The 42,928-nt window shown below is 71.6% G+C and carries 37 protein-coding genes (1 of these 37 only partly in view); 27 read left to right on the forward strand and 10 right to left on the reverse strand.

Annotation, left to right across the window (positions count from 1 at the left end; genetic code table 11):
* Nucleotides 1-250: the 5' portion of a lamin tail domain-containing protein gene (locus ACGF5O_RS34295; protein ID WP_393813773.1), read on the reverse strand. The gene continues 209 nt to the left of window position 1, outside the view; the window shows 250 of its 459 coding nt (coding positions 1-250); the start codon lies at nucleotides 248-250; its stop codon lies beyond the left edge, outside the window.
* Nucleotides 251-438: 188 nt separating this feature from the next.
* Here ACGF5O_RS34295 and dxr point away from each other — a divergent pair, with 188 nt between their 5' ends.
* The 6 genes from dxr to ACGF5O_RS34325 all read left to right on the forward strand — a co-directional run bounded on the left by dxr (nucleotide 439) and on the right by ACGF5O_RS34325 (nucleotide 7,938).
* The gene (gene dxr, locus ACGF5O_RS34300) at nucleotides 439-1,710 is read left to right on the forward strand and encodes a 1-deoxy-D-xylulose-5-phosphate reductoisomerase (protein WP_393813774.1); all 1,272 of its coding nucleotides are present in this window, start codon (nucleotides 439-441) and stop codon (nucleotides 1,708-1,710) included.
* Nucleotides 1,711-1,718: 8 nt separating this feature from the next.
* Entirely contained in the window at nucleotides 1,719-3,011 is a 1,293-nt protein-coding gene (locus tag ACGF5O_RS34305) for a M50 family metallopeptidase (RefSeq protein WP_393813818.1), read from the forward strand.
* 170 nt (nucleotides 3,012-3,181) lie between these two features.
* A complete protein-coding gene (gene ispG / locus ACGF5O_RS34310; RefSeq protein WP_393813775.1) occupies nucleotides 3,182-4,339 on the forward strand; it encodes a flavodoxin-dependent (E)-4-hydroxy-3-methylbut-2-enyl-diphosphate synthase in 1,158 nt (385 codons plus the stop codon).
* A 341-nt stretch (nucleotides 4,340-4,680) separates the two neighbouring features.
* Nucleotides 4,681-5,529, forward strand: a complete 849-nt coding sequence (locus ACGF5O_RS34315; RefSeq protein ID WP_393813776.1) for a GNAT family N-acetyltransferase — start codon at nucleotides 4,681-4,683, stop codon at nucleotides 5,527-5,529.
* A 74-nt stretch (nucleotides 5,530-5,603) separates the two neighbouring features.
* On the forward strand, nucleotides 5,604-6,158 hold the full coding sequence (locus tag ACGF5O_RS34320; protein ID WP_393813777.1) for a GNAT family N-acetyltransferase: 555 nt from the start codon (nucleotides 5,604-5,606) through the stop codon (nucleotides 6,156-6,158).
* A 73-nt stretch (nucleotides 6,159-6,231) separates the two neighbouring features.
* On the forward strand, nucleotides 6,232-7,938 hold the full coding sequence (locus ACGF5O_RS34325) for a proline--tRNA ligase (protein WP_393813778.1): 1,707 nt from the start codon (nucleotides 6,232-6,234) through the stop codon (nucleotides 7,936-7,938).
* Between the two features lie 299 nt (nucleotides 7,939-8,237).
* Here the strand turns inward: ACGF5O_RS34325 and ACGF5O_RS34330 are convergent, their stop codons facing one another.
* Nucleotides 8,238-8,681 carry a hypothetical protein gene (locus ACGF5O_RS34330; RefSeq protein ID WP_393813779.1) on the reverse strand — a complete coding sequence of 148 codons (444 nt, stop codon included), beginning with the start codon at nucleotides 8,679-8,681 and terminating at the stop codon, nucleotides 8,238-8,240.
* Between the two features lie 21 nt (nucleotides 8,682-8,702).
* Here ACGF5O_RS34330 and ACGF5O_RS34335 point away from each other — a divergent pair, with 21 nt between their 5' ends.
* Genes ACGF5O_RS34335 through ACGF5O_RS34350 form a run of 4 tightly spaced genes read left to right on the forward strand, consistent with a single transcriptional unit; the run spans nucleotide 8,703 to nucleotide 11,665 of the window.
* Entirely contained in the window at nucleotides 8,703-9,674 is a 972-nt protein-coding gene (locus ACGF5O_RS34335) for an FAD:protein FMN transferase (RefSeq protein ID WP_393813780.1), read from the forward strand.
* Complete coding sequence (locus ACGF5O_RS34340) at nucleotides 9,671-10,246, forward strand: ferric reductase-like transmembrane domain-containing protein (RefSeq protein ID WP_393813781.1); 576 nt, start codon at nucleotides 9,671-9,673, stop codon at nucleotides 10,244-10,246. The genes ACGF5O_RS34335 and ACGF5O_RS34340 overlap by 4 nt, the downstream gene beginning before the upstream one ends.
* On the forward strand, nucleotides 10,246-11,463 hold the full coding sequence (locus ACGF5O_RS34345; protein WP_393813782.1) for an NADH-ubiquinone oxidoreductase-F iron-sulfur binding region domain-containing protein: 1,218 nt from the start codon (nucleotides 10,246-10,248) through the stop codon (nucleotides 11,461-11,463). Before ACGF5O_RS34340 ends, ACGF5O_RS34345 begins: the two co-directional genes overlap by 1 nt.
* Before the next feature lies 1 nt (nucleotide 11,464).
* Entirely contained in the window at nucleotides 11,465-11,665 is a 201-nt protein-coding gene (locus ACGF5O_RS34350; RefSeq protein WP_393813783.1) for a ferredoxin, read from the forward strand.
* Between the two features lie 62 nt (nucleotides 11,666-11,727).
* On the opposite strand, the gene ACGF5O_RS34355 is transcribed toward ACGF5O_RS34350, so the two are convergent.
* The 3 genes from ACGF5O_RS34355 to ACGF5O_RS34365 are packed head-to-tail and all read right to left on the reverse strand — an operon-like array spanning nucleotide 11,728 to nucleotide 13,754.
* Nucleotides 11,728-12,624: an aminoglycoside phosphotransferase family protein gene (locus ACGF5O_RS34355; protein ID WP_393813784.1), complete on the reverse strand. Its 897-nt coding sequence runs from the start codon at nucleotides 12,622-12,624 to the stop codon at nucleotides 11,728-11,730.
* 39 nt (nucleotides 12,625-12,663) lie between these two features.
* Nucleotides 12,664-13,182 (reverse strand): ferritin-like domain-containing protein, encoded by a 519-nt coding sequence (locus ACGF5O_RS34360; protein WP_393813785.1) that lies wholly within the window; start codon nucleotides 13,180-13,182, stop codon nucleotides 12,664-12,666.
* Nucleotides 13,179-13,754 carry a hypothetical protein gene (locus tag ACGF5O_RS34365; protein ID WP_393813786.1) on the reverse strand — a complete coding sequence of 192 codons (576 nt, stop codon included), beginning with the start codon at nucleotides 13,752-13,754 and terminating at the stop codon, nucleotides 13,179-13,181. The genes ACGF5O_RS34360 and ACGF5O_RS34365 overlap by 4 nt, the downstream gene beginning before the upstream one ends.
* A 273-nt stretch (nucleotides 13,755-14,027) precedes the next feature.
* Here ACGF5O_RS34365 and rimP point away from each other — a divergent pair, with 273 nt between their 5' ends.
* The 9 genes from rimP (at nucleotide 14,028) to ACGF5O_RS34410 (ending at nucleotide 26,408) form a co-directional block, all read left to right on the forward strand.
* The gene (gene rimP / locus ACGF5O_RS34370; RefSeq protein WP_393813787.1) at nucleotides 14,028-14,537 is read left to right on the forward strand and encodes a ribosome maturation factor RimP; all 510 of its coding nucleotides are present in this window, start codon (nucleotides 14,028-14,030) and stop codon (nucleotides 14,535-14,537) included.
* A 2-nt stretch (nucleotides 14,538-14,539) separates the two neighbouring features.
* A complete protein-coding gene (nusA, locus tag ACGF5O_RS34375) occupies nucleotides 14,540-15,526 on the forward strand; it encodes a transcription termination factor NusA (protein ID WP_393813788.1) in 987 nt (328 codons plus the stop codon).
* A 125-nt stretch (nucleotides 15,527-15,651) separates the two neighbouring features.
* Nucleotides 15,652-15,921: a YlxR family protein gene (locus ACGF5O_RS34380; RefSeq protein ID WP_393813789.1), complete on the forward strand. Its 270-nt coding sequence runs from the start codon at nucleotides 15,652-15,654 to the stop codon at nucleotides 15,919-15,921.
* 154 nt (nucleotides 15,922-16,075) lie between these two features.
* A complete protein-coding gene (infB, locus tag ACGF5O_RS34385) occupies nucleotides 16,076-19,219 on the forward strand; it encodes a translation initiation factor IF-2 (protein WP_393813790.1) in 3,144 nt (1,047 codons plus the stop codon).
* A 411-nt stretch (nucleotides 19,220-19,630) separates the two neighbouring features.
* Entirely contained in the window at nucleotides 19,631-19,924 is a 294-nt protein-coding gene (locus ACGF5O_RS34390; RefSeq protein ID WP_046732584.1) for a DUF503 domain-containing protein, read from the forward strand.
* Between the two features lie 46 nt (nucleotides 19,925-19,970).
* Nucleotides 19,971-20,429 (forward strand): 30S ribosome-binding factor RbfA, encoded by a 459-nt coding sequence (gene rbfA / locus ACGF5O_RS34395; RefSeq protein ID WP_393813791.1) that lies wholly within the window; start codon nucleotides 19,971-19,973, stop codon nucleotides 20,427-20,429.
* On the forward strand, nucleotides 20,426-21,331 hold the full coding sequence (gene truB, locus ACGF5O_RS34400) for a tRNA pseudouridine(55) synthase TruB (protein WP_393813792.1): 906 nt from the start codon (nucleotides 20,426-20,428) through the stop codon (nucleotides 21,329-21,331). The genes rbfA and truB overlap by 4 nt, the downstream gene beginning before the upstream one ends.
* Nucleotides 21,332-21,589: 258 nt before the next feature.
* On the forward strand, nucleotides 21,590-25,339 hold the full coding sequence (locus ACGF5O_RS34405) for a trypsin-like peptidase domain-containing protein (RefSeq protein WP_393813793.1): 3,750 nt from the start codon (nucleotides 21,590-21,592) through the stop codon (nucleotides 25,337-25,339).
* Between the two features lie 118 nt (nucleotides 25,340-25,457).
* Complete coding sequence (locus ACGF5O_RS34410; protein WP_393813794.1) at nucleotides 25,458-26,408, forward strand: bifunctional riboflavin kinase/FAD synthetase; 951 nt, start codon at nucleotides 25,458-25,460, stop codon at nucleotides 26,406-26,408.
* A gap of 92 nt (nucleotides 26,409-26,500) precedes the next feature.
* Here ACGF5O_RS34410 and ACGF5O_RS34415 read toward each other — a convergent pair whose 3' ends face one another.
* Together ACGF5O_RS34415 and ACGF5O_RS34420 are read right to left on the reverse strand one after the other, a co-directional pair.
* On the reverse strand, nucleotides 26,501-29,854 hold the full coding sequence (locus ACGF5O_RS34415; RefSeq protein WP_393813795.1) for an SCO5717 family growth-regulating ATPase: 3,354 nt from the start codon (nucleotides 29,852-29,854) through the stop codon (nucleotides 26,501-26,503).
* 535 nt (nucleotides 29,855-30,389) lie between these two features.
* Entirely contained in the window at nucleotides 30,390-30,683 is a 294-nt protein-coding gene (locus ACGF5O_RS34420) for a DUF397 domain-containing protein (RefSeq protein WP_181804473.1), read from the reverse strand.
* A 271-nt stretch (nucleotides 30,684-30,954) separates the two neighbouring features.
* Between ACGF5O_RS34420 and rpsO the strand changes: the two genes are divergently transcribed.
* The 5 genes from rpsO (at nucleotide 30,955) to ACGF5O_RS34445 (ending at nucleotide 36,430) form a co-directional block, all read left to right on the forward strand.
* Nucleotides 30,955-31,242 (forward strand): 30S ribosomal protein S15, encoded by a 288-nt coding sequence (rpsO, locus tag ACGF5O_RS34425; protein WP_393813796.1) that lies wholly within the window; start codon nucleotides 30,955-30,957, stop codon nucleotides 31,240-31,242.
* Between the two features lie 334 nt (nucleotides 31,243-31,576).
* Complete coding sequence (locus tag ACGF5O_RS34430) at nucleotides 31,577-33,799, forward strand: polyribonucleotide nucleotidyltransferase (protein WP_393813797.1); 2,223 nt, start codon at nucleotides 31,577-31,579, stop codon at nucleotides 33,797-33,799.
* Nucleotides 33,796-35,175, forward strand: a complete 1,380-nt coding sequence (locus ACGF5O_RS34435) for a M16 family metallopeptidase (protein WP_393813798.1) — start codon at nucleotides 33,796-33,798, stop codon at nucleotides 35,173-35,175. Before ACGF5O_RS34430 ends, ACGF5O_RS34435 begins: the two co-directional genes overlap by 4 nt.
* 29 nt (nucleotides 35,176-35,204) lie before the next feature.
* Nucleotides 35,205-35,957 (forward strand): 4-hydroxy-tetrahydrodipicolinate reductase, encoded by a 753-nt coding sequence (gene dapB, locus ACGF5O_RS34440; protein ID WP_393813799.1) that lies wholly within the window; start codon nucleotides 35,205-35,207, stop codon nucleotides 35,955-35,957.
* Nucleotides 35,958-35,977: 20 nt separating this feature from the next.
* Nucleotides 35,978-36,430, forward strand: a complete 453-nt coding sequence (locus ACGF5O_RS34445; RefSeq protein WP_393813800.1) for a hypothetical protein — start codon at nucleotides 35,978-35,980, stop codon at nucleotides 36,428-36,430.
* Nucleotides 36,431-36,535: 105 nt separating this feature from the next.
* On the opposite strand, the gene ACGF5O_RS34450 is transcribed toward ACGF5O_RS34445, so the two are convergent.
* Both ACGF5O_RS34450 and ACGF5O_RS34455 read right to left on the reverse strand, forming a co-directional pair.
* Complete coding sequence (locus ACGF5O_RS34450) at nucleotides 36,536-37,090, reverse strand: hypothetical protein (RefSeq protein ID WP_393813801.1); 555 nt, start codon at nucleotides 37,088-37,090, stop codon at nucleotides 36,536-36,538.
* A gap of 90 nt (nucleotides 37,091-37,180) precedes the next feature.
* The gene (locus tag ACGF5O_RS34455; protein ID WP_362583119.1) at nucleotides 37,181-37,417 is read right to left on the reverse strand and encodes a hypothetical protein; all 237 of its coding nucleotides are present in this window, start codon (nucleotides 37,415-37,417) and stop codon (nucleotides 37,181-37,183) included.
* A gap of 176 nt (nucleotides 37,418-37,593) precedes the next feature.
* On the opposite strand from ACGF5O_RS34455, the gene ACGF5O_RS34460 reads away from it, so the two are divergent.
* Nucleotides 37,594-38,634 (forward strand): HNH endonuclease, encoded by a 1,041-nt coding sequence (locus ACGF5O_RS34460; RefSeq protein ID WP_393813802.1) that lies wholly within the window; start codon nucleotides 37,594-37,596, stop codon nucleotides 38,632-38,634.
* 89 nt (nucleotides 38,635-38,723) lie between these two features.
* On the opposite strand, the gene thyX is transcribed toward ACGF5O_RS34460, so the two are convergent.
* Entirely contained in the window at nucleotides 38,724-39,509 is a 786-nt protein-coding gene (thyX, locus tag ACGF5O_RS34465; RefSeq protein WP_393813803.1) for an FAD-dependent thymidylate synthase, read from the reverse strand.
* Nucleotides 39,510-39,866: 357 nt separating this feature from the next.
* Here thyX and dapA point away from each other — a divergent pair, with 357 nt between their 5' ends.
* Both dapA and ACGF5O_RS34475 read left to right on the forward strand, forming a co-directional pair.
* Nucleotides 39,867-40,766, forward strand: a complete 900-nt coding sequence (dapA, locus tag ACGF5O_RS34470; RefSeq protein ID WP_393813804.1) for a 4-hydroxy-tetrahydrodipicolinate synthase — start codon at nucleotides 39,867-39,869, stop codon at nucleotides 40,764-40,766.
* Nucleotides 40,767-40,930: 164 nt separating this feature from the next.
* Nucleotides 40,931-42,616, forward strand: a complete 1,686-nt coding sequence (locus ACGF5O_RS34475; RefSeq protein WP_393813805.1) for a ribonuclease J — start codon at nucleotides 40,931-40,933, stop codon at nucleotides 42,614-42,616.
* Nucleotides 42,617-42,928 lie beyond the last annotated feature (312 nt).

The following is a 42,928-nucleotide window of genomic DNA, read 5'->3' on the forward strand; positions in this document are numbered from 1 at the left end:
ACCGGTGGTTGGAGGTGTCCTTCAGGACCCAGCCCTTGAGCGATACGGCCGAGCCGCCGGTGTTCTTGATCTGCACCCACTCGGCGTTGAGGCTGGCGTTGGAGCGGTTGTCGCTGCCCGGGCTGTCGAACCAGACGTGGTAGACGGTCACGCCGCCGGCCGCCTGGGCCGGGGTGCTGAACACGGTGCCGGCGAGCAGCGCGGCGCCCGCGAGCGCGGGCAGGGCGGTGCGTATGCGTACAGAACGCATGGAGAGATCCCCCCAGGATTCTTCCGATGGACCGGTCATCCCCGCCGGTCCGACAGAAGTGTTATCACACGATCTTCACGTGAACCTCACAAAGGGAATTACGCGCCATAGGGCGCCAAGAACTGATAAGGCACCCGGGTGAGGGACGCGCTGTCCGCCCGGCCGCCGGAAGCGGCCACAATGGGGGGATGACCGACAGTCCCGCCAGTCCGGCGCCCCTCGCCGACCCCCACCTCGTGTACGACCCGCTCGTGGGCGACGGCCCGAAGGACGTGGTGATCCTCGGCTCCACCGGATCCATCGGCACCCAGGCCATCGACCTCGTCCTGCGCAACCCCGACCGCTTCCGGGTCACCGCGCTGTCCGCCCACGGCGGCCGGATCGCCCTCCTCGCCGAGCAGGCGCACCGGCTGCGGGTGCGCACCGTCGCGGTCGCCCGCGAGGAGGTCGTACCGGCGCTCCGCGAGGCGCTGACGGCCCTGTACGGCCCCGGCGAACCGCTCCCCGAGATCCTCGCCGGACCCGACGCGGCCACGCACGCCGCCGCCTCCGACTGCCACACCGTGCTCAACGGCATCACCGGCTCCATCGGCCTCGCGCCCACCCTCGCCGCCCTGGAGGCGGGCCGCACCCTCGCGCTCGCCAACAAGGAGTCGCTGATCGTCGGCGGCCCGCTGGTCAAGGCGCTGGCCGAGCCCGGCCAGATCATCCCGGTCGACTCCGAGCACGCGGCGCTCTTCCAGTCGCTCGCGGCGGGCACCCGGGCCGACGTCCGCAAGCTGGTCGTCACGGCGTCCGGCGGACCCTTCCGCGGCCGTACCAAGGCCGACCTGGCGAACGTCACCGTCGAGGACGCCCTCGCCCACCCCACCTGGGCGATGGGGCCGGTCATCACGATCAACTCCGCCACCCTGGTCAACAAGGGGCTGGAAGTCATCGAGGCGCACCTCCTCTACGACATTCCCTTCGACCGCATTGAGGTGGTCGTGCATCCCCAGTCGTATGTCCACTCGATGGTCGAGTTCACGGATGGATCCACGATCGCGCAGGCGACGCCCCCCGACATGCGGGGGCCGATCGCCGTCGGTCTCGGCTGGCCCGAACGGGTCCCGGACGCGGCGCCCGCCTTCGACTGGAGCAAGGCCTCCACCTGGGAGTTCTTCCCGCTGGACAACGAGGCCTTCCCGTCCGTGAACCTGGCCCGGCACGTCGGTGAGCTCGCGGGCACCGCGCCGGCGGTGTTCAATGCGGCCAACGAGGAGTGCGTCGAGGCCTTCCGGACCGGTCTGCTGCCTTTCAACGGCATCATGGAGACCGTGACCCGGGTGGTCGAGGAGCACGGCACCCCTCGTACGGGAACTTCACTCACCGTGCCGGACGTCCTTGAAGCGGAGACCTGGGCACGGGTCCGGGCCCGGGAACTGACAGTGCAGAAGGCGACCGCGGAGGCGCGTGCATGACAGCCCTGATGATGATCCTCGGCATAGTCGTCTTCGTGATCGGCCTGCTGGTCTCGATCGCCTGGCACGAGCTGGGGCATCTCTCCACCGCCAAGCTCTTCGGCATCCGCGTCCCGCAGTACATGGTCGGCTTCGGCCCGACCATCTGGTCGCGCCGCAAGGGCGACACGGAGTACGGGATCAAGGCCGTCCCGCTGGGCGGCTACATCCGCATGATCGGCATGTTCCCGCCGGGCGCCGACGGCCGGGTCACCGCCCGCTCCACCTCACCCTGGCGCAGCATGATCGAGGACGCCCGCTCGGCCGCCTTCGAGGAGCTCCAGCCCGGCGACGAGACCCGCCTCTTCTACACGCGCGCCCCCTGGAAGCGCGTGATCGTGATGTTCGCGGGCCCGTTCATGAACCTGATCCTCGCGGTGGCGCTCTTCCTCACCGTCCTCATGGGCTTCGGCATCAGCCAGCAGACCACCACGGTCAGCTCGGTCTCCCAGTGCGTGATCGCGCAGAGCGAGAACCGCGACACCTGCAAGAACTCCGACGCGGCCTCCCCGGCCGCCGCCGCGGGCCTCAAGGCGGGCGACAAGATCCTCTCCTTCAACGGGGTCCGGACGGACAGCTGGAACCAGCTCTCCGACCTGATCCGGGCCACCCCCGGCAAGGAGGTCGCGATCGTCGTCGACCGCAAGGGCCAGGACGTCACCCTGCACGCGAAGATCGCCACCAACCAGGTCGCCAAGAAGGACTCCAGCGGCCAGATCGTCACCGGCCAGTACGTCACCGCCGGCTTCCTCGGCTTCAGCGCCGCCACCGGCATCGTCCGCCAGGACTTCGGCGACTCGGTGACCTGGATGGGCGACCGCCTCGGCGAGGCCGTCGACTCCATCGCGAGCCTGCCCGGCAAGATCCCGGCCCTGTGGGACGCGGCCTTCGACGGCGCCCCCCGCCAGCCGGACTCCCCGATGGGCGTGGTCGGCGCGGCCCGCGTCGGCGGCGAGATCTTCACCCTCGACATCCCGCCCACCGAGCAGCTGGCCATGGCCCTGATGCTGGTGGCCGGCTTCAACCTCTCCCTCTTCCTCTTCAACATGCTCCCGCTGCTGCCCCTCGACGGCGGCCACATCGCCGGCGCCCTGTGGGAGTCGCTCCGCCGAAACCTGGCCAAGGTGCTGCGCCGCCCCGACCCGGGCCCCTTCGACGTGGCGAAGCTGATGCCGGTGGCCTACGTGGTGGCCGGGGTCTTCATCTGCTTCACCGTCCTCGTCCTGATCGCCGACGTGGTTAACCCGGTGAAAATCTCCTAGCCACACAGCGTTCGAGGCGGCCCGGAACACTGTGTTCCGGGCCGCTTCCATCGAGTGGGTTTACGGGTGGGGGATGTGCTCGGTCCTGTGCCGGTGCCGTAATCTCGAAGCCTGGAACCCGCTTACGACGGGACCTGGACCTAGATCCACGACTTGGGGTTGCACAGCAGATGACTGCGATTTCTCTCGGCATGCCGTCCGTTCCGACCAAGCTCGCCGAGCGCCGGAAGAGCCGGCAGATCCAGGTCGGCTCCGTGGCGGTCGGCGGGGACGCCCCGGTCTCGGTCCAGTCGATGACCACGACCCGTACGTCCGACATCGGTGCCACCCTCCAGCAGATCGCCGAGCTGACCGCCTCCGGCTGCCAGATCGTGCGGGTGGCCTGCCCCACCCAGGACGACGCCGACGCCCTCGCCACCATCGCGAAGAAGTCGCAGATCCCGGTCATCGCGGACATCCACTTCCAGCCGAAGTACGTCTTCGCGGCCATCGAGGCCGGCTGCGCCGCCGTCCGCGTCAACCCCGGCAACATCAAGCAGTTCGACGACAAGGTCAAGGAGATCGCGCGGGCCGCGAAGGACCACGGCACCCCGATCCGCATCGGCGTCAACGCCGGTTCCCTGGACCGCCGGCTGCTCCAGAAGTACGGCAAGGCGACCCCCGAGGCCCTGGTCGAGTCGGCCCTGTGGGAGGCGTCCCTCTTCGAGGAGCACGACTTCCGCGAGATCAAGATCTCCGTCAAGCACAACGACCCGGTCGTGATGATCGAGGCGTACCGGCAGCTGGCCGCCCAGTGCGAGTACCCGCTGCACCTCGGTGTCACCGAGGCGGGCCCGGCTTTCCAGGGCACGATCAAGTCGGCCGTCGCCTTCGGTGCCCTCCTCTCCCAGGGCATCGGCGACACCATCCGCGTCTCCCTCTCCGCGCCGCCGGTGGAGGAGGTCAAGGTGGGCAACCAGATCCTGGAGTCCCTGAACCTCAGGCAGCGCGGCCTGGAGATCGTCTCCTGCCCCTCCTGCGGCCGGGCCCAGGTCGACGTCTACAAGCTCGCCGAAGAGGTCACCGCCGGCCTCACCGGCATGGAGGTCCCGCTCCGCGTCGCCGTCATGGGCTGCGTCGTCAACGGCCCCGGCGAGGCCCGCGAGGCCGACCTGGGAGTCGCCTCCGGCAACGGCAAGGGTCAGATCTTCGTCAAGGGCGAGGTCATCAAGACGGTCCCCGAGTCGAAGATCGTCGAGACCCTCATCGAGGAGGCCATGAAGCTGGCCGAGCAGATGGAGGCGGAGGGCACGGAGTCGGGCGAGCCGTCGGTGTCGGTGGCCGGCTGAGACCGTCCTCGGGCGGGATTTTCCCGCCCCCGCCCCCGCCCCCGCCCCCGCCCCCGCCCCGCCACCCCTACCCGTCCCGTCCTGAAGGGGCGCCGCCCCTCCGACCCCGCCAGGGGCTCCGCCCCTGGACCCCGCTCCTCAAAGGCCGGAGGGGCTGGTTTCTTTCAGCCCGTCCGGCCTTTGAGGACGAGGCCGGAGGCCGATGCGGGGGTCCGGGGGCGGCAGCCCCCAGGGGCGGAACCCCCGCCGGCGGCCGCTTAACAGCACACGGGGCGGCACGGCCAAGCTTCCGCAGGTACAGTGCGGAGATCAGCAGAACCCCTCAGCGTGAGGCCCCGCACGTGTTGACGCAGACCACCTCACGGGTGCTCGAACCGAGTGACCTGGACGCCGCGCTCGCCGTACTCGACCGCGAGCCGGTCGCGAACGCCTTCGTGACCTCACGTGTCCAGGTGGCCGGCCTCGACCCCTGGCGCCTCGGCGGCGAGATGTGGGGCTGGTACGAGGACGGCATGCTCACGTCCCTCTGCTACGCCGGCGCCAACCTGGTCCCGATCTGCGCCACTCCGCGCGCCGTCCGCGCCTTCGCCGACCGGGCGCGAAGGGCCGGCCGCCGCTGTTCCTCGATCGTCGGCCCCGCCGAGGCCACCGCCCAGCTGTGGCGCCTCCTGGAACCGCACTGGGGCCCGGCCCGCGAGGTGCGCGGCCACCAGCCCCTGATGGTCACCGACCGCATGCCCGCCGACATCGCCGCGGATCCGTACGTCCGCCGCATCCGCAAGGACGAGATGGAAGCGATCATGCCGGCGTGCGTCGCGATGTTCACGGAGGAGGTGGGCGTCTCCCCGATGGCCGGCGACGGCGGCCTCCTCTACCAGGCGAGGGTCGCCGAACTCGTCGGCTCCGGACGCTCGTTCGCCCGGCTCGACGACAACGGCAAGGTCGTCTTCAAGGCGGAGATCGGCGCGGCCACGGCCGAGGCCTGCCAGATCCAGGGCGTATGGGTCGCCCCCGAGTACCGCGGCATGGGCCTGGCCGCCCCCGGCATGGCAGCGGTCCTGCGCTATGCGCTCGCCGACGTGGCTCCGGTGGTCAGCCTCTACGTCAACGACTTCAACACGGCCGCACGAAGGACCTACCTGAGGGTGGGCTTCCAGGAGGTCGGCGCGTTCATGAGCGTGCTCTTCTAGGCGCGCCCCTGCGCGACCAGCCACAACGCCCCCGCACCCGGACGACAACGCTCCGCCCCCTGTACGCTCCCCGCATGGACCTCGTGATCGGCCCCCTGGACCTCCCCTCCCGCGTCGACGAGGCCCTCGCAGTCCAGGCCGTCGCATTCGGGCTCGGCCCCGACGAGGTGGCGGTCCGCCGCCAGATCGTCCTCCGCCACATGCAGTACCCCGGCGCCAGGGCTCTCGGCGCCACCAGCGAGGGGCGCCTCGTGGGGTTCGTCTACGGCATGCCGAACTCCCGCACCCACTGGTGGTCCACCGTCGTGGAGCCCTACCTCCGCGCCCAGGGCAACGCCGACTGGCTCGACGACTCCTTCGTGATCACCGAGCTGCACGTGCACCCCGGTCACCAGAACCGCGGTATCGGCCGCCGCCTGATCACGCTCATCACCGACGGTGCCGGCGAGCCCCGCTCGATCCTCTCCGCGATCGACACCGACAGCCCGGCCCGCGGCCTCTACCACTCCCTGGGCTACGTCGACCTGGCCCGCCGGGTGAACTTCCCCAGCGCTCCGAAGCCTTACGCCGTGATGGGCGCGCCCCTGCCGCTGCGCCGCAAGCAGCCCGTAGTAGCCCGTCGTCGTTAACCGATTTCCACCGGCACAGCGAGCCCGGCTAACCTCCTAGCCATCAACCTTTTCCGGCAGGAGTACGAGAACCATGGCGAACGCACCGGTCCAACGCATGTCCCAGTTGATGGCGAAGACGCTGCGTGACGACCCGGCGGACGCCGAGGTCCTCAGCCACAAGCTCCTCGTCCGCGCCGGCTACGTCCGCCGTACGGCGGCCGGCATCTGGTCCTGGCTCCCGCTCGGTCTGAAGGTGCTCTCGAACATCGAGCGGATCGTCCGCGAGGAGATGGACGCGATCGGCGCCCAGGAGGTGCTGCTCCCGGCCCTCCTGCCCCGGGAGCCGTACGAGGCGACCGGCCGCTGGGACGAGTACGGCCAGGAGTTGTTCCGCCTCCAGGACCGCAAGGGCGGCGACTACCTCCTCGGCCCGACCCACGAGGAGATCTTCACCCTGCTGGTGAAGGACCAGGCGTCCTCCTACAAGGACCTGCCGGTCATCCTCTACCAGATCCAGAACAAGTACCGCGACGAGGCCCGTCCGCGCGCCGGCATCCTGCGCGGCCGTGAGTTCCTCATGAAGGACTCCTACTCGTTCGACCTGGACGAGGACGGCCTCGCGAAGTCGTACGCCCTGCACCGCGCGGCCTACCAGCGGATCTTCGAGCGCCTCGGCCTCGACTACCGCATCGTCGCCGCCACCGCCGGCGCGATGGGCGGCTCGAAGTCCGAGGAGTTCCTGGCCCCGGCCGAGGCCGGCGAGGACACCTTCGCCGACTGCCCGAACTGCGACTTCGCGGCCAACACCGAGGCGATCTCGTACCCGCTGAAGCCGGTCGACGCCACCGGCGTGCCCGCGCTGGAGGAGATCCCGACCCCGGACACCCCGACCATCGAGACCCTCGCCGCGCACCTCGCCGTCCCGGCCTCCGCCACTCTGAAGAACCTGCTGGTGAAGGTCGACGGCGAGATCGTGGCCGTGGGCGTACCGGGCGACCGCGAGGTCGACATGGGCAAGGTCGAGGAGCACTTCGCCCCGGCCGCCGTCGAGCTGGTCACCGAGTCCGACTTCGCCGGCCGTCCCGACCTGGTCCGCGGCTACGTCGGCCCGCAGGGCCTCGGCGAGAAGGTGAAGTACATCGCCGACCCGCGGGTGGCCCCGGGCACCTCCTGGATCACCGGCGCCAACAAGGCCGGCATGCACGCCAAGAACGTCGTGGCGGACCGTGACTTCACCGTCGACGAGTACGTGGACGTCGTCGTCGTGCTGGAGGGCGACCCCTGCCCGAAGTGCGGCACCGGCCTCAAGCTGGACCGCGCCATCGAGATCGGCCACATCTTCCAGCTCGGCCAGAAGTACACCAACGCCCTCAAGCTCGACGTCCTCGGCCAGAACGGCAAGCCGGTCCGCGTCACCATGGGCTCCTACGGCATCGGCGTCTCCCGCGCCGTCGCCGCACTCGCCGAGCAGACCGCCGACGAGAAGGGCCTGGTCTGGTCGCGCGAGGTCGCCCCGGCCGACGTGCACGTCGTCGCCGCGGGCAAGGCTCTGCAGACCGAACTCGCCCTGGACGTCTCGGAGAAGCTTCGCGCGGCCGGACTGCGGGTCCTGGTCGACGACCGGGCCGGGGTCTCCCCGGGTGTGAAGTTCACGGACGCCGAGCTCTTCGGCGTGCCGCAGATCCTGATCGCGGGCCGCCGCTCCGGCGAGGGCGTCCTGGAGCTCAAGGACCGCAAGTCGGGCGAGCGCGAGGAGCTCACGGTGGACGAGGCGATCACCCGCCTGACCGCCGGCTGAGCCCCAACTCCCGCCGCGGCGGGGGGCCGGGGCCCCCCCCCGGGCCGGGGGGGGGGGGGGGCCGAGACGACGGAGAGAGTGTGCGCCGCGACGGAGTGGCGCGCAAAACGGAATATCGCCGGCGCGCGCACGGTCGGATTGGGGGGGGGGGGGGGGTCGCCCGGGGGCCCGGGGGCGACCCCCCGCGTGCCGCCGGCGGGCGCCCCCCCCCCCCCCGCGGGCCCCCCGGGCCCCCCCCCGCCCCCCGCCGCGGCTTTTCAGGAACGTCTCAGACAGTTCTTCCGCCCCGTATGGGAGCCTCACAGACTTCTCTCAGGCCGATACCCGAACGTAATGCGTGACAGAGAGTCACGCAGGAGGGGATCGGTCATGACCGAGAGAGTGCAAGGCGAAAAGTCCGGGGAAAGGGGCGCGGTCGCGGCGGTCCGCCGGGGGACCCGGCGCACGGCGGCCCTGGCGGCGGCGGTCACGCTCGCCGCGGCGGCCGGGGTGTTCGCCCTCGTCGGCACGATGCAGTCGGACGCCGAGACGACGGCGAGCAGCGGCAGCGGTACGACGTCGAGCTCCAGCAGCTCCGGAAGCAGCTCCAACTCGTCCTCGGACACGGACAGTTCCTCGTCCTCCTCCTCGAAGTCGACCGGCTCGTCCGGCTCGTCCAGTTCCTCCAGTTCCTCCAGCTCGTCCTCCTCGGACCTCCAGTCCTCCTCCGACGGCCTCACCTCCGGCAGCGGATCGAGCTCCACCGACTCCACCTCGGGGGCGTCATGACCGCCGCCCGAGCCCCGCGTCCGACGGCCGCCGCCGAGTGGCGTGCCCTCGGCACCACCGTCCGCCTGGTCGTCACCGACCCCGCCCTGCTGGACTCCTGCAACCTGCTCCTCGCCCGGCAGCTCGCCGAGGTCGACGCGGCCTGCAGCAGGTTCCGCACCGACTCCGAACTTGCCGCCCTCGACACCTCCCACGGCCGCCCGGTCCGGGTCAGTCCGCTGCTCGCCGAGGCCCTCGCCGTCGCCCTGCGCGCGGCCCGGGCGACGGACGGCGCGGTGGACCCGACCGTCGGCTCGGCGATGGACGCGATCGGCTACGACCGCGACTTCACCCTCGTCCGCGAGGACGACCGCCCGGTCTCCCTGCGGGTGCGCCGCGCCCCGGGCTGGCGCAAGGTCACCCTGGACCCGGCGACCGGCACGGTCACCGTTCCCGAGGGCATCCGCCTCGACCTGGGCGCCACGGCCAAGGCCTGGGCCGCCGACCGGGCCGCGCGGCTGCTGGCCGACACCGCCGGCTGCGGGGTGCTGGTGAGCCTCGGCGGCGACACCGCCGTCGCCGGCGAGCCCCCGGCGGGCGGCTGGCAGATCCGCGTCCAGGACATCACAGGACCGGTGGACGAGACGCCCGCGCAGGGGTCGTACGACACCGTCGGCCTGCGCTCCGGCGGCCTCGCCACCTCCGGTACCGGCGCCCGCCGCTGGCGGCGCGGTGGTTACGACCTGCACCACATCGTCGACCCGCGCACCGGACTGCCGGTCCGCTCCCCGTGGCGCACGGTCTCGGTGGCCGCGGCCGACTGCGCCGACGCCAACGCGGCGACCACGGCGGCCCTGGTCAAGGGCGTCGGCGCGGAACGCTGGCTGACCCGCCTCGGCCTGCCCGCCCGTCTGGTCGCCCACGACGGCACCGTCGTCACCACGCCCGGCTGGCCCGCCCCCCTCCCCGCGCTGGAGGCGGCGGCGTGACCTCCGAAACCCTCTGGTACGCCAACCGGGCCACCGGCGCCGTCTGCCTGGTGCTCTTCACGGTCGTCGTCCTCCTCGGCATCGCCGTCCGCCTGCGCACCCGCCTTCCCGGCCTCCCGCGCTTCGGCACCATGAGCCTGCACCGCACGCTCTCCCTCTCCGCCACCGCTTTCCTGGCCCTGCACATCACCGTGGCGGTCGTCGACGGCTACGTGAACATCACGGCGCTGGACGCCCTCGTCCCCTTCGTCTCCGACTACCAGCCGCTCTGGCTGGGCCTCGGCACGGTCGCCTTCGACCTGCTGCTCGCGGTCCTGGTCACCAGCCTCCTCCGCGACCGCCTCGGCCACCGCGCCTGGCGGGCCGTGCACTGGCTGGCGTACGCCTCCTGGCCGGTCGCCCTGGTGCACGGCCTCGGCATCGGCACGGACGCCGGCACCGACTGGATGACCTGGCTGACCGTCACCTGCGTGGCGACGGTGATCACCGCCTTCGCCCTCCGTGCCGCCCACGCCGCCCGCGCCGCCCGCCGGACCCCCGCCGCACTCCTGCACACCGAAGGGGCCCACTGATGACCGCGCTCTTCCCCGACGTCTACATGCCGCCCCGCCTGCTGGCCCCCGGCGGCACCCCGGCCGACCTCGCCACGCACGAACAGCGCTACGGCCCGCTCGCGCACGGCGACCCGGCCGCCCTGCTCCGCACCCTCGCCGAATCCGGCCTCACCGGACGCGGCGGCGCGGGCTTCCCCGCGTACCGGAAGTTCGTCGCGGTCGCCGACGCGGCCCGCCGCACCGAGCGGGCGCCGATCGTCGTCGCCAACGGCGCGGAGAGCGAGCCGGCCAGCCACAAGGACCGGACCCTGCTCCGGCTCTCACCCCATCTGGTCCTGGACGGACTCCAGTCGGCCGCCGAGGCGGTCGGCGCGGCGGAGGCGTACCTCGCCGTCGAGGACGGCGCCTCCTACCTGGAGTCGGCCCTCGCCCAGCGCCACGACCCGGTGCGCGTGCAGGTCGTACGCCTGCCCGCCCGCTTCCTCTCCGGCCAGGCCTCGGCCCTCGTCCAGTACCTCTCCGGCGGCCCCGCCCGCCCGACCCATCCGGTCCCGCCGGTCCGCGAACGCGGGGTGCGCCGTGCCCCCACCCTGGTCCAGAACGTCGAGACGCTGGCCCACCTGGCCCTGATCGCCCGCTACGGCGCCGACTGGTTCCGCTCGGCGGGCACCCCCGCCGAACCGGGCAGCACCCTCTGCACCGTCCATGTGCCGGGCCGTGAACTCCGCGTCGTGGAAGCCCCGTTCGGCATGCCCGTCGGCCGGCTCCTCCCCCTGGAGGGCGCCTCCGCGGCCCTGGTCGGCGGCTACCACGGCACCTGGATCCCGGCCGCCGAGGCCGCCCAAGTCCCCCTCTCCTCCACCTACCTGGGTGCGGGCGTCCTGGCCGCCCTCCCCGCCGACCGCTGCGGCCCGACCGAAACCGCCCGCGTCCTGCGCTACTTGGCCCTTCAGTCGGCAGGCCAGTGCGGCCCCTGCCTCAACGGCCTCCCGCGCATGGCCGCCGCCTTCCAGACCCTGGCCACCCCCGGCCCCCAGGGCACCGCCCGCACGGACCTCTCCCGCTGGGCAGGCCTGGTCGAGGGCCGAGGCGCCTGCCACCACCCGGACGGCACGATCCGCCTGGTCCGCAGCGCCCTCACGACGTTCGCGACAGAACTCGACGCCCACGCGAACGGCCATTGCACAGCGACCGACCACACCCCGCTGCTCCCCGTGCCGGCGGAAGGGATCTGACATGGACCAGCACATCACCATCGACTGGACCTCCTGCCAGGGCCACGGCCTGTGCGCGGAGCTGCTCCCCGAGCACATCACCCTGGACGAATGGGGCTACCCGCTGGTCGACGGCCGCCCGATCCCACCCCGAACCAGGAAACGAGCCCGCGGAGCGGCGGCAGACTGCCCGGTCCTCGCCTTGAAACTGGGGCAGGTCTGAGCGCCCCGACAGAGGCGCGGGGAACTGCGCGACAAGCCACAGCGCACCCGCAGTCAAAAACGTCAAACCCACCCGGCGAATTCAAGCAACAGCTCCGCATCCCTCGGCCGCCCCACGCGAAGCGCCCGCACACCCGACTCCACCGCCCGGAACAGCGTCCACCCCCGCAACCGCTCCTGATCCACCTCCAGCGACTCCGCGAGCCGCTTGATCCGCCGCCGGGTGATGGACGCCCCGGACGGCGACGCGATCAGATCCTCCACCCGGTCCCGGACCAGCCGCGCCAGATCGAACGCACACTCCCCGACCACCGGATCCGGCCCCACCGCCAGCCACGGCATCCGCTCCCCGGCCAGCACCTTGCTCTGCCGGAACGTGCCGTGCAGCAGCCGCCGCTCGGGCGGCGCGGTCACCAGCTCCTCCCGGGCCGCGACCGCCGCCGCCACCAACGGCGCCACCTCGGGGTCACCGGCCGCCCGGGCCATCGCCGCGGCCTGCCGCCCCGTCCGTTCGGCCACGGTCTCGAAGACGTGGTCCTCCGGCGGCGGTACCCAGAGCCGCCGGAGCGTCCCCGCAGCCTCCAGCCACGCCTTCGCCTCCGGCAACGACCGCACCGACACCTCCGGATGCAGCCGCTCCAGGAGCAGCACCCCCGCGGGCCCGTCGGCCTCCAGCACCTGCACCGCACCGAGCCCGCCCCAGTGCGCCAGCGCCGCCGCCTCGCTCTCCGGCCGGGCCCGCCGCGGCGCCAGCTTCAGTACGGCAGGCGTGTCGTCGGCCCGCCGGACCAGCAGCACCACACTGCTGCGGCCACCCGGTACCTGCACCCGCTCCACGGTCAACTCGCGTAGCGCGACGGCCTGTTCCACCGCACCCGGCAGCTTCTCCAGCCACTCGTCACCGTCCGGCGCCGTCTCACCGAGCGCCCTCACCAGGCGCCGCGGCGGTTCGAAAGCCATACGCGAGTCGTTCCTTTCCTGCTCTGGGGCCCTGGGGCGCTAGGGAGTCGCCGAAGCCAAGGGCGAAGACGATGACGATGACGAGGCCGACCCACCGGCCGCCGCCCCGGAACCCGCACCGGAACCCGCCCGTTCGGCGAGCCCAGGGAAGGCTACGCTCTCCCCGCTCCAGCGCACCGCCCGCACCGCGGCCTCCCGCAGTGCCGCCGCGGCCGAGCCGCGCCGCTCGCCGGAGGACGCCCGGACCAGGTCGGAGTAGACGTCGGCCACCCGCTGCTCCAGGTCGGCCGCGAGCCGTGCGGCCGTAACGGCGTCCGTGACGGCGAACGGCAGCGCGTACGCGGCGTTCGCGGCGACGGGCGCACCGCCCAGGTCCCGTACCTCCCGGACCAGCGCGTCCCGGCCGGCCCGGTGCGCGTCGTAAGCCGAGCGTGCCTCGGCCAGCCGCTGCGCGCCGATCCGGCCGCCGACGACGCCGTACCCGTACACCGCCGCGTGCTCGGCGGCCAGCGCCGCCTGGAGCGCCTCGATGACGCCCGCCTCCGCCTCGTCGCTCACCGGTCGCCCTTCGTCAGCAGGTACGCGTGCGCGGCCCCGGCCGCCGCAACGCCGGCCAGCAGCCGGGCCAGTTCGCCCGGCACGTCCAGCAACGCCTGGGCCCGCCGGTCGGCTAGGTTCCGCTCGGCGGCGGCCAGCGCGGCGAGCGCGGACTTCTCGTCGGCGGGCACGGTCGGCGAGGCCGACGCGGACGCCGTGGGCGAGGGCGAGCCGGTCGCCGTTGGCGAGGGCGAGCCGGTCGCCGTGGGGGAGGCCGTGCCCTCCTCGAACGCCGCCGCGTGCGCCGCGACCTCCGCCCGCAACGGCCGCAGGCGCTCCGCGAGCACGGGATGAACGGCGAGGACGGCGTCGTACTGGCGCAGCAGCCCCCGGCTGTCCCGCGCCGCACGCGCGCGTGCCCGCGCGGACACCGACGTACTCCCGGCGCTCCCCGGGGAGTCCGAACCGGAGGAGCAGCCCGTCAGCACGGCAGCCGAGGCCACCGAAACGATCAGGCTCCTTCTGCGCAACAGAGAGGGCAACGACACGGCAGACGTCCTCAAGGGGGCTCGTACGAACACACGGCCGGACATGCACCCGACCGTGATCACGTTACCCGTGCACCCCCACAACTGACGTCACCGCCTCGACGCCCCCCGCTGGAGCCGACCAAAGGGGTGCGGGGAACTGCGCGACAAGCCCCCCACCGGCCCGCACCCGCCCCCGAACCGCAGCCCCACCCCCCCCGTGGGCGTTCGGCCCCACCGCCGGAGGCACCCGCACGCAACACCCCCCGCGACCCGATACCCTTTGACCAGACGCGCGACCCATCCCACAACAGCACACGCGGCCGAGGAGTCACCCGGATGAGCACCACCCAGAGCGAGAGGCTGCGAGAGCTCCTGGAACCGCTCGTGACCTCCCAGGGACTGGATCTCGAAGAGATCGCCGTGGACTCCGTCGGACGCAAGCGTGTGCTGCGTGTCGTCGTCGACTCCGACACCGGGGCGGACCTGGACCAGATCGCCGATGTGAGCCGTGAGCTCTCGGCGAAGCTCGACGAGTCGGACGCGATGGGCGAGGGGGAGTACACCCTGGAGGTCGGCACCCCCGGCGCGGAGCGCCGGCTCAGCGAGCACCGCCACTACCTGCGCGCCGTGGACCGCCTGGTGCGGTTCCAGCTGGCCGAGGGCGGGGAACTGGTCGCCCGGATCCTGGACGTCGACGACGAGGGCATCGACCTGGAGGTGCCCGGTGTGAAGGGTCGCAAGGCCACCGCGCGCAGACTCGGGTTCGCCGAGATCGACAAGGCGCGTGTGCAGGTCGAGTTCAACCGCAAGGACAAGAAGGACATGACGGAAGAGGAGGAGGCGTAGCCGTGGACATCGACATGAGCGCCCTGCGGGGCTTGGTTCGGGAGAAGGAGATCTCCTTCGACCTGCTGGTCGAGGCGATCGAGTCGGCCCTCCTCATCGCCTACCACCGCACCGAGGGAAGCCGCCGCCACGCGCGCGTGGTGCTCGACCGGAACACCGGGCACGTGACCGTGTGGGCGAAGGAGGACCCCGAGGACCTGGAGGAGGGGCAGGAGGCGCGCGAGTTCGACGACACCCCGTCGGACTTCGGGCGGATCGCCGCCACCACCGCCAAACAGGTGATCCTGCAGCGGCTGCGCGACGCCGAGGACGACGCCACGCTCGGCGAGTACGCCGGCCGCGAGGGCGACATCGTCACCGGAGTGGTCCAGCAGGGCCGCGACCCGAAGAACGTGCTCGTCGACATCGGCAAGCTGGAGGCCATCCTGCCGGTGCAGGAGCAGGTCCCCGGCGAGACCTACCAGCACGGGCTGCGGCTGCGGTCGTACGTCGTACGGGTGGCGAAGGGCGTCCGTGGCCCCTCGGTCACGCTCTCGCGTACGCACCCGAACCTGGTGAAGAAGCTCTTCGCGCTGGAGGTGCCGGAGATCGCCGACGGGTCCGTCGAGATCGCCGCCATCGCCCGCGAGGCCGGTCACCGGACGAAGATCGCGGTCCGTTCCACCCGTTCGGGCCTGAACGCCAAGGGTGCCTGTATCGGCCCCATGGGCGGCCGGGTCCGCAACGTGATGGGCGAGCTGAACGGCGAGAAGATCGACATCGTCGACTGGTCGGACGACCCGGCGGAGATGGTGGCGAACGCGCTGTCCCCGGCCCGCGTCTCCAAGGTCGAGGTCGTGGACCTGGCGTCCCGGTCGGCCCGGGTGACCGTGCCGGACTACCAGCTGTCGCTGGCGATCGGCAAAGAGGGACAGAACGCCCGGCTCGCCGCCCGGCTCACCGGCTGGCGGATCGACATCCGCCCGGACACCGAGCAGGCGCCCGAGTAGATCACCCGCCCCGTTCACTCGGACGAGGGGAATAGTTCCAAGCCGCAGGTCGCTTGGATTACGACAACGGGCGTTCGATCTTTGCCCCGAAGGGGTGAGGTCGGTTCGGGGAGGTAGACTTAGCAGTGTCTGGCCGGACGCATGCCCGCGCATGCCCTGAGCGCACCTGTGTGGGGTGCAGGCAGCGAGCGGCCAAGACCGAACTGCTGCGGATCGTGGCGGTCGAGGACGAATGCGTTCCCGATCCTCGCGGTACGCTGCCCGGCCGGGGTGCATATGTACACCCCGCCCAGGTCTGTCTGGACCAGGCGGAGCGCCGCCGGGCACTCCCGAGGGCGCTGCGCGTCCCGGGCCCGCTGGACGTAAAGGCGTTGCGCCGGTACGTCGAGCAGTAACACCGTAAGAAGCGTCGTTCGGAACGTCCGTGCGGCTCTGGTACCCCGCGAGTTGGAAGTAGGTCGAGATTGCGATGAGCACTCGATGAGCACGCGATGAGTACGCCCATGAAGTAGCGACGGTCCGGACGCACCCGGACCTAAAAGGAGCGAAGTGGCTAAGGTCCGGGTATACGAACTCGCCAAGGAGTTCGGGGTTGAGAGCAAGGTCGTCATGGCCAAGCTCCAGGAACTCGGTGAATTCGTCCGTTCGGCGTCCTCGACGATCGAGGCGCCCGTTGTACGCAAGCTGACTGACGCCTTCCAGGGCGGCGGCAAGCCCGCCCCCCGCAAGGCTGCCCCCAGGCCCGGCGCGCCCTCCCCGGCGCAGTCGGCCCGTCCGGGTGCCCCGAAGCCGGCCCCGCGCCCGGCTGCCCCGCAGCCCCCGGCCGCGCCCGCGGCTCCGGTGGCGCCCGCGGCTTCGGCTCCGGTCACCCCCGCGCCGGTCTCGCCTGCGCCTGTCACGCCCGCGCCGGCCGCCTCCGGCCCGCGTCCGGGTCCCAAGCCCGCCCCGCGTCCGGCTCCGGCCGCGCCCGAGTTCACGGCTCCGCCGGCGCCTCCGGCCGCCGCGGCACCGAGCCCGGCCGCCGCGCAGGGTCCGCGTCCGCAGTCCGGCCCGCGTCCGGGTCAGGGCCAGGGTCAGGGTCAGGGCGCTCCGCGTCCCGGCGGTCGTCCCGCCCCCGGTCAGGGCCAGGCCCGTCCGGGCCAGGGCGGCCAGCGTCCCGGTGGCGAGCGCGCCCCCCGTCCGGGCGGTGCCCGTACGGCCGGTCCGCGTCCCGGTAACAACCCCTTCACGTCCGGTGGCTCCACCGGCATGGCCCGCCCGCAGGCCCCGCGCCCGCAGGGTGGTCCGCGTCCGGGTGGCCCCGGTGCCCCCGGTGGCGGCCCCCGTCCGCAGGCGCCCGGCGCCCAGGGCGGCGGTCCGCGTCCCCAGGCTCCCGGCGGTTCCCGCCCGAGCCCGTCCGGCATGCCCCGTCCGCAGGGCGGTCCGCGTCCCGGCGGCGGCTCCGCGGGTCCGCGTCCGAACCCCGGCATGATGCCGCAGCGTCCCGCTGCCGGCCCGCGCCCCGGCCCCGGTGGCGGCGGTCGCGGTCCCGGCGGTGCGGGTCGTCCCGGCGGCGCCGGTCGTCCCGGTGGCGGCGGCGGCTTCGCCGGTCGTCCCGGTGGCGGCGGCGGTGGCGCCCGTCCGGGCGGTGGCGGCGGCTTCGCCGGTCGTCCCGGTGGCGCCCCCGGCGGCGGTGGCGGTGGCTTCGGCGGCGGTCCCGGTGGCGGTGGCGGCGGTGGTCGTCCCGGCTTCGGCGGTCGTCCCGGCGGTCCCGGTGGCCGTGGTGGCACGCAGGGCGCCTTCGGCCGTCCCGGCGGTCCGGCGCGTCGCGGTCGCAAGTCGAAGCGGCAGCGTCGCCAGGAGTACGAGGCCATGCAGGCCCCGAGCGTCGGCGGCGTGATGCTGCCGCGCGGCAACGGCGAGACCATCCGTCTCTCCCGCGGCGCGTCGCTCACCGACTTCGCGGAGAAGATCAACGCCAACCCGGCGTCCCTCGTCGCGGTCATGATGAACCTCGGCGAGATGGTCACGGCCACGCAGTCCGTCTCCGACGAGACGCTGCAGCTCCTCGCCGGCGAGATGAACTACGAGGTTCAGATCGTCAGCCCCGAGGAGGAGGACCGCGAGCTGCTCGAGTCCTTCGACATCGAGTTCGGCGAGGACGAGGGCGACGAGGACGACCTGGTGGTCCGTCCCCCGGTCGTCACCGTCATGGGTCACGTCGACCACGGCAAGACCCGACTGCTCGACGCCATCCGCAAGACGAACGTCATCGCGGGCGAGGCCGGCGGCATCACCCAGCACATCGGTGCCTACCAGGTCTCCACCGAGGTCAACGACGAAGAGCGCAAGATCACCTTCATCGACACCCCGGGTCACGAGGCGTTCACCGCCATGCGTGCCCGTGGTGCGAAGTCGACCGACATCGCGATCCTGGTCGTCGCGGCCAACGACGGCGTCATGCCGCAGACGGTCGAGGCGCTCAACCACGCCAAGGCGGCCGACGTCCCGATCGTCGTCGCGGTCAACAAGATCGACGTCGAGGGCGCCGACCCGACCAAGGTGCGCGGTCAGCTGACCGAGTACGGCCTGGTGGCCGAGGAGTACGGCGGCGACACCATGTTCGTCGACATCTCCGCCAAGCAGGGTCTGCACATCGACTCGCTGCTGGAGGCCGTGGTCCTCACCGCGGACGCCTCGCTCGACCTGCGGGCCAACCCGCACCAGGACGCGCAGGGCATCTCCATCGAGTCCCGTCTCGACCGCGGCCGTGGTGCCGTGGCGACGGTCCTCGTCCAGCGAGGCACCCTGCGGGTCGGCGACACGATGGTCGTGGGCGACGCCTACGGTCGCGTCCGCGCCATGCTCGACGACAACGGCAACAACGTCGCCGAGGCCGGCCCCTCCACGCCGGTGCAGGTCCTGGGTCTCACCAACGTCCCGGGTGCCGGCGACAACTTCCTCGTGGTCGAGGAGGACCGTACGGCCCGCCAGATCGCGGAGAAGCGTGCGGCGCGCGAGCGCAACGCGGCCTTCGCGAAGCGCACGCGCCGCGTGTCCCTGGAGGACCTGGACAAGGTGCTCAAGGCCGGCGAGATCCAGCAGCTCAACCTCATCATCAAGGGTGACGCTTCCGGTTCCGTCGAGGCCCTCGAGTCCTCCCTGCTCCAGCTGGACGTCGGCGAAGAGGTCGACATCCGCGTCCTGCACCGCGGCGTCGGTGCGGTCACGGAGTCCGACATCGACCTGGCGATGGGCTCCGACGCCATCGTCATCGGCTTCAACGTCCGCGCGGCCGGCCGCGCGGCGCAGATGGCCGAGCGCGAGGGCGTGGACGTCCGGTACTACTCGGTCATCTACCAGGCGATCGAGGAGATCGAGGCGGCCCTGAAGGGCATGCTGAAGCCGGAGTACGAGGAGGTCGAGCTCGGTACGGCGGAGATCCGCGAGGTCTTCAAGTCGTCCAAGCTGGGCAACATCGCCGGTGTTCTCATCCGCTCGGGCGAGGTCAAGCGCAACACGAAGGCCCGCCTCGTCCGCGACGGCAAGGTCATCGCGGAGAACCTCAACATCGAGGGCCTGCGCCGCTTCAAGGACGACGTCACCGAGATCCGCGAAGGCTACGAGGGTGGTATCAACCTCGGAAACTTCAACGACATCAAGATCGACGACGTCATCGCGACGTACGAGATGCGCGAGAAGCCGCGGGTGTAACACCCACGGTTGGCAGCCGGCCGACGGGACTTCGGTTCCGTCGGCCGGTACCTTTCCCGCCGGGACACCACCGTCACGGGGCTCCGCCCCGGACCCCGGGACCTTCGCCCACCCACCACCCGACTCGGTCGGCCGAGAAGGCTTCGACCGAGAGGGCGCCCTTCAACCCGCCGAGTCGGGTACCGGGGGGGGCACCCTTTCAACCTGCCGAGTCGGGTGGTGGGTGGGTGAGGTCGGGGTCCGGGGCGGAGCCCCGTGGCGGGGCCTCTCGGCCCACCGAGTCGGGTGGGCGGACGGGCGACGCGGCGGACTTCCATCGCTGGGGAAAGTCGGTCGAGCCCCCGGCAGGGACGGGGTACCGTTCCTGACAGGGCCATCGATCCCGAGCCGGCGGGTTAACCGGTTACATACATGTACGTGGGGACTCTGTCCTTCGACCTCCTCCTCGGCGACATCCACTCGCTGAAGGAGAAGCGCTCCGTCGTCCGCCCGATCGTCGCCGAACTCCAGCGGAAGTACGCCGTGAGTGCCGCCGAGGTGGACCATCTGGACCTTCACCGCAGGGCCGGCATCGGCCTCGCCATGGTCTCCGGAGACGCCGCGCACCTGACCGACGTACTCGACCGGTGCGAACGGCTGGTCGCCGGCCGCCCCGAGGTGGAGCTGCTGTCCGTGCGACGGCGCTTCCACGGCGACGACGACTAGACCTGAGACTTGAGAACGACGAGAAGAGAGAACGGGAGACGGACCAGTGGCCGACAACGCGCGGGCGAAAAGGCTGGCGGACCTCATCCGAGAGGTGGTGGCCCAGAAGCTGCAGCGCGGGATCAAGGACCCGCGGCTCGGTTCGCACGTCACCATCACGGACACCCGGGTCACGGGTGACCTCAGGGAGGCAACCGTCTTCTACACGGTGTACGGCGACGAGGAGGAGCGGAAGGCCGCCGCCGCCGGTCTGGAGAGCGCCAAGGGCATCCTCCGGTCCGAGGTCGGCAGGGCCGCGGGCGTGAAGTTCACGCCGACCCTCGCCTTCGTCGCGGACGCCCTCCCGGACACCGCCCGGAACATCGAGGACCTCCTCGACCGGGCGCGCCAGTCCGACGCGAAGGTCCGCGAGACCTCCGCGGGCGCCGACTACGCCGGAGACGCCGACCCGTACCGCAAGCCGGGCGAGGACTCCGCCGACGAGACGGACGACGCCACCGAATGACCAGCAAGCCCACCCCGCCCGACGGCCTTGTCATCGTCGACAAGCCGTCGGGCTTCACCTCGCACGACGTCGTCGCCAAGATGCGGGGCATCGCCCGCACCCGGCGCGTCGGGCACGCCGGCACCCTCGACCCCATGGCCACGGGTGTCCTCGTCCTCGGCATCGAGCGGGCCACCAAGCTCCTCGGGCACCTCGCCCTCACGGAGAAGGAGTACCTGGGGACGATCCGCCTCGGGCAGGACACCGTCACGGACGACGCCGAGGGCGAGATCACCTCGTCCACCGACGCCTCCAAGGTCACCCGCGAGGCCGTGGACGCCGGCATCGCCAAGCTGACCGGCGCCATCATGCAGGTGCCGTCCAAGGTCAGCGCCATCAAGATCGACGGCGTGCGGTCCTACAAGCGCGCCCGGGACGGCGAGGACTTCGACATCCCGGCCCGCCCGGTGACCGTCTCGTCGTTCGCCGTGTACGACGTACGGGACGCCGTCGCCGAGGACGGCACCCCCGTCCTCGACCTGGTCGTCTCCGTCGTCTGCTCCTCCGGCACCTACATCCGCGCCCTCGCCCGCGACCTCGGCGCCGACCTGGGCGTCGGCGGCCACCTCACCGCGCTGCGCAGGACCCGCGTCGGACCGTACAAGCTGGACTCCGCGCGCACCCTCGACCAGCTCCAGCAGGAGCTGACCGTGATGCCGATCGCGGAGGCCGCCGGGGCCGCGTTCCGCCGCTGGGACGTCGACGCCAAGCGGGCCAGGCTGCTGCTCAACGGCGTACGCCTGGAGATGCCCGAGGAGTACGCGGCCGCCGGTCCCGTCGCGGTGTTCGACCCCGAGGGCCGCTTCCTGGCGCTCGTCGAGGAGCAGAAGGGCAAGGCGAAGAGCCTCGCCGTCTTCGGCTGAACCCCCGGTGTGCCCGTGGAGCGGCGGCCACGGGGTCTGGCGCCGCCGCCGCTCCACGGTCCCCCCTCGGTTCCCCCACCCCTAGGGTGTATCCACCCGCACCTGGCTATTCACCCGACCGAGCAGGCGCTCGGAGTGAACCGGGGGAGCGGAGGGGGGCGCGTTCACCGCCCGCTCTGTCCCGCTGATCATTTCGCGCCTACGGTCGAAGACAGCCCGGGACAAAGGGCACGGGTGTACGGGCGGGGAGGTTCGATCATGGCGGGACGGGGCCCGCGGACCGGGAGCGGTCGCCGGACGGCGGACGGTACGCGGGAGGCGCGGCGGGAGCCGGGAACGGGACGGGAGCCGGGAACCGGGCACGAGACGGAAACGGGGCTGGACGAGCGGCTGGTCCGGGTCCGCGACCTCGCCGGACGCCCGCGCGGCACCGGCTTCCTCGCCGATCACCAGGGGACGCTCATCACCAGTCACGAGGCCGTCGACGGCCTCGCCCGGATCGTGCTGCACGCGGCCGGGGACCGCACCTGCGTGGTCGGCTCGGACGCCGTCGTCCCGCTGCCCGCCTACGACCTGGCCCTGGTCCGCACCGAGGGCCTCGCCGTGGACCCGCTCCCGATCACCGTACGGGAACGCATCCCGGCCGGCGCCTACGTGCGCATCGCCGCCGACCGCTGGCGCGAGGCCCGGGTGCTGGCCGCGACCCAGGTGACGTACACCGCCACCGACCGCTTCCACCTCCTCGAAGACGCCCTGGAGCTGGCGATCGGCACGGCGGGCCGGGACGCCCTGCGACTGGGCGGCGGGGCGGCCGGCGGCCCTGTCCTGGACGCGGAGACCGGCGCGGTCCTGGCAGTCCTCGGCACCGCCCTCCAGTCCGGCCAGCGCGACGTGGGCTTCGCCGTCCCCCTGCACCACCCCGACAGCGGCCCCCTCGCCGACCTCCTCGCCACCAACGCGGCCACGGTCCCGGCCTACGGCACCGACCTCAACCTCGCAGGCGTACTGGAACTGACGGCCACCTCCGTGGGCCAGGACGGCCCCCCGCCCCAAAGGGGCGCGGGGCTGTATCAGACATGCGGCTACCGCCGCGTGGGCGCGACCAGCCACGACGCACCCGCACTCGCGCCACCACCGTTCATGGCACTCGCAGGCGAATACACCGACCCCGTCCAACCGGTAGAACGAGCCGCGACGGCAAAGGAACTGTCGGCCTTCGCCGAAGGCACCCGCGCCGGAAAAGCCACCGCCACCGTCCTGGCCCTCGTCGGCGCCCCCGGCACGGGCCGCACCACGGAACTCGCCGCCCTCGCGGCCCACCGCACCCGCGAAGCGAACCCGGCCCCCACCCTCTGGCTCCGCGGCGCCGACCTCAGGGACACCGACGACTCCGTCGCCGACGCGGCCCGCCGCTCCCTGGACCGCGCGGTCCGCATCGTCGCCGCCTCCCGCTCCCAACTCGCCGGAGATCTCGGAGAGTTGACCGTGGAGCGGCTGGCCCGCCTCGCTGCCCGGGCCGGCCGCCCGCTCCTCCTCCTGCTGGACGGCCCCGAGGAGATGCCCCCGGTCCTCGCCCACCGGCTCCCCGCCTGGACCGAGGGCACCGCGGACTGGCTGCGCGACACCGGCGCCCGCCTGCTCCTGGCCTGCCGCGAGGAGTACTGGGAGCACGCAGGCGCCGAGTTCCCGCCCGACCTGCTGCACCAGGGCCCCGGCGACCCCGCCTGCGTCCGGCTGACCGACCTCACCCCCGACGAGGCCCGCAGCGCCCGCGCCCGCTACGGCATCCCCGACGGCGCCCTCATCGACCGCGACGCCCGCCACCCCCTCGCCCTGCGGTTGCTCTCCGAGGTCCGCGCCGCCCTCCCGGACGCCCCGGCCGACGACGACCCGCTCGACCGGCACGACGTCTTCGCCGCCCACCTCGACCTGATGTGCCTGCGCATCGCGGTCCGCCTGGCCGCCGAGAACGGCCTGCGGGGCACGGCCGTACGGCGGCTCGCCGCCCGGGTCTCGGGCCAGGTGCACGAGGCCGCCCGGCGCAGCCTCGGCCCCGGCCAGGGCGAACTGGACCGGGAGTCGTTCGAGGCGGTGTTCCCCTGGGGACCCGTCCCGGCCCACCTCGGCGGTGGCTCCGGGTGGGCCTCCGCCGTGCTCACCGAGGGCCTGCTGGTGCCCGCCGGCGCCGGCTACCGCTTCGCCCACGAGGAACTCGCCGACTGGATCCAGGGCATGCACCTGGACCTGGACGAGGCCCTGCACGCCCTCGTCCACCGCTCCCGCACCCCGTTCGGCGTCCACCCCCTGCCGGTCCCGCACCACAGGGTCGGCCCGGTCGTCCAGGCCCTGCTGCTGCTCGACCGCGAGTACGGGCCCACCCGACTCACGCCTCGACTGGACGAGTTGGTGCACGCCCTCGATCTGGACCCCGGTTCCTGGTGGGCCGCGCGGCTGCTCACCCAGACCCTGCTGGGGCTGCCCGACGCGACCCCGTACACGGGGGTGCTCCGGCTGCTCGCCGACCGGGTCGTGGGCCGGCCGCGTATCGCGCCCCCGGAGCTCGGCCCGGACTTCTGGACCGCGCTCGCCCTCCCGGACCCCGACCGCTTCGATCTGCTGCGCAGGCTCGTCCTCGCCGACGAGCCGCTGCCTGAGCCGGACCCGGGCCCGGCCCCGGAGACCGCGCGCATCAGCCGCTTCGGCCCACGGCCTGCCCGGCCCACCCAGCCGACTCATCCGACCCAGCCGCTCCGGCCGACCAGGCCACCGTCCCGGCCCCCGATGGAGGAGCCCGACGGCACCGCCCCCCGCTACCTGGACGCCGTGGCCCGCCTGCTGGCCGCCGACCCCACCGCCGTACAGCCGTGTCTCACCCGGTGGTTCGACGACGAGCGGCCGTTGCCCGCGATGCCGCACGCCACCGTGGCGACGGCCGCCCAGGCGCTGCTGCACACCCACCGGCACCGGGCCCTGGACGACCTGACCGAGGTGCTGGTGGACGCCGCCCACCGGCGCGGCGACGAACTCCTCGCCGTACTCGCCGAGGACGAGCCGTCGGCGGTGTGCCGGGCCGTCGACCGCTGGGCGCACGACGAGCGCCCGGCCCGCCGGGTGGCCGCCATCGCCCACGGGCTGCGCACCGCCCCGCACGTGCACAGCGAACCCGACCGCGAACTGCTCCGCTACGCCGCCCTCGCCCTGCTCGCCCGCCCCGCCGACTGCACCCTGCACGGCGGCGCCCTCGCCCTCCTGGTCCGCGACCCGGCGACCCGCGCCCGCCATCTCCCGCAGGCGCTGCGGCACTTCGCCGACGGCGACCACCAGCTCACCCCCGCCGCCCTGGTCCCCGCCCTCACCACCCACTCCGACGAGATCCTGGAAGCCTTCCGCGCCCGGCTGCGCGGACCGGACGCCGCCCAGGTACTGCGCACGCTCGCCCACGTCACCGCGCCCGCCCTCGCCCGGCGGATCGCCGAGCTGGTCCTGGAGACCGCCGAGCTGCGGCCGGAGCTGGCCGGGCAGGTGGCGGGCTTCGTCGAACGCCGCCTGGACCAGGGCGCCACGGCCCGTACCGTCCTCCTGCCCCTGGTCACCGAGCTGCTCGACGACGGACCCGAGCCGGTCCGGGCGGCCCTCGCGACCGTACTCGGCGCGGCCGGCACCCCCGCCTCCCGACCGCTGCGCCGGGAACTCCTGGAGTTCCTGCTGGCCCGTGAGCGCGCCCCGGGCGTCCTCGACGCGCTGCTGCACGCCGCCGCCGCACAGCGCGAGGACGACGGCGACGGGATGCGCGAGCTGGTCAGGCGCACCGGGCTGCTGCTCGTCCGCACCCCGGACGGGGCGACCCTCTTCGACCGCGGGCTGGTCGACCTCGGCCGGCACGTCCCCGGATTCGCCGTCCTGATGGCCCGCTGGCTCACCGACACCCCGCAGGAGTGGGCCGCGGTGGTCGGCCCCAGCACCCGCCGGATGCTGGGAAACCTGGCGGGCGTCCGGGTCCCGGCGTGAGCGCGGACACGTGCGCCCGGTCACAGCGACCGTGCCGGTGTGAGACGGGTCGGGCAAACATGGCACCCTTAGACCTGCGTAAGACGGACAACGGACACAGGTTCGAGGAGCGGACACAGTGCAGCGCTGGCGTGGCTTGGAGGACATCCCCGAGGGCTGGGGGCGCAGCGTCGTCACCATCGGGTCCTACGACGGGGTGCACCGCGGTCACCAGCTGATCATCCGGCATGCCGTGGACCGCGCCCGTGAGCTGGGCATCCCGGCCGTCGTCGTCACCTTCGACCCGCACCCCAGCGAGGTCGTCCGCCCCGGCAGCCACCCGCCGCTGCTCGCCCCGCACCACACCCGCGCCGAGCTGATGGCGGACCTGGGCGTGGACGCGGTGCTGATCCTCCCGTTCACCACCGAGTTCTCGAAACTCTCGGCCGCCGACTTCGTGGTGAAGGTCCTGGTCGACAAGTTGCACGCCAAGGCGGTCGTCGAGGGCCCCAACTTCCGCTTCGGCCACAAGGCCGCGGGCAACGTCGAGTTCCTCGTCGAGCAGGGCAAGGTGTACGACTTCGAGGTCGAGGTCGTCGACCTGTTCGTGCGCGGTGAGGCGGGCGGCGGCGAGCCGTTCTCCTCGACCCTGACCCGGCGCCTGGTCGCCGGGGGCGACATGGCGGGTGCCCGCGAGATCCTGGGCCGCCCGCACCGGGTGGAGGGCGTGGTCGTGCGCGGCGCCCAGCGCGGCCGTGAGCTGGGCTTCCCCACCGCCAACGTGGAGACCCTCCCGCACACCGCGATCCCCGCCGACGGCGTCTACGCCGGCTACCTGCACGCACAGGGCGAGGTGATGCCGGCCGCGATCTCCGTCGGCACCAACCCGCAGTTCGACGGCACCGAGCGCACGGTGGAGGCGTACGCCATCGACCGCGTGGGCCTGGACCTGTACGGCCTGCACGTCGCCGTCGACTTCCTGGCCTACGTCCGCGGCCAGGCCAAGTTCGAGTCGCTCGACGCCCTCCTGGAGCAGATGGCCGAGGACGTCAAGCGCTGCCGCGAGCTGGTGGCGGCCGAGCACGCCTGATCCGGCGGAGAACTCGGCAGAGGCAGAAACAGAAGCAGTACGCCGAAGGGCGGTCGGTGCCCTGTCGCACCGACCGCCCTTCGGCGTTCCGGCTACTGCTGCGGCGGCTGGTCCTGCGGCGCCTGCGGCGGCTGCGGGGGCTGCTGCGGGTAGCCGTATCCCGGCTGCTGCGGGTACGGCTGGGTGCCCGGCTGCGGCTGGCCGTACAGCTCCTGCTGCGGATACGGCTGCTGCCCCGGGTACGGCTGCTGCTGCGGGGGATACGGCTGTCCGGGCGGCGCGTACGGCTGGGGCTGGCCAGGAGCGGCGTACGGCTGCTGCGGCTGGCCGGGTGCGTACTGCTGCTGCCCGGGCAGGGGCCGGCCGGGCATGGGCGGGGCGGCGACCGGCGGCGGGTTGCCGTCGTTGGTCCACAGGCCGTGCATCTGCTGGTGGCGTACGAAGTCCTCGGCGACCATCGCCGCGAGGTTGAAGTACGCCTCGCGCACCTTGGGCCGCATCATGTCGAGGTCGACCTCGGCACCGGCGGACAGGTGCTCGTCGAACGGCACGACCACGACACCCCGGCAGCGCGTCTCGAAGTGCTGCACGATGTCCTCGACCTTGATCATCTTGCCGGTCTCGCGGACTCCGGAGATGACGGTGATGGACCGCGACACGAGGTCGGCGTACCCGTGCGCGGACAGCCAGTCCAGCGTCGTGCTCGCGCTGCTCGCCCCGTCCACCGACGGCGTCGAGATGATGATCAGCTGGTCGGCGAGGTCGAGCACCCCGCGCATGGCGCTGTAGAGCAGGCCGGTGCCGGAGTCGGTGAGGATGACCGGGTACTGCTTGCCCAGTACGTCGATCGCGCGCCGGTAGTCCTCGTCGTTGAACGTGGTGGAGACGGCCGGGTCGACGTCGTTGGCGATGATCTCCAGGCCGGACGGGGCCTGCGAGGTGAACCGCCGGATGTCCATGTAGGAGTTGAGGTACGGGATCGCCTGGACCAGGTCGCGGATGGTGGCCCCGGTCTCGCGGCGCACGCGGCGGCCGAGGGTGCCGGCGTCCGGGTTGGCGTCGATGGCGAGGATCTTGTCCTGGCGCTCGGTGGCGAGCGTGGAGCCCAGCGCGGTCGTCGTGGTCGTCTTGCCCACGCCGCCCTTGAGGCTGATCACCGCTATCCGGTAGCAGGACAGCACCGGCGTGCGGATCAGGTCCAGCTTCCGCTGCCGCTCGGCCTCCTCCTTCTTCCCGCCGATCTTGAACCGGGAGGCCGCGGCGGCGGGCCGGCCGCTCTTCGCCTTCTGCTTCTTGTTGTTGAGCAGCCGGTCGGAGGACAGCTCCACGGCGGCCGTGTAACCCAGCGGCGCGGCACCGGGGTTGGTCATCTGCCGCTGGTCGTGCTGCATGGGCTGCGGCCAGGCGGCGCCGGCCCGCGGGTCGACGGGCGGCTGGGGCTGCGCGGCCTGCGGCTCGGCCGCCTGCGGGCTCTGCGGCGGTTGCTGCGGTGCCTGGGCGGCGCGTGGGTCCTGCGGGGCGTGCGGGGCGGCCTGCGGCGGCTGGCCCGGCTGCGGGAACCCGTAACCGCCGGGCTGGCCCGGGGTCAGCGGCTGCCCGGGCTGCGGGAAGCCGTACCCGCCCGGCGCCTGCGGCGGCGGTGGCGGAACGGGGACGCCCGGCTGCGGGAAGCCGTAGCCGCCCTGTGCGTCGGGCGCGGCGGGCTGCGGTGCGTACGGCTGCGGCTGTCCGGGCTGCGGGGGCGCGGGCTGGTTCCAGGCGGCGGGCGCCGGCTGCGGTGCCTGCGCGGGCTGGAACGGCTGCTGCCCCTGTGCGGCGGCGGGCTGGGCCTGCGGCTGACCGGGCGCGGGTTCCGGTGCCGCCGGCTGGACCGGCCACTGGGCGGCGGGCGCGGGAGCCGCGGGCTGGTACGACGGCGGCAGCGGCGGAACCACCGCAGGAGGGGTCGGCGGGGGAGCCCAGGCGGTGGGCACGATGTCCTCGGGAGCCGGGGGCGCGTCCTGCGGCGGGGCCGGAGGCGCGGGGACCGCGGCGGGGGGCTCGACGGCGTCGACGGCGGCTACGGGCTCGTCGGCCTCGGCGCGAGCCTCGGCGTCGTTGCCGTCGTCGCCGTCATGGGCGTCCGCGACGACCGCGTCGGCCAACTCGCCTTCGTCCGTGTCGTCCGTGCCATCCGTGCCGTCCGCCGGGACGGCTTCCCGCACGTGCCCTTCCGTCGCGTCCGTACCGTCGGCGTCGGTGGCACCGGGGGTGACGTCCTCGGCCCCCTCGTCGATGTCCTCGGCGTTCGCGGAGTCTTCGGTGTCGTCGGCGTCCTCGGCGTCCGCATCGAAGCTCGCCGGAAGCGCGACGGCCGCCGCCTCCGATTCGCCTTCCTCTTTGCCTGTTTCGGCGGCAGCGGGCTCGGCGGCCTCGGCCATCTCGCGCTTCAGCGCGACGGGGGAGAGCCGGATGGTCGAACCGCTCTCCAGGTCACCGTCGCCCTCCTCGGGCTCCGGCGCCGGCTCCTCGGCGATGGCCGACTGCGGCTCGAAACCGACCGGCAGCTGCGGCACGCCGGCCGGACCACCGACGGGCGGCACGGTCGGGGCCGGGGCCGGGGTGAACGGTGCCATGGGCGGGGCGGCCGGCGCCCCGGCGTCCGCGCTCGGAACCGGCGGCGTGAACGGCGCCCCCGGCGTGGAGGTGGGCGGAGGGGTGAACGGAGCCCCTGGCGTTGACGCGGGCGCGGGAGTGAACGGCGCTCCGGGAGTTGACGCGGGCGGAGCGGTGAACGGCGCTCCCGGCGTCGAAACGGGCGGCGGTGTGGCCGGCGCCGCGGGCGCCCCGGGCGTCGCGGAACCCGGCACCGGAGGCACGGAAGCCACTGGAGGCACGGAAGCCGCCGGAGGCACCGAAGCCGCCGGAGGCGTGAAGGGCGCACCCGGCGTCGCGGTGGGCGGCGGAGTGAACGGCGCACCCGGAGTCGACGCGGGCGGCGGTGTGAACGGCGCGCCGGGAGTCGACGTCGGCGGCGGGGTGAACGGCGCGCCCGGAGCGGACGTCGGAGCAGCGGCCGGCGGCGGAGTGAAGGGCACCCCGGGACCCGGCCTCCCACCCCCCTGCTGGGCGTGCGGAGGAGGGGTCAGCCCGGGAATCGGCGCCCCCGGCGGGAACGGCGAACGAGGCTGGGCGGCACGCCCCGCACCGGCGCCACCCGCCCCCGGACCGGCACCCGCACCCGGCCCGTTCTCCGCGCCGGCCGCACCCGCGGGTCCGGGTGCACCCGGTGCACCGGGACCGCCGGTCGCCGGACCGGAACCGTCGGCCGCGTTCTGCGTGTACCAGGCGGGCGGCGCGTAGTCGATGGTGAACTCGCCCGTCATCTCGTTGAGGGACTCCGCGTCGGGCTGGTCATCGCCGGGTGTGGCCCAGCCCCCGCGGATCCCGTCCCGATCGCTGCTCACAGTTCCTCCTGGTGTGGTCGAGCACCCTCATGCCGTGCCGGCGCGACGACCATGTCGTGTCGTTCTCAGCATCCGTATTCGTGTGAGGTAGTCCGATCCACCGGCTCTCCCCCTCGGGACACCGACGCCGTATTCACGGTCCGGACGTCGTGCCACCCTCCCAGCCTAATCACCGCGAGCCGCACCTCGGCAGGCCCGTCCGCCTCTCGTCAGAGGTCCGCCTGGTCACACCCTGCCCCGAAGTGGTGTGCGGGGCCTTCGTATTGCCGAACAATCGATGAACAAAACGGGCAAGAACCGTCACTTCGGGTACCAGTTGGCGTGGGTCACCGGTCCGCGTGAGTGCAGACGAAGCAGAGAGGAAGCGGACGAACCAGCCCTGGAAAGAGGGACATTGCGCACGGATGCCGCGAGGGGCGGAGAGGGCGGGGCGGGGACGGCGGCCGGCCTCACGGGATCACGAAGGAGGAAAAGGAGGAAGGGGGCGGCACACGCGCGTGCCGCCCCGTGAAGTCCCGGGTGAAGTCCCGGTCGTCTACTGGGCGGCCAGTCCGCCGTTGCGCTCGTTCGGCTCCAGGTCGAACTCCCCGTCCCGGGCGCCCAGCACGAACGCCCGCCACTCCGCCTCCGTGTACCGCAGCACGGTGCCGTGGTCGAGCGACGACCGCATCGCCACCGCGCCCTCGGGCAGGTAGGCGATCTCGACGCGCTCCTCGTCCTGCTCGGTACCGGGCGCGCAGTGCCACTCGACGCCCGAGATGTCGAGCGCGTAGAGCTCGTCCCGTTCCCGCTCCTTGCGCGCCTTCATCTCCTCAGCCGTCTCGCTCATCCCGCAGCGACCCCTTCCCGTCGTACCTAGGCTGTGACCGTCACACTACTGGCGGTGGCAGCGGCCTCGTACTTTCTTCCGGATCCCCGGGACAGAGCCCCGTACCGGCACTGGTACTCTTGACGACGGCCGTTTGTGTACGCACCCCCGGAGTCCCCCGCGGACCCCGGAGGCAGCGCCCAGCGGATCCCCGCCTCCCGAGTAACGGAAGCTCTCCCGCGATGCAGACCGGGAGCACTCGGAGGCACTACACAGACTACGAGGAGTACGCGTGTCGCTCGATTCCGCCACGAAGAAGCAGATCATCACCGAGTTCGGTACCAAGGAGGGTGACACCGGCTCTCCCGAGGTCCAGGTCGCCATGCTGTCGCGCCGGATCTCGGACCTGACGGAGCACCTCAAGGTCCACAAGCACGACCACCACTCCCGTCGTGGTCTGCTGATCCTGGTCGGTCAGCGTCGTCGCCTCCTGCAGTACCTGGCGAAGAAGGACATCCAGCGCTTCCGTGCGCTGGTCGACCGCCTGGGCATCCGCCGCGGTGCGGCGGGCGCCAAGTAAGACGCCGTGAAGGGAGCGGTTCCCGGAGAGACACACCGGGGCCGCTCCCTTTGCCGTACGTGCGGAAACGTGCGGAGTGTCACTCACGCTTTGTAGTGTGGTAGCACAACGCAATACGCACGACACAGCACGACAACGCAGAACGAACAAGGAGAAGCGCACCCAAGCCGCCGCCGGTCCTCGGTAGTGGCCCCCGGGGGGAAGCGAGCCCCGGGTGCTTCGATCGAAGACCGGCCCGCACAGCACGGCGCGCTTCTCCGACACCGTCCCCCTGCCACACGGGCAGACCGGGACAAAAGACGTAACGCAGACGAAAGTAACGGAGAAAACGCTAGTGGAGAACGAGACCCACTACGCCGAGGCCGTCATCGACAACGGCGCCTTCGGCACCCGCACCATCCGCTTCGAGACGGGCCGCCTGGCCAAGCAGGCCGCCGGCTCCGCCGTGGCGTACCTGGACGACGACACCATGGTGCTGTCGGCCACCACCGCCTCCAAGAACCCCAAGGACCAGCTCGACTTCTTCCCCCTCACGGTGGACGTCGAGGAGCGGATGTACGCCGCCGGCAAGATCCCGGGTTCCTTCTTCCGCCGTGAGGGCCGGCCGAGCGAGGACGCGATCCTCACCTGCCGCCTGATCGACCGCCCGCTGCGCCCGTCCTTCAAGAAGGGCCTGCGCAACGAGATCCAGGTCGTCGCCACGATCATGGCGCTCAACCCCGACCACCTGTACGACGTCGTCGCGATCAACGCCGCGTCCGCGTCCACCCAGCTGGCCGGTCTGCCCTTCTCCGGCCCGATCGGCGGCGTCCGCGTCGCGCTGATCAACGGCCAGTGGGTCGCCTTCCCGACGCACTCCGAGCTCGAGGACGCCGTCTTCGACATGGTGGTCGCCGGTCGCGCCCTCGAGGACGGCGACGTCGCGATCATGATGGTCGAGGCCGAGGCCACCGAGAAGACCATCCAGCTGGTCAAGGGCGGCGCCGAGGCGCCCACCGAGGAGGTCGTCGCCGCCGGTCTGGAGGCCGCGAAGCCCTTCATCAAGGTCCTCTGCAAGGCGCAGGCCGACCTCGCCGCGAAGGCCGCCAAGCCGACCGGCGAGTTCCCGATCTTCCTCGACTACCAGGACGACGTCCTGGAGGCGCTGTCCGCCGCCGTCCGCCCGGAGCTCGCCTCCGCGCTGACCATCGCGGGCAAGCAGGAGCGCGAGGCCGAGCTGGACCGCGTCAAGGGTCTGGCCGCCGAGAAGCTGCTCCCGGAGTTCGAGGGCCGCGAGAAGGAGATCTCCGCCGCGTACCGCTCGCTCACCAAGCAGCTGGTCCGCGAGCGCGTGATCAAGGAGAAGAAGCGCATCGACGGTCGCGGCGTCACGGACATCCGTACGCTCGCCGCCGAGGTCGAGGCCATCCCGCGCGTGCACGGTTCCGCGGTGTTCGAGCGTGGCGAGACCCAGATCCTGGGCGTCACCACCCTCAACATGCTCCGGATGGAGCAGCAGCTGGACACCCTCTCCCCGGTGACCCGCAAGCGCTACATGCACAACTACAACTTCCCGCCGTACTCCACCGGCGAGACCGGCCGCGTCGGCTCCCCGAAGCGCCGCGAGATCGGCCACGGCGCCCTCGCCGAGCGCGCCCTCGTGCCGGTCCTGCCGACGCGCGAGGAGTTCCCCTACGCGATCCGCCAGGTCTCCGAGGCCCTGAGCTCCAACGGCTCGACGTCCATGGGCTCGGTCTGCGCCTCCACCATGTCGCTGCTGAACGCCGGTGTGCCGCTGAAGGCCCCCGTCGCCGGTATCGCCATGGGCCTGATCTCCCAGGACATCGACGGCGAGACGCACTACGTCACCCTCACCGACATCCTCGGTGCGGAGGACGCCTTCGGCGACATGGACTTCAAGGTCGCCGGCACCAAGGAGTTCGTGACCGCCCTCCAGCTCGACACCAAGCTGGACGGCATCCCGGCCTCCGTCCTGGCCGCCGCCCTCAAGCAGGCCCGTGACGCCCGCCTCCACATCCTCGACGTGATGATGGAAGCGATCGACACCCCGGACGAGATGTCCCCCAACGCCCCGCGGATCATCACCGTCAAGATCCCCGTGGACAAGATCGGCGAGGTCATCGGCCCCAAGGGCAAGATGATCAACCAGATCCAGGAGGACACCGGCGCCGAGATCACCATCGAGGACGACGGCACCATCTACATCGGTGCCGCCGACGGCCCGTCCGCCGAGGCCGCCCGTACGACCATCAACGGCATCGCCAACCCGACGATGCCCGAGGTCGGCGAGCGCTACCTGGGCACGGTCGTGAAGACGACCACCTTCGGTGCGTTCGTCTCCCTGCTGCCCGGCAAGGACGGTCTGCTGCACATCTCGCAGATCCGCAAGCTGGCCGGCGGCAAGCGCGTGGAGAACGTCGAGGACGTCCTCGGCGTGGGCCAGAAGGTCCAGGTCGAGATCGCCGAGATCGACTCCCGCGGCAAGCTCTCCCTCATCCCCGTGATCGAGGGCGAGGAAGGCTCCGAGGACGAGCAGAAGGACGACACCGACAAGTGACGTCGAGCAGCTCTACGACGACGGCCCGCACCTCCTCGGAGGCGCGGGCCGTCGCCCGTACCCAAACCCTGATCAAGGGCGAGAACGGCATCGGCACGGTCCGCAAGACCACCCTCCCCGGCGGCCTGCGCATCGTCACCGAGACCCTGCCCTCGGTCCGCTCCGCGACCTTCGGCATCTGGGCCCACGTCGGCTCCCGCGACGAGACCCCCGCCCTGAACGGCGCCACGCACTACCTGGAGCACCTGCTCTTCAAGGGCACCACGCGCCGCTCCGCCCTGGACATCTCCTCCGCCATCGACGCGGTCGGCGGCGAGATGAACGCGTTCACGGCGAAGGAGTACACGTGCTACTACGCACGCGTGCTCGACACCGACCTGCCGCTCGCCATCGACGTCGTCTGCGACATGCTCACGGGCTCGCTGATCCTGGAAGACGACGTCAACGTCGAGCGCGGCGCGATCCTCGAAGAGATCGCCATGACCGAGGACGACCCCGGCGACTGCGTGCACGACCTGTTCGCGCACACCATGTTCGGCGACAACGCCCTCGGCCGCCCGGTCCTCGGCACCGTCGACACGGTCAACGCCCTGACCGCCGACCGCATCCGCCGCTTCTACAAGAAGCACTACGACCCCACCCACCTGGTGGTCGCCGCGGCCGGCAACATCGACCACAACAAGGTCGTACGACAGGTCCGCGCGGCCTTCGAGAAGTCCGGTGCCCTCAGGAGCTCCGACGCGCAGCCCATCGCCCCGCGCGACGGCAGCCGCACCATCCGCACCTCGGGCCGCGTCGAACTCCTCGGCCGCAAGACCGAGCAGGCGCACGTCGTCCTCGGCATGCCCGGCCTCGCCCGCACCGACGACCGCCGCTGGGCGCTCGGCGTGCTCAACACCGCCCTCGGCGGCGGCATGTCCTCCCGGCTCTTCCAGGAGGTCCGCGAGAAGCGCGGCCTGGCCTACAGCGTGTACTCGTACACGTCCGGCTTCGCCGACTGCGGCCTGTTCGGCGTCTACGCCGGCTGCCGGCCCTCGCAGGTGCACGACGTCCTCAAGATCTGCCGGGACGAACTCGACCAGGTCGCCGAGAACGGTCTGCCGGACGACGAGATCGGCCGCGCCATCGGCCAGCTCCAGGGCTCCACGGTCCTCGGCCTGGAGGACACCGGCGCGCTGATGAACCGTATCGGCAAGAGCGAACTGTGCTGGGGCGAGCAGATGTCCGTCGACGACATGCTGGCCCGGATAGCGGCGGTCACCCCGGACGAGGTCCGCTCGGTCGCCCGCGACATCCTGGGACAGCGCCCTTCGCTGTCGGTCATCGGCCCGCTCAAGGACAAGCAGGCCGCACGCCTGCACGACGCCGTCGCCTGACACCCCACCGGTAAGGAACGAAGACGAAGATGAGCAAGCTGCGCGTGGCGGTCCTCGGCGCCAAGGGCCGGATCGGCTCCGAGGCGGTCAGGGCGGTGGAGGCCGCCGAGGACCTGGAGCTGGTCGCCGCCCTCGGCCGGGGCGACAAGCTGGAGGCGCTGGAGGCGTCCGGCGCCCAGGTCGCCGTCGAACTCACCACCCCCGCCTCGGTCATGGGCAACCTCGACTTCTGCGTGCGCCACGGCATCCACGCCGTCGTCGGCACCACCGGCTGGACCGACGAACGCCTCGCGCAGCTGCGGGGCTGGCTCGCCCAGTCCCCGGAGACCGGCGTGCTCATCGCCCCGAACTTCTCCATCGGCGCCGTCCTGACGATGAAGTTCGCGCAGATCGCCGCGCCCTACTTCGAGTCGGTGGAGGTCGTCGAACTCCACCACCCGAACAAGGTCGACGCCCCCTCGGGCACCGCCACCCGCACGGCCCAGCTCATCGCCGAGGCCCGCGCGAAGGCCGGCACGGCGCCCGCACCGGACGCCACGGTCACCGCCCTGGACGGCGCGCGCGGCGCCAGCGTGGACGGCGTCCCCGTGCACGCCGTCCGCCTCCGCGGCCTCCTGGCCCACCAGGAGGTCCTCCTCGGCGCCGAGGGCGAGACCCTCACCATCCGCCACGACTCCCTCCACCACAGCAGCTTCATGCCGGGCATCCTGCTCGGCGCCCGCCGCGTGGTGACCACTCCGGGCCTGACCTTCGGCCTGGAGAACTTCCTGGACCTGGGCTGAGCCCCGGAAGGCACCTGCTCATGCGCGCGAAGCTCTCCTACGCCCTCACGGCCGCCGTCCTCCTCTTCTACTTCGTCCTGGTCGGCAGCAGGGGCGTGATGCTCATCCAGACCGGCACGGTCCTCACCGTCACCTTCGGGGTGGCGGTGCTGATCCTGCCGGTCATCGGCCTGTGGTTCCTGTGGAAGAACACCCAGTTCGTCCGCCGGGCCAACGCCCTCGCCGCGGAACTCGACGCCGAGGGCGGCCTGCCCGTGGACGAGCTGAAGCGCACGCCCGGCGGCCGCATCGACCGGGACTCCGCCGACGAGGTCTTCACCAAGCGCAAGGCCGAGACCGAGGCCGCCCCCGACGACTGGCGCAGCTGGTTCCGCCTCGCCGTCGCCTACCACGACGCCCGCGACACCCCACGCGCCCGCAAGGCAATGCAACGCGCCATCGCCCTGCACGACGGCAGGCCACTGGAGGCCTGAGCGACCGCGTCCCGGCAGCGCCCCGTAGGGGCGCGGGGGGACTGCGCGACCGGCCACGACGGTGCCGCGGACGAAAGACGTCACATCACGGCGCTTCCCGCGGAGCTACCCCCGCCGGTACTCCGCCGCCCACGCCTCCACCACGTCCGCCGCACGATCGAAGGCCGACGCCCGCCCCACGAAGTCCATCCCGTGCGTGGTCAGCAACGGCTCGGTGTCCGCCGGGGCACGATCCTTGCGTACGAGGGTCAGCGCCTGCCCCTGCACGGTCCGCGGCAGACCCAGCCACCGCACCGGCTGCTGCGCCGTACGCACCTCCACGACCCGCTTCCAGGGCACCGTCCGCGTGTACAGCAGACCCACCTGGCGCACGCCGTGCGCGCTCACCCACACGCCCATGCGCAGTATCCGCAGGGCGGCGGCGATGATCAGCAGGGCGATGCCGAGGACCGTCCCGGCGGAGGACAGCGAGCCGGTCAGGGCCAGCGCGACCGCCGCGAACAGCACGAAGGAGGCGAGCAGCAGCCACAGGGCGGCTCCGCCGACCCGCCACGGCCCGGGCCGGTAGGGGCGCCGCCAGCGGTCGCGGTCGTCGAAGGGCAGGGCGTTGTCGAGTGCCGCGTCATAGGTGCGGTCGGCCGTCAGGAAGGGCAGGGGCACGGCTGGTCCTCACTCAATCCATGCGTGGGCTGTGCCCGGTGAGGCTATCCGCCCGTCTTCCCGCCCACCACTCACGGGGGTCCGGAAGAGTCAGCGCCCCTGGGAGGCCTGCGACTGCTGGGTCTGGGTGTCTGACGGCGTGGAGAGCGCCGGCATACCGAGGACCAGCGAGCCGACCAGCCCGGCCACGAGGGTGAGCCCGAGCAGCCACCGCCCGGCTATCTGGCTCACGGACGACCGCTGGCGGGGTGGTGGAGCCACATTGCTCCGGAACCTGTCGGCTTCGGCGAGGAAGGCGAACGGAACCGGTTCGCGCCGACCGAACATGGGCGGTGCATCCCCTCTCGGGATCGAACGAGTGTCTGTCATCTACACAGACGGGCGAGTGGCCCCGAAGGTGCCCGGTTTCACCGAATTCACAGAAATTCGCTGCCGTATGTCGCGCCCCGGTACCGAACGCGTTGATGTCAGAGGCTCGCTCTAGAGTCAGGAGCTCCCCTTGGGTGACCAGAGAGGTGCAGAGAGTGAGTGCTGGGGCGGGTGGACGGTGCTGTGAAGACGTGGGTTTGGAACTGCGGGAGGCGGCCGGTTACTCAAGTGGGAGGCTCACCGCCTCCACAGAGATCACTCTGGTGAACCCGAAAGGGGACTTACGCCGACGGCGAGCAGGGGAGCTTCATCGTCTCTGGCACCAAGGGGTCAGTGACGCCGACCCGGTGGTGAAGGGCGGGGTGAAGAAGCACAGTGCTACTGGCAAGTGGCAGGCGCAGGTCAGGTTCCGGGGAGAGACACGGTGGCTGGGCCTGCATGAGGAGCGTGCAACGGCTGAGCGGGCCGTTGCGGAGTTTCGGGAAGGCAACCCGAACCACCGCCAGAGGCTGCTGGCGTCGGTGCGCCGCAACCACGTTCGGGCGTACGACGAGCAGACATTGCTGGCGGCTCGTGCCCGGATCCTGGATGTCCGATGTAAGGGCGTCGAGCCTGTTCTGCTGCTCGGCACACAGAGCGGAAAACAGCTCAGATGCGGTGTGGGCAGCGGGATCCTGACTCCCGAAGGGTGGCGCAGGGCGGAGGATCTCGTTGTTGGTGGCAGCGTCATGGTGGCGGGAAGAATCCCGCGGCCTTCAGAGGCGACGATTCCTCCCAGCCTGCGCCGCGGCATCGGAGTCTGGACCTCGATGCAACGGAACCGGCTGATCAAACCCGTGGATGCCTGCTACGTGTGCAGGGTGCCCTTCCCCAGAGCGGAACTTGAACTGGACCACGTCGTTCCTGTCGTCAGTGATCTGTTGAAAGCGTTGGACGAGCGCAATCTGTCTCCGATCTGCGAGCCGTGCCACGCGGTCAAGAACGCCGAGGAACAGCGGCTCGCGCGGCGCGCCGGGATGATCGCGGCCGCGAGGCCTCACACCGTTATGACGATCGGGAGAGGTGGCGTCGAGGAGACGTACGAGGTGGTTGTGGAGGAGCCCACTTCGAATCTTCTCGCCAGCGGGATCGTGTTGAAGGGCGCCTGCCAGGGGAGCCCAGGGACGTTTCGTTGAGCCCTCGGCCACACAAGATGGCCGGGCTGTTCCAGCACGACCTTGCTGGAACAGCCCGGCCATCTTGGACGGGACGAGGTGTGGGGCGGTCAGACCTTCCGCCAACCCGGGATCCAGGCTCCGTCCTCGACGGTGTAGTCACCGAAGAGGGCTGGAGCCTCCTTCACCATGAGCTCGCCCACTTTTCCGAAAATAAGGCGAATCTCTTCCTCGGCCCCGGCCGCGGTGCGGTTCTCGATCACGTGGCGCAGGGTTCGTACGTTGGCGCTCCAGACCAGGCCGGTCGCCAGGCCCTCGGGTGCGAACCGTCGCATGAAGGAGGTCTTCGCCTTCTTCTCGGCAAAGGGCACCCCCTCGTTGTCTAGGCCGAAGTGGTCCGCCATCCAGCGCTGGAAGGCTTCCATCTCCTTGAGTAGTCCGTCGGCCCGAGACATCAGCTCCTCGTCCTGCTCCGCCCAGTCCGGGAACCAAAACGGCAGGTCGTCCAGACGCACGAAGCGCAGCGACTCCTGGGACACCGCCACACCCGCTCGGTGGCGTACCAGCTCGTGGGTCGCGACCCGGCTGACGTTGTGCAGGATGAAGTTGAAGTTGACGTGTTCCAGGACCGACCCATGTGCGCTGGCCAGGATGTTCATCAGATACTTTTCCTGGTCCGCGCGGATGCGCGTGACGTTCGGGTTGAGGCCTGGCTCCCAGGAGCGGTAGCAGATGCGGCCGGCGAACTCTGCGAGGTTCTGCGCGTCGTCCAGCTCACCGCGGTCGATGCGCTCCAGCCACTTCTCCCCACCGACATCCTTGAGGTACGCCGCGATCTCGTCGTAGTCGAGCTCGGGGCGACCAATGAGATGCACCTGTGGTTCGACCGCGTGCATGTGATCACTCCAGTTCAGAATGGGGCAGAGGGGCGTAATCCTCGCACGCTGGCCCCGTCACTCCTGGCGGCGGGGCGGGTAGCGGCCGTACCGCTCCGGCGATGGGGCCCTCATCGTAGGCATACAGAAGGCCCGCGCTCCCTTGGAGGTGAGCCGTCCCTTCGGCTGGGACATCCGTACGGATCGCCCTCTGGAGGTGTCCGTATTGCGGCATTTAGAGAAGTTCATCTAGCCTGATCAAACGGACCCGGCACTGCTTGAACCCCCGAGCAGGCAGTGCCGGGCTCCGCATTTGTCAGGACTTTCCCCGCACCCCAAGGGCAGACCGCGCCGTGAGCACCGAGTAGCGTGTAACCCATGGCTCCGACCTCCACTCCGCAGACCCCCTTCGGGCGGGTCCTCACCGCCATGGTCACGCCGTTCACGGCGGACGGCGCACTCGACCTCGACGGCGCACAGCGGCTCGCCACCCACCTGGTGGACGCAGGCAACGACGGCCTGATCATCAACGGGACCACCGGCGAGTCGCCCACCACCAGTGACGCGGAGAAATCGGACCTGGTACGAGCCGTACTGGAGGCGGTCGGCGACCGCGCCCACGTCGTGGCCGGAGTCGGCACCAACGACACCCACCACAGCATCGAGCTGGCCCGCCAGGCCGAGCGCGACGGCGCGCACGGCCTGCTGGTCGTCACGCCGTACTACAACAAGCCCCCGCAGGAGGGCCTGTACCGGCACTTCACGGCCGTCGCCGACGCCACCGGGCTGCCCGTGATGCTCTACGACATCCCCGGCCGCAGCGGCGTCCCGATCAGCACCGAGACGCTCGTCCGCCTCGCCGGACACCCGAGGATCGTCGCCAACAAGGACGCCAAGGGCGACCTGGGCCGCGCGAGCTGGGCCATCGCGCAGTCCGGCCTTGCCTGGTACTCCGGCGACGACATGCTGAACCTGCCGCTGCTCTCCGTGGGCGCGGTCGGCTTCGTCTCGGTCGTCGGCCATGTGGTCACCCCCGACCTGCGGGCCCTCGTCGACGCCTACACCTCAGGTGACGTCGTCAAGGCCGCCGAGATCCACCAGAAGCTGCTCCCCGTCTACACCGGCATGTTCCGCACCCAGGGCGTCATGACCACCAAGGCCGCCCTGGCCCTCCAGGGACTGCCCGCAGGACCCCTGCGCGCCCCCATGGTCGAATGTTCGGCCGAGGAGATTGCCCAGCTCAAGATCGATCTTGCCGCCGGCGGGGTACAACTCTGACAACAGACTTCTGCGCGGCCGTCCGCGCAGCAACGCTTCACAACTGAATAAGCGGGACCACCGGTGCCCGCACCCCACCAAGACAACGACAACTGCTTAAGCACGAACGTCACGCACGCCACGTGCCCGACCGGTACGTGGCGTGCGTGGTTGAGGAGAGTCTTTTGAGTCATCCGCATCCTGAACTCGGCCCGCCGCCCCAGCTCCCCGAGGGCGCACTCCGCGTCACACCACTCGGCGGTCTCGGCGAGATCGGCCGGAACATGACCGTCTTCGAGTACGGCGGTCGCCTGCTGATCGTCGACTGCGGAGTGCTCTTCCCCGAGGAGGAGCAGCCCGGAATCGACCTGATCCTGCCGGACTTCTCGTCCATCCGGGACCGCCTCGACGACGTCGAGGGCATCGTCCTCACCCACGGCCACGAGGACCACATCGGCGGCGTCCCCTTCCTGCTCCGCGAGAAGCCGGACATCCCGCTGATCGGCTCCAAGCTGACCCTCGCGCTCATCGAGGCGAAGCTCCAGGAACACCGCATCCGCCCGTACACGCTGGAAGTGGCGGAGGGCCAGCGGGAGCGCGTCGGCCCCTTCGACTGCGAGTTCATCGCCGTCAACCACTCCATCCCGGACGCCCTCGCGGTCGCCATCCGCACCCCGGCCGGCATGGCCGTCCACACCGGCGACTTCAAGATGGACCAGCTCCCGCTGGACAACCGCCTCACCGATCTACACGCGTTCGCACGACTGAGCGAGGAGGGCATCGACCTCCTCCTGGCCGACTCGACGAACGCCGAGGTCCCCGGGTTCGTCCCGCCCGAGCGCGACATCTCGAACGTGCTGCGCCAGGTCTTCGGCAGCGCCCGCAAGCGCATCATCGTGGCGAGCTTCGCCAGCCACGTCCACCGCATCCAGCAGATTCTGGACGCGGCCCACGAGTACGGCCGCAGGGTCGCCTTCGTCGGCCGTTCCATGGTCCGCAACATGGGCATCGCGAGGGACCTCGGCTACCTGAAGGTCCCGCCGGGCCTGGTCGTCGATGTCAAGACGCTCGACGACCTCCCCGACCACGAGGTGGTTCTGGTCTGCACGGGCTCCCAGGGCGAACCGATGGCCGCGCTGTCCCGGATGGCCAACCGCGACCACCAGATCCGCATCGTCGACGGCGACACGGTCATCCTGGCCTCGTCGCTCATCCCCGGGAACGAGAACGCGGTCTACCGCGTCATCAACGGCCTGACCCGCTGGGGCGCCAACGTCGTCCACAAGGGCAACGCCAAGGTGCACGTCTCCGGCCACGCCTCCGCCGGTGAGCTGCTGTACTTCTACAACATCTGCCGGCCGAAGAACCTCATGCCGGTCCACGGCGAATGGCGCCATCTGCGGGCCAACGCCGAGCTGGGCGCCCTCACCGGCGTCCCGCACGACCGCATCGTCATCGCCGAGGACGGCGTCGTCGTCGACCTCGTCGCCGGCAAGGCCAAGATCTCCGGCAAGGTCCAGGCGGGATACGTCTACGTCGACGGCCTCTCCGTCGGCGACGTGGGAGAGCCGGCCCTCAAGGACCGGAAGATCCTCGGCGACGAGGGCATCATCTCGGTCTTCGTGGTCGTCGACTCGTCCACCGGCAAGATCACGGGCGGCCCCCACGTGCAGGCCCGCGGGTCCGGCATCGACGACTCGGCGTTCGCAGCCGTCCTCCCGAAGATCGCGGAGGTCCTGGAACGCTCGGCCCAGGACGGCGTCGTGGAACCCCACCAGCTGCAGCAACTCATCCGCCGGACCCTCGGCAAGTGGGTCTCGGACACCTATCGGCGCAGGCCGATGATCCTCCCGGTGGTCGTGGAGGTCTGACCAACCCGGAGCGGGGTCCCTCGATTTGCATCGAGGGACCCCGCTCCAGTAGGTTTACGGCTCTGCCCGACCGGGAACCCCAGTGCTTCATGGACTGGATCCGGTTGCCCCGGACCGGGTGGAAATTCCGACTCAGAACTTCTGATAAAGTCGGAACCGCCGGAAAGGGAAACGCGAGAGCGGAAACCTGGAAAGCACCGAGGAAATCGGGTCGAGGAAAGATCTGATAGAGTCGGAAACGCAAGACCGAAGGGAAGCCCGGAGGAAAGCCCGAGAGGGTGAGTACAAAGGAAGCGACCGTTCCTTGAGAAC

It is taken from the genome of Streptomyces sp. NPDC048291 (assembly GCF_043201715.1).
Lineage (GTDB): Bacteria > Actinomycetota > Actinomycetes > Streptomycetales > Streptomycetaceae > Streptomyces.

Excerpts from the sequence above, each read along its gene's own strand:
- dapB (WP_393813799.1), top strand. The coding sequence starts at position 35,205 with ATGAGCAAGCTGCGCGTGGCGGTCCTCGGCGCCAAGGGCCGGATCGGC.
- truB (WP_393813792.1), top strand. The coding sequence starts at position 20,426 with ATGACCAGCAAGCCCACCCCGCCCGACGGCCTTGTCATCGTCGACAAG.
- ACGF5O_RS34420 (WP_181804473.1), bottom strand. The coding sequence starts at position 30,683 with ATGAGCGAGACGGCTGAGGAGATGAAGGCGCGCAAGGAGCGGGAACGG.
- ACGF5O_RS34405 (WP_393813793.1), top strand. The coding sequence starts at position 21,590 with ATGGCGGGACGGGGCCCGCGGACCGGGAGCGGTCGCCGGACGGCGGAC.
- ACGF5O_RS34325 (WP_393813778.1), top strand. The coding sequence starts at position 6,232 with ATGGCGAACGCACCGGTCCAACGCATGTCCCAGTTGATGGCGAAGACG.
- ACGF5O_RS34365 (WP_393813786.1), bottom strand. The coding sequence starts at position 13,754 with ATGTCCGGCCGTGTGTTCGTACGAGCCCCCTTGAGGACGTCTGCCGTG.
- ACGF5O_RS34305 (WP_393813818.1), top strand. The coding sequence starts at position 1,719 with ATGATGATCCTCGGCATAGTCGTCTTCGTGATCGGCCTGCTGGTCTCG.
- dapA (WP_393813804.1), top strand. The coding sequence starts at position 39,867 with ATGGCTCCGACCTCCACTCCGCAGACCCCCTTCGGGCGGGTCCTCACC.
- ACGF5O_RS34390 (WP_046732584.1), top strand. The coding sequence starts at position 19,631 with ATGTACGTGGGGACTCTGTCCTTCGACCTCCTCCTCGGCGACATCCAC.
- ACGF5O_RS34350 (WP_393813783.1), top strand. The coding sequence starts at position 11,465 with ATGGACCAGCACATCACCATCGACTGGACCTCCTGCCAGGGCCACGGC.
- ACGF5O_RS34320 (WP_393813777.1), top strand. The coding sequence starts at position 5,604 with ATGGACCTCGTGATCGGCCCCCTGGACCTCCCCTCCCGCGTCGACGAG.
- thyX (WP_393813803.1), bottom strand. The coding sequence starts at position 39,509 with ATGCACGCGGTCGAACCACAGGTGCATCTCATTGGTCGCCCCGAGCTC.
- rimP (WP_393813787.1), top strand. The coding sequence starts at position 14,028 with ATGAGCACCACCCAGAGCGAGAGGCTGCGAGAGCTCCTGGAACCGCTC.
- ACGF5O_RS34335 (WP_393813780.1), top strand. The coding sequence starts at position 8,703 with ATGACCGCCGCCCGAGCCCCGCGTCCGACGGCCGCCGCCGAGTGGCGT.
- ACGF5O_RS34355 (WP_393813784.1), bottom strand. The coding sequence starts at position 12,624 with ATGGCTTTCGAACCGCCGCGGCGCCTGGTGAGGGCGCTCGGTGAGACG.
- ACGF5O_RS34445 (WP_393813800.1), top strand. The coding sequence starts at position 35,978 with ATGCGCGCGAAGCTCTCCTACGCCCTCACGGCCGCCGTCCTCCTCTTC.
- ispG (WP_393813775.1), top strand. The coding sequence starts at position 3,182 with ATGACTGCGATTTCTCTCGGCATGCCGTCCGTTCCGACCAAGCTCGCC.
- ACGF5O_RS34455 (WP_362583119.1), bottom strand. The coding sequence starts at position 37,417 with ATGTTCGGTCGGCGCGAACCGGTTCCGTTCGCCTTCCTCGCCGAAGCC.
- dxr (WP_393813774.1), top strand. The coding sequence starts at position 439 with ATGACCGACAGTCCCGCCAGTCCGGCGCCCCTCGCCGACCCCCACCTC.
- ACGF5O_RS34345 (WP_393813782.1), top strand. The coding sequence starts at position 10,246 with ATGACCGCGCTCTTCCCCGACGTCTACATGCCGCCCCGCCTGCTGGCC.